At 60.5% G+C, this 57,671-nt stretch carries 49 protein-coding genes and 1 pseudogene (2 of these 50 cut by a window edge); 21 read left to right on the top strand and 29 right to left on the bottom strand.

Going from position 1 to position 57,671, the window contains the following annotated elements; translation table 11 throughout:
* A protein-coding gene (locus tag KBY08_RS17085; RefSeq protein WP_003401277.1) for a LysR substrate-binding domain-containing protein crosses the window boundary here: on the bottom strand, positions 1-398 show its 5' portion. It extends 502 nt beyond the left edge of the window; only the first 398 of its 900 coding nucleotides appear in the window; its start codon is at positions 396-398; its stop codon lies beyond the left edge, outside the window.
* A gap of 315 nt (positions 399-713) precedes the next feature.
* Here KBY08_RS17085 and aspA point away from each other — a divergent pair, with 315 nt between their 5' ends.
* From aspA to KBY08_RS17070, 3 genes are all read left to right on the top strand, one after another.
* The gene (aspA, locus tag KBY08_RS17080; protein ID WP_011269395.1) at positions 714-2,138 is read left to right on the top strand and encodes an aspartate ammonia-lyase; all 1,425 of its coding nucleotides are present in this window, start codon (positions 714-716) and stop codon (positions 2,136-2,138) included.
* A gap of 281 nt (positions 2,139-2,419) precedes the next feature.
* Positions 2,420-3,871, top strand: a complete 1,452-nt coding sequence (locus tag KBY08_RS17075; protein WP_032654703.1) for an alanine/glycine:cation symporter family protein — start codon at positions 2,420-2,422, stop codon at positions 3,869-3,871.
* Positions 3,872-3,900: 29 nt separating this feature from the next.
* On the top strand, positions 3,901-4,905 hold the full coding sequence (locus KBY08_RS17070; protein ID WP_111522545.1) for an asparaginase: 1,005 nt from the start codon (positions 3,901-3,903) through the stop codon (positions 4,903-4,905).
* Positions 4,906-4,960: 55 nt separating this feature from the next.
* On the opposite strand, the gene KBY08_RS17065 is transcribed toward KBY08_RS17070, so the two are convergent.
* The 3 genes from KBY08_RS17065 to KBY08_RS17055 form a co-directional block, all read right to left on the bottom strand.
* The gene (locus KBY08_RS17065) at positions 4,961-5,848 is read right to left on the bottom strand and encodes a bestrophin family protein (RefSeq protein ID WP_003316074.1); all 888 of its coding nucleotides are present in this window, start codon (positions 5,846-5,848) and stop codon (positions 4,961-4,963) included.
* A 119-nt stretch (positions 5,849-5,967) separates the two neighbouring features.
* Positions 5,968-7,179 carry a YeeE/YedE family protein gene (locus tag KBY08_RS17060; RefSeq protein ID WP_054092556.1) on the bottom strand — a complete coding sequence of 404 codons (1,212 nt, stop codon included), beginning with the start codon at positions 7,177-7,179 and terminating at the stop codon, positions 5,968-5,970.
* A gap of 54 nt (positions 7,180-7,233) precedes the next feature.
* Entirely contained in the window at positions 7,234-8,796 is a 1,563-nt protein-coding gene (locus tag KBY08_RS17055; RefSeq protein WP_111522544.1) for a PLP-dependent aminotransferase family protein, read from the bottom strand.
* Between the two features lie 90 nt (positions 8,797-8,886).
* Here KBY08_RS17055 and KBY08_RS17050 point away from each other — a divergent pair, with 90 nt between their 5' ends.
* From KBY08_RS17050 to KBY08_RS17040, 3 genes are read left to right on the top strand one after another with little or no spacing between them, the layout of a single operon-like run.
* Complete coding sequence (locus KBY08_RS17050; RefSeq protein WP_024642900.1) at positions 8,887-9,525, top strand: FMN-binding negative transcriptional regulator; 639 nt, start codon at positions 8,887-8,889, stop codon at positions 9,523-9,525.
* The gene (locus KBY08_RS17045; RefSeq protein WP_024642899.1) at positions 9,522-9,968 is read left to right on the top strand and encodes a GNAT family N-acetyltransferase; all 447 of its coding nucleotides are present in this window, start codon (positions 9,522-9,524) and stop codon (positions 9,966-9,968) included. Before KBY08_RS17050 ends, KBY08_RS17045 begins: the two co-directional genes overlap by 4 nt.
* A 15-nt stretch (positions 9,969-9,983) precedes the next feature.
* Complete coding sequence (locus KBY08_RS17040) at positions 9,984-10,652, top strand: GNAT family N-acetyltransferase (protein WP_011269401.1); 669 nt, start codon at positions 9,984-9,986, stop codon at positions 10,650-10,652.
* A 152-nt stretch (positions 10,653-10,804) separates the two neighbouring features.
* On the opposite strand, the gene oadA is transcribed toward KBY08_RS17040, so the two are convergent.
* Together oadA and KBY08_RS17030 are read right to left on the bottom strand one after the other, a co-directional pair.
* Complete coding sequence (gene oadA / locus KBY08_RS17035; RefSeq protein ID WP_011269402.1) at positions 10,805-12,613, bottom strand: sodium-extruding oxaloacetate decarboxylase subunit alpha; 1,809 nt, start codon at positions 12,611-12,613, stop codon at positions 10,805-10,807.
* Between the two features lie 100 nt (positions 12,614-12,713).
* Positions 12,714-14,129: an acetyl-CoA carboxylase biotin carboxylase subunit gene (locus KBY08_RS17030; protein ID WP_003401293.1), complete on the bottom strand. Its 1,416-nt coding sequence runs from the start codon at positions 14,127-14,129 to the stop codon at positions 12,714-12,716.
* Between the two features lie 160 nt (positions 14,130-14,289).
* On the opposite strand from KBY08_RS17030, the gene KBY08_RS17025 reads away from it, so the two are divergent.
* On the top strand, positions 14,290-15,240 hold the full coding sequence (locus KBY08_RS17025) for a LysR family transcriptional regulator (RefSeq protein ID WP_024638995.1): 951 nt from the start codon (positions 14,290-14,292) through the stop codon (positions 15,238-15,240).
* Here the strand turns inward: KBY08_RS17025 and KBY08_RS17020 are convergent.
* Positions 15,194-15,379 (bottom strand): PA3496 family putative envelope integrity protein, encoded by a 186-nt coding sequence (locus KBY08_RS17020; protein WP_003401296.1) that lies wholly within the window; start codon positions 15,377-15,379, stop codon positions 15,194-15,196. The genes KBY08_RS17025 and KBY08_RS17020 overlap by 47 nt on opposite strands.
* Positions 15,380-15,523: 144 nt before the next feature.
* Positions 15,524-16,390, bottom strand: a complete 867-nt coding sequence (gene hexR, locus KBY08_RS17015; RefSeq protein WP_003401299.1) for a transcriptional regulator HexR — start codon at positions 16,388-16,390, stop codon at positions 15,524-15,526.
* A 312-nt stretch (positions 16,391-16,702) separates the two neighbouring features.
* Here hexR and uvrD point away from each other — a divergent pair, with 312 nt between their 5' ends.
* The 3 genes from uvrD to KBY08_RS17000 all read left to right on the top strand — a co-directional run bounded on the left by uvrD (position 16,703) and on the right by KBY08_RS17000 (position 20,481).
* Positions 16,703-18,886, top strand: a complete 2,184-nt coding sequence (gene uvrD / locus KBY08_RS17010) for a DNA helicase II (protein ID WP_003367943.1) — start codon at positions 16,703-16,705, stop codon at positions 18,884-18,886.
* Positions 18,887-19,097: 211 nt separating this feature from the next.
* Complete coding sequence (locus tag KBY08_RS17005) at positions 19,098-19,943, top strand: Tim44 domain-containing protein (protein ID WP_011269406.1); 846 nt, start codon at positions 19,098-19,100, stop codon at positions 19,941-19,943.
* A 130-nt stretch (positions 19,944-20,073) separates the two neighbouring features.
* Positions 20,074-20,481, top strand: coding sequence for an SMI1/KNR4 family protein (locus KBY08_RS17000; protein ID WP_003316056.1), 408 nt, complete (start codon positions 20,074-20,076; stop codon positions 20,479-20,481).
* Positions 20,482-20,516: 35 nt separating this feature from the next.
* Here KBY08_RS17000 and KBY08_RS16995 read toward each other — a convergent pair whose 3' ends face one another.
* A complete protein-coding gene (locus KBY08_RS16995) occupies positions 20,517-22,280 on the bottom strand; it encodes a cation:proton antiporter (protein WP_111522543.1) in 1,764 nt (587 codons plus the stop codon).
* Positions 22,281-22,571: 291 nt separating this feature from the next.
* Here KBY08_RS16995 and KBY08_RS16990 point away from each other — a divergent pair, with 291 nt between their 5' ends.
* Complete coding sequence (locus KBY08_RS16990; RefSeq protein WP_003316052.1) at positions 22,572-23,057, top strand: acyl-CoA thioesterase; 486 nt, start codon at positions 22,572-22,574, stop codon at positions 23,055-23,057.
* A 47-nt stretch (positions 23,058-23,104) separates the two neighbouring features.
* Here KBY08_RS16990 and pdxY read toward each other — a convergent pair whose 3' ends face one another.
* Positions 23,105-23,971: a pyridoxal kinase PdxY gene (gene pdxY, locus KBY08_RS16985; protein ID WP_024642075.1), complete on the bottom strand. Its 867-nt coding sequence runs from the start codon at positions 23,969-23,971 to the stop codon at positions 23,105-23,107.
* A gap of 118 nt (positions 23,972-24,089) precedes the next feature.
* On the opposite strand from pdxY, the gene KBY08_RS16980 reads away from it, so the two are divergent.
* Positions 24,090-24,482 (top strand): DUF3301 domain-containing protein, encoded by a 393-nt coding sequence (locus tag KBY08_RS16980; protein WP_003401310.1) that lies wholly within the window; start codon positions 24,090-24,092, stop codon positions 24,480-24,482.
* 136 nt (positions 24,483-24,618) lie between these two features.
* Here KBY08_RS16980 and KBY08_RS16975 read toward each other — a convergent pair whose 3' ends face one another.
* Positions 24,619-25,590: a CobW family GTP-binding protein gene (locus KBY08_RS16975; RefSeq protein WP_058399177.1), complete on the bottom strand. Its 972-nt coding sequence runs from the start codon at positions 25,588-25,590 to the stop codon at positions 24,619-24,621.
* A 52-nt stretch (positions 25,591-25,642) separates the two neighbouring features.
* Between KBY08_RS16975 and KBY08_RS16970 the strand changes: the two genes are divergently transcribed.
* Positions 25,643-26,017, top strand: a complete 375-nt coding sequence (locus KBY08_RS16970) for a hypothetical protein (protein ID WP_011269409.1) — start codon at positions 25,643-25,645, stop codon at positions 26,015-26,017.
* Positions 26,018-26,020: 3 nt separating this feature from the next.
* On the opposite strand, the gene KBY08_RS16965 is transcribed toward KBY08_RS16970, so the two are convergent.
* The gene (locus tag KBY08_RS16965) at positions 26,021-26,671 is read right to left on the bottom strand and encodes a DUF1826 domain-containing protein (protein WP_058822543.1); all 651 of its coding nucleotides are present in this window, start codon (positions 26,669-26,671) and stop codon (positions 26,021-26,023) included.
* On the bottom strand, positions 26,671-27,879 hold the full coding sequence (gene zigA, locus KBY08_RS16960; RefSeq protein WP_058399163.1) for a zinc metallochaperone GTPase ZigA: 1,209 nt from the start codon (positions 27,877-27,879) through the stop codon (positions 26,671-26,673). The genes KBY08_RS16965 and zigA overlap by 1 nt, the downstream gene beginning before the upstream one ends.
* Positions 27,880-28,019: 140 nt before the next feature.
* On the opposite strand from zigA, the gene KBY08_RS16955 reads away from it, so the two are divergent.
* Entirely contained in the window at positions 28,020-28,403 is a 384-nt protein-coding gene (locus KBY08_RS16955; RefSeq protein ID WP_024651559.1) for a hypothetical protein, read from the top strand.
* 5 nt (positions 28,404-28,408) lie between these two features.
* Here KBY08_RS16955 and KBY08_RS16950 read toward each other — a convergent pair whose 3' ends face one another.
* Both KBY08_RS16950 and KBY08_RS16945 read right to left on the bottom strand, forming a co-directional pair.
* On the bottom strand, positions 28,409-29,635 hold the full coding sequence (locus KBY08_RS16950; protein WP_024638986.1) for an N-acetylmuramoyl-L-alanine amidase: 1,227 nt from the start codon (positions 29,633-29,635) through the stop codon (positions 28,409-28,411).
* A gap of 200 nt (positions 29,636-29,835) precedes the next feature.
* Complete coding sequence (locus KBY08_RS16945) at positions 29,836-30,357, bottom strand: DUF3617 domain-containing protein (RefSeq protein WP_003316040.1); 522 nt, start codon at positions 30,355-30,357, stop codon at positions 29,836-29,838.
* Between the two features lie 169 nt (positions 30,358-30,526).
* On the opposite strand from KBY08_RS16945, the gene cls reads away from it, so the two are divergent.
* Entirely contained in the window at positions 30,527-31,966 is a 1,440-nt protein-coding gene (gene cls / locus KBY08_RS16940) for a cardiolipin synthase (RefSeq protein WP_024641007.1), read from the top strand.
* 46 nt (positions 31,967-32,012) lie between these two features.
* On the opposite strand, the gene cfaB is transcribed toward cls, so the two are convergent.
* The 5 genes from cfaB to hflK (KBY08_RS16915) form a co-directional block, all read right to left on the bottom strand.
* Positions 32,013-33,200: a C17 cyclopropane fatty acid synthase CfaB gene (gene cfaB, locus KBY08_RS16935; RefSeq protein ID WP_024660266.1), complete on the bottom strand. Its 1,188-nt coding sequence runs from the start codon at positions 33,198-33,200 to the stop codon at positions 32,013-32,015.
* Between the two features lie 236 nt (positions 33,201-33,436).
* Positions 33,437-35,401 (bottom strand): heavy metal translocating P-type ATPase, encoded by a 1,965-nt coding sequence (locus tag KBY08_RS16930; RefSeq protein WP_111522541.1) that lies wholly within the window; start codon positions 35,399-35,401, stop codon positions 33,437-33,439.
* A complete protein-coding gene (gene hflK / locus KBY08_RS16925) occupies positions 35,398-36,468 on the bottom strand; it encodes a protease modulator HflK (protein ID WP_011269415.1) in 1,071 nt (356 codons plus the stop codon). Before hflK (KBY08_RS16925) ends, KBY08_RS16930 begins: the two co-directional genes overlap by 4 nt.
* Positions 36,465-37,499: a protease modulator HflC gene (hflC, locus tag KBY08_RS16920; protein WP_003401340.1), complete on the bottom strand. Its 1,035-nt coding sequence runs from the start codon at positions 37,497-37,499 to the stop codon at positions 36,465-36,467. The genes hflK (KBY08_RS16925) and hflC overlap by 4 nt, the downstream gene beginning before the upstream one ends.
* 11 nt (positions 37,500-37,510) lie before the next feature.
* On the bottom strand, positions 37,511-39,457 hold the full coding sequence (gene hflK / locus KBY08_RS16915; protein WP_111522540.1) for a protease modulator HflK: 1,947 nt from the start codon (positions 39,455-39,457) through the stop codon (positions 37,511-37,513).
* A 528-nt stretch (positions 39,458-39,985) separates the two neighbouring features.
* On the opposite strand from hflK (KBY08_RS16915), the gene KBY08_RS16910 reads away from it, so the two are divergent.
* The 3 genes from KBY08_RS16910 to KBY08_RS16900 all read left to right on the top strand — a co-directional run bounded on the left by KBY08_RS16910 (position 39,986) and on the right by KBY08_RS16900 (position 45,258).
* Positions 39,986-41,605: a glucan biosynthesis protein D gene (locus KBY08_RS16910; protein ID WP_003401346.1), complete on the top strand. Its 1,620-nt coding sequence runs from the start codon at positions 39,986-39,988 to the stop codon at positions 41,603-41,605.
* A 390-nt stretch (positions 41,606-41,995) separates the two neighbouring features.
* The gene (locus KBY08_RS16905; protein ID WP_032654749.1) at positions 41,996-43,279 is read left to right on the top strand and encodes a membrane protein; all 1,284 of its coding nucleotides are present in this window, start codon (positions 41,996-41,998) and stop codon (positions 43,277-43,279) included.
* A gap of 95 nt (positions 43,280-43,374) precedes the next feature.
* Positions 43,375-45,258 (top strand): acyltransferase family protein, encoded by a 1,884-nt coding sequence (locus tag KBY08_RS16900; protein WP_111522539.1) that lies wholly within the window; start codon positions 43,375-43,377, stop codon positions 45,256-45,258.
* 106 nt (positions 45,259-45,364) lie between these two features.
* Here the strand turns inward: KBY08_RS16900 and KBY08_RS16895 are convergent, their stop codons facing one another.
* The 8 genes and pseudogenes from KBY08_RS16895 to KBY08_RS16865 form a co-directional block, all read right to left on the bottom strand.
* A complete protein-coding gene (locus tag KBY08_RS16895) occupies positions 45,365-46,003 on the bottom strand; it encodes a response regulator transcription factor (protein WP_003401355.1) in 639 nt (212 codons plus the stop codon).
* Positions 46,003-47,070, bottom strand: a complete 1,068-nt coding sequence (locus tag KBY08_RS16890; RefSeq protein WP_011269420.1) for a sensor histidine kinase — start codon at positions 47,068-47,070, stop codon at positions 46,003-46,005. Before KBY08_RS16890 ends, KBY08_RS16895 begins: the two co-directional genes overlap by 1 nt.
* A gap of 51 nt (positions 47,071-47,121) precedes the next feature.
* Positions 47,122-48,426 carry an AAA-associated domain-containing protein gene (locus tag KBY08_RS16885; protein ID WP_024640682.1) on the bottom strand — a complete coding sequence of 435 codons (1,305 nt, stop codon included), beginning with the start codon at positions 48,424-48,426 and terminating at the stop codon, positions 47,122-47,124.
* Between the two features lie 22 nt (positions 48,427-48,448).
* A complete protein-coding gene (locus KBY08_RS16880; protein WP_111522538.1) occupies positions 48,449-50,203 on the bottom strand; it encodes an ABC transporter permease in 1,755 nt (584 codons plus the stop codon).
* 468 nt (positions 50,204-50,671) lie between these two features.
* A complete protein-coding gene (locus KBY08_RS26845) occupies positions 50,672-51,376 on the bottom strand; it encodes a methyl-accepting chemotaxis protein (RefSeq protein WP_370661166.1) in 705 nt (234 codons plus the stop codon).
* Between the two features lie 216 nt (positions 51,377-51,592).
* Positions 51,593-52,561: pseudogene (locus KBY08_RS26840) on the bottom strand (methyl-accepting chemotaxis protein); the annotation flags it as partial.
* A 214-nt stretch (positions 52,562-52,775) separates the two neighbouring features.
* Entirely contained in the window at positions 52,776-54,806 is a 2,031-nt protein-coding gene (locus KBY08_RS16870) for a methyl-accepting chemotaxis protein (RefSeq protein ID WP_096126714.1), read from the bottom strand.
* Between the two features lie 426 nt (positions 54,807-55,232).
* On the bottom strand, positions 55,233-55,457 hold the full coding sequence (locus KBY08_RS16865; RefSeq protein ID WP_003316018.1) for a DUF6555 family protein: 225 nt from the start codon (positions 55,455-55,457) through the stop codon (positions 55,233-55,235).
* A gap of 427 nt (positions 55,458-55,884) precedes the next feature.
* Between KBY08_RS16865 and KBY08_RS16860 the strand changes: the two genes are divergently transcribed.
* The 3 genes from KBY08_RS16860 (at position 55,885) to KBY08_RS16850 (ending at position 57,590) form a co-directional block, all read left to right on the top strand.
* Positions 55,885-56,766, top strand: a complete 882-nt coding sequence (locus KBY08_RS16860) for a manganese catalase family protein (protein WP_011269424.1) — start codon at positions 55,885-55,887, stop codon at positions 56,764-56,766.
* A 36-nt stretch (positions 56,767-56,802) separates the two neighbouring features.
* The gene (locus tag KBY08_RS16855; RefSeq protein WP_003401374.1) at positions 56,803-57,000 is read left to right on the top strand and encodes a hypothetical protein; all 198 of its coding nucleotides are present in this window, start codon (positions 56,803-56,805) and stop codon (positions 56,998-57,000) included.
* 92 nt (positions 57,001-57,092) lie between these two features.
* Positions 57,093-57,590 (top strand): ferritin-like domain-containing protein, encoded by a 498-nt coding sequence (locus KBY08_RS16850; protein ID WP_032654854.1) that lies wholly within the window; start codon positions 57,093-57,095, stop codon positions 57,588-57,590.
* A 68-nt stretch (positions 57,591-57,658) separates the two neighbouring features.
* On the opposite strand, the gene KBY08_RS16845 is transcribed toward KBY08_RS16850, so the two are convergent.
* Positions 57,659-57,671: the 3' portion of a DUF4142 domain-containing protein gene (locus KBY08_RS16845; protein ID WP_003401379.1), read on the bottom strand. Its footprint extends 506 nt past the window's final position; 13 of the gene's 519 nt are visible here — the last part of the coding sequence; its start codon lies off the right edge, out of view; it ends in the stop codon at positions 57,659-57,661.

Genomic DNA, 57,671 nt, shown 5'->3' with positions numbered 1-57,671 from the left:
TCACCGACGTTGGTCGCCACCAGACGGGTCGCAATGTTCAGCCCCTCGTTGCGCAACTGGGCGATCCAGCGCGGAAAGAACCCCAGCGCCAGCGAATGCGCCGCAGCTACCTGCATCACCTCGCCCTGCCCACCTTCCAAGTGATGCAGATGGCGCACGACTTCGCCCAGTTGCTCAACCACCGTGCGGGCCGTAACCAGAAATAATTGTCCGGCGGCGGTCAGCTCGATGGGGGTACGCGAGCGATTGACCAGCGTCAGCCCCAGCGCCGACTCCAGACTGCGAATCCGCCGGCTGAATGCCGGCTGGGTCACGAAGCGACGCTCGGCGGCCTGAGAAAAGCTGCGAGTGGCGGCCAGGGCGCTGAAATCCTCCAGCCATTTGCTTTCCAGATTCATCAGGTCCTCCCGGACAATGGATGACGGCTTCGACAGGCAATTGCGCATGCCCAGTGGCACCGATTTGCAGCGTCACAGTGGGACGCCCGGCGACGCGGCGCGGATACATGCCCGGACGGCGCAGCAGGAGCGACCAAACGAGCGCACAGGTGCGACATTTTGCCCCCTTTACGCACTGAACGGAATCCAGGTCACACCCTGATTATGCCGTTCTTGCATAGGCCAGCGTTTAACAGCATTGGTCAACCGAGGGCGGCAAGCCCACTATTCGTGGCGTTCCGGCATTGTCCGTGCCTTTTTGAGACTTTTTTTATCATGTCCTCGCCTGCATCATCGCGCATCGAAAAAGACCTGCTTGGTGTTCTCGAAGTACCTGCCAACGCTTATTACGGCATCCAGACCCTGCGAGCGGTGAACAACTTTCACCTCTCCGGCGTGCCACTTTCGCACTACCCGAAACTGGTAGTGGCGCTGGCCATGGTCAAGCAGGCGGCGGCGGATGCAAACCATCAGCTCGGACACCTCAATGCTGCCAAGCATGCGGCCATCAGCGAGGCCTGCGCGCGCCTGATCCGCGGCGACTTCCATGATCAGTTCGTGGTCGACATGATCCAGGGCGGCGCTGGCACGTCCACCAACATGAATGCCAACGAAGTCATCGCCAACATCGCTCTGGAAACCATGGGTTTCGAGAAAGGCGACTACAAACACCTGCACCCCAACAACGATGTCAACATGGCGCAGTCGACCAACGACGCCTACCCCACTGCGATCCGTCTGGGTCTGCTGCTGGGTCACGACGCCCTGCTCGCCAGCCTGTCCAGCCTGATTCAGGCGTTCGCCGCCAAGGGCGAAGAATTCAACCACGTGCTGAAGATGGGCCGTACCCAGTTGCAGGACGCCGTTCCGATGACTCTGGGTCAGGAATTCCGCGCCTTCGCCACCACCCTGACCGAAGACCTCAACCGCCTGCGCAGCCTGGCCCCCGAGCTGTTGACCGAAGTGAACCTGGGCGGAACCGCCATCGGTACCGGCATCAACGCCGACCCCGGCTATCAGAAGCTGGCGGTCGATCGTCTGGCGCTCATCAGCGGCCAGCCTCTGGTGCCTGCCGCCGACCTGATCGAAGCGACCTCAGACATGGGCGCCTTCGTGCTGTTCTCGGGCATGCTCAAGCGTACTGCGGTCAAGCTGTCGAAAATCTGCAACGACCTGCGCCTGCTGTCCAGCGGCCCGCGCACCGGCATCAACGAAATCAACCTGCCGGCACGCCAGCCAGGCAGCTCGATCATGCCCGGCAAGGTCAACCCGGTGATCCCGGAAGCGGTCAATCAGGTGGCTTTCGAAATCATCGGCAACGACCTGTCGCTGACCATGGCTGCCGAAGGCGGACAATTGCAGCTCAACGTGATGGAGCCGCTGATCGCCTACAAGATCTTCGACTCGATCCGCCTGCTGCAGCGCGCCATGGACATGCTGCGCGAGCACTGCATCGTCGGCATCACGGCCAACGAACAGCGCTGCCGCGAGCTGGTCGAGCATTCGATCGGTCTGGTCACCGCCCTGAACCCTTACATCGGTTACGAGAACTCCACCCGTATCGCCCGCATCGCGCTGGAAACCGGCCGCGGCGTGCTGGAACTGGTGCGTGAGGAAGGTCTGCTCGACGACGCCATGCTCGACGACATCCTGCGCCCGGAAAACATGATCGCTCCGCGTCTGGCCCCCTTGAAGGCCTGACAGGAATGACCTGCGCAACCTGCTCACCAGATTGAGGGCCTAGACACCCCTCAATTTTTTGAGGGTCTGGGAGTGATTCTCCAGACCCTTTTTTTTGCCTGCAGCAAAGGGCTCCGACACTGGACCCAGAGCCTTCGGCACCCTACTTTTGCGGAGCCATCCGTGGAAGTATTCATTCATCGTCGCGAATGAAGAATCAGCCGTCCAAGAAAGCGACTACAGACGTAAAAACTTTGCACCGGTATAGTGCGCCCCCTCAAAAGTAGCGAGGAATAACAAAAATGCTGGAAATGATTAACGACTTTCTCTCCGGTAAGGTACTGATCGTCCTTATCGTAGGCCTGGGTAGTTACTTCACGATCCGCTCGCGTTTCGTTCAGTTTCGACACTTTTTCCACATGTTCTCGGTTTTTCGCGACAGTCTGCGCAGCAGCGCGGGACAATTGAGTTCGTTTCAGGCCCTGATGCTCAGCCTGGCGGGCCGCGTCGGTGCCGGTAACATCGCAGGCGTCGGCATTGCCGTGACGCTCGGCGGGCCGGGTGCCGTGTTCTGGATGTGGGTGACCGCACTGGTCGGCATGGCCAGCAGCTTCATCGAGTGTTCACTCGCTCAGCTCTACAAGCGCAAGGATTCCGAAGGCCAGTTCCGTGGCGGTCCGGCGTTCTACATCCAGCACGGTCTGGGCAAGCGCTGGCTGGGCATGGTCATGGCCGTACTGCTGCTGGTGACCTTCGGTTTTGCTTTCAACGGCCTGCAATCGCACGCTGTGACCGACTCGCTGAAAAGCGCGTTCAACGTCGACACCCGAACCACCGGCATCTGCCTGGTCGTGCTGCTGGGCCTGGCGTTCGTCGGCGGCATCAAGCGTATCGCGGCGATTTCCGACCTGCTGGTTCCGGTCAAGACCCTGATCTACATCGCGGTCACCATCTACGTCATCGTCCTGCAGATCGACCACGTTCCCGGCATGCTGATGACCATCGTCAGAAGCGCCTTCGGCCTTGATCCGGTCTTCGGCGGCCTGATCGGCAGCGCGATCGTGATGGGCGTCAAACGTGGCGTCTTCGCCAACGAAGCCGGTCTGGGCAGTGCTCCCAACGTGGCTGCCGTGGCACAGGTCGAGCACCCGGTGGCACAGGGCGTGGTTCAGGCGTTCAGCGTGTTCCTCGACACCTTCGTGATCTGCACCTGCACCGCCTTGCTGATTCTTCTGTCCGGTATCTACGACATCGGCTACGACGGCAACGGCATCGTTCTGGCACAGAACTCGCTGGCAGCCGTGGTCGGAGACTGGGGCCGGGTGTTTATCAGCGTAGCGCTGGCACTGTTCGTCTTCACCTCGATTCTCTACAACTACTACCTGGGCGAAAACAGCCTGCGGTTCCTGTTCGGCGAGAAGATGCAGACCATCATCATCTACCGCATCGCGGTACTGGTATTGATCATGTGGGGTGCCGTCGTCGACCTGAAAGATGTACTGGCATTCGCCGACATCACCATGACCATGCTGGCGTTCGTCAACCTGATCGCCCTCGCCATGCTGTTCAAAGTCGTCAAGCGCATTTTGAATGACTACGATGCGCAACGTCGGGCCGGGGTCAAGACGCCGGTGTTCGATTCCAGTCAGTTCCCTGATCTGGACCTGGACCGCAACGCATGGCCAGCCAATCCGACCCGTCAGTCGACGCAGGATGCCGAAGCGGCAGCCAAGCCTGCGCCCGAAGCACGATAACCACCGCGACACTACGCCGGAGAAGAGCCATGCCTGATGACGCACAACAACCCGCCCAACGCGTGATGGTTCTTTACACCGGCGGCACCATCGGCATGCAGGCCAGCGCCAACGGCTTGGCACCGGCCTCCGGTTTCGAAGCGCGAATGGCCGGGCAACTGGCCGAGCACCCGGAACTGGTGGTGCCGCAGTGGCGCTTTCGCGAGATGGCGCCGCTGATCGACAGCGCCAACATGACGCCTTCCTACTGGCTGCGCCTGCGCGCGGCGGTGATCGAGGCGGTTGAGGTCGACGGCTGCGATGCGGTGCTGGTCCTGCATGGCACCGACACCCTGGCGTACAGCGCAGCGGCGATGTGCTTCCAGTTGTTGGGGTTCAGCGCGCCGGTGCTGTTCACCGGTTCGATGCTGCCTGCCGGCGTGCAGGACAGCGATGCCTGGGAAAACGTCAACGGCGCTCTGCTGGCGCTGGGTTCGGGTCTGGTGTCAGGCGTTCAGCTGTATTTCCACGGGCAACTGATGACACCCGTACGCTGCGCGAAAATTCGCAGCTTCGGTCGTCAACCCTTCGCACCGCTGCAACGCTCGCGGGGTGGCCATGCGGTGATTTCGCTCCCTGACGCACTGAACTATCGCCAGACGAAGACACTGGCAGAAGTGGCGGTATTGCCGCTGTTTCCCGGTGTCGGTGCTGCCCAGCTGGACGGTCTGATCAACAGTGGTATCCGCGGTCTGGTGCTCGAATGCTTCGGCAGCGGCACCGGCCCCAGTGACGATCCGCAATTTCTGGCCAGTCTGGAGAACGCACGAGCGCTGGGTATCTGTGTGGTAGCGATTACCCAGTGCCATGAGGGCGGTGTCGAACTTGATGTCTACGAAGCGGGCAGCCGTCTGCGCGGTGCAGGCGTGCTCTCCGGTGGTGGCATGACCCGTGAAGCAGCGCTCGGCAAACTGCATGCGCTGCTGGGCGCCGGCCTGACGACCGAAGAGGTCCGCCGCCTGGTCGAACTGGACCTGTGCGGCGAGCTGCGTTAAGCGGCTGCCTCTGCTTTACCCGAGGCGTCACGCACTCGCGCGACGCCTCACCCCTTCATGAAGCCTTGCATTCTTCCTGCGCGCCCCTGAGCATCGAATCCAGATTGCGCTCGATGTTTTCGCACAACGCCGTCATCTGAATCTCATGTTCACTGGCACGGAACGGGCTCTGCAGGTCGGTGCCGATCTTCTCGATCGCCAACAGCATGAAACCCACCACCGTCGACGCCAGTGGCGTGAACCAGCCAAGGGTCTCCACCAGGCCAATCGGTACGATCAGACAGAACAGCGTGATGAACAGGCGCGGAAAGGCCACGTACGGATAAGGCAACGGTGTATTGGCAATACGCTCCATGCCGCCCTGACAATTGGAGATATCCACCATGGTCGACTCCAGACGCGCCAGACGAATGCTGTCGAGCCGCCCGGCCTGATACTCCTTGGCCAACAGCGCCGCCGACGTATTGAGCAGGTCGTTAGGAAAATTGTTGGTGTCGTGACGACGTTCGAATTCCTCGCGAGGGATCAGCATCTGCACCTCGTCACCACACTTGGCGCCCTTCAGGTGCGCAGACAGGCACTTCACATAGGCGACGTGACGACGCAACAGCGTGGCCTTGACCGGGTTGATCCCGTCGTCATCCTCGACCAGCGTCAGCACTTGCCGAGCGAAGCTGCGTGAACTGTTGACCAGCGCACCCCACAGCGTCCTGGCTTCCCACCAGCGGTTATAGGCACTTGAATTGCGAAAGCTGGTCAGCACCACCAGCGCCGAGCCCAGCAGGGTCAACGGCATGGACGGCAAGGTGATCTTGCGTTCCAGGTAGAGCATGAAGTCGACCGTGACAATCACGTCCCAGATCAACAGCCAGAAAAGCGACCATCCTACATAGCCGATGGTCTTGCCGAGAAAACGGATTTTCGAAATGATCGTTTGCTGCAAAAGAACCACCCCATCGAAAAATAAGCGAACCGCATACGCACAGTTACCGCATGGCCTTTGAATACGAAACCGGCAGTTGGTTCGCAAGCGGCCCGCTTATCTCGGGGTTTCAGACGTTTTCAGCAGCCATTAAGAGCCACCTGAGGACGCTCGCCGGTGAAGAAAACCGGCCGCAGGCGGACACCGATCACGTTACCGGCGTAGGCCGCCACCAGCCACAGCCAGCCGTGCAGGCTGCCGGAGGCAATGCCGCTGAAGTACGCACCGATGTTGCAGCCGTAGGCCAGGCGCGAGCCGTAGCCGAGCAACAGGCCGCCGATGACTGCCGCCACCAGAGAGCGCGTGGGGATGTCGAGGCTGGGCGCAAAACGACCCGCCAGGCCTGCCGCCAGCAAGGCACCGAGCATGATGCCGATGTCCATCACACTGGTGATGTCTTCCCACACCGGAGCCGCCAGCGCCTTGGCGTTCGCAGCGCTCTGCCAGAACACCCAACTGCCGACGTCCACGCCCAGACCACTGGCCGCTTTCGCGCCCCACAGCGCGAACGCCGAGGTGATGCCCCACGGGCGACCGGCCAACGCCAGCGTTGCGTAATTGAGCAGTGCCAGCGCGACAGCGCCCCAGACCAGAATCCACGGCCCGCGCAGCACGCGACTCAGGCCACGATGGTCCGTGGCTGGCGGCACTTCAAGCTGGCCGTGACGGCGCTTTTCGAGCTTGACGGTCACCAGCGCGATCAAGCCGAACAGCGCCAGATTGACCAGCAGCGCAGGCAGCACGCCGAAGGTCTTGACCACCGACACCGCCGGGAACGAAGGCAGGGCAAACCACCAGTCGACGTGATGGGTGGCAATCAGTGAGCCGAGGATGAAAAACAGCAGCGTCACCAGCATCCGCGCGTTGCCACCACCGGCAGTGAACAGTGTGCCGGACGCACAGCCACCGCCCAGCTGCATGCCGATGCCGAAAATGAACGCGCCGACGACGACCGAAACCCCGGCAGGCGCAACCAGGCCGGTGACTGGCTGGCCGAACAGCGTGCCCGCACCGAGTGCCGGGAAAAACAGCACCACAGCGACCGCCAGCATGACCATTTGCGCGCGCAGGCCAGCACCCCGCCGCTCGCGGATGAACACCCGCCACGCCGAGGTGAAACCGAATGCCGCGTGATACAGCGTTACGCCCAACGCCGCGCCGACGATCCACAGCATCACCTGGCGGGTGCCGACACTGAGCAGAAGGAACTGGGCACCCATCAGCAGCAGGAACAGCGCAGCCAGCGGCGCGCCGAACTTGCGTCCGGGTGTTGCAGTAAGAGAGTTGTTCATGGGTATCTCAAGGACAGGTAACAGTAAGCGCAGATTATACGCCTGCCAACGGGACTACTCGGACCAGGCCTCGCGCAGCCTGTTCAATGCATCGAGCATTTCGTCCTCGGGCACTGCGGCAAAGCCCAGTACCAGCCCGGCGCGGTTATCCACAGGCTCAGTGGAGTCAGGCAGCCAGTAATCACTCAGGGCATTCATTTCGACACCGACGCCATTGGCCTTGGCAATCAGCGCCTGCTCGCGCGCCACGCTGTCGACCTTGACCATGACATGCAGCCCGGCAACCACTCGGGGCATTGCCGAGCATCCCGGGATATCGGCAGGCCAGTTATCCAGCAGCACATTGCGACGACCGAGCGCCGCACGGCGCATGCGACGTATGTGTCGTTGAAAATGACCCGACGCAATGAATTGCGCCATGACCGCCTGAACCCCTATTTCGGTATGACGCATGTCCACGGCCTTGCGCTGGCTGAACACCGGCACCAGTGGCTCTGGCAACACCAGATACCCAAGGCGCAGCGCCGGGAAGGCGATTTTGCCAAACGTCCCGACGTACAGCACTCGCGCGTTGCGGTCGAGCGCGGCCAGGGGGGCCAAGGGTGAACCGCTGTAGCGATACTCACCGTCGTAATCATCCTCGACGATCCAGCCCTTGTGCCTCTCGGCCCAGGCCAGCAATTCCAGGCGCCGCGCCAGGCTCATCACCACGCCGGTCGGGTATTGGTGTGAAGGCGTCACGTAGGCCAGTCGACAGTCTGCCTGCTCAAGGTCGGCGCAACGCATGCCCTCGTTATCCACAGCCACGCCGTGCAATCGAGCACCTGCCAGTGCAAACGCATGACCGGCCGCCCGATAACCCGGATTCTCCACGGCAACGCCCTCGCCCGGCGTCAGAAGCAACTGTGCACAAAGGCTGATCGCATGCTGCGCGCCACTGGTGATCACAATTTGCTCAGCACTGCACGGCAGCCCACGCGATGAGCGCAGGTAGACCGCGATCAATTCGCGTAACCGCGGGTCTCCCGCTGCCGACCCATAACCGAGCTGGGCACGGTCCGGCTTGCGCCAAAAAGCGGCATACAGCTTGCCCCACAAGGCAAAGGGGAAAAGATCGAACGCCGGAACGCCTACCCGAAAGGCTCGTGGCTGACCCGCCGGAGGTTCATGCAGATGATGTTTTTCAAGCAGCGCCAGTGCCGGGCTGTGGATAACTTCACAGCAGGAATCCGACGGCATTTCAGCCGCGATTGTGGACAAACCTGTGCGTAACCCTGTGGATACACCTGTGGGTAAGTTGGTGGATAGTTTTTTACGGCTCGCACGCCGAGACGCATCGCCTGGTTCCGCGAGCTGCGCAACATAGGTACCGTCGCCAACGCGTCCTTCGATGAAACCCTCGGCATACAGCTGGTCATAGGCGCGTATGACGCTGTTACGGGAGATGCCCAGTGAATGCGCCAGATCGCGACTGGCTGGCAGACGCGTGCCGCCGCTCAGACGCCCATCGAGGACCTGCTGGCGCAACAACCCATAAAGCTGCTTGCTCAGGCCCTGATTCGGGTTCAGCGCGATACCAGTGAGGGTGGACGCAAACGCAACGGGGAGATCAGGCATGCATTGGCCCTGTTAAAACGATCAAAAATGGATCTTACATCAGACCAATGCCTTGCCTACGATCCTGTCACTCGCCAAGGAACAGTCCCCATGTACATCCCTGCCGCTTTCAACGATAACGACACGCCGAGCCTGCACCAGCAGATGGAGCAGACGCGCCTGGCGATCCTGGTCACCGACGGCGCAGAAGGATTGCAGGCAACCCACCTGCCGCTGCTGTTGCGCCGCGATGAAGGTTCGTATGGCACGCTTTACGGGCATCTGGCCAAAGCCAATCCGCAATGGCAGCAACTGAGCTCAGGTGCCGAAGCACTGGTGATTTTTCCTGGCGGCGATGCCTACGTGAGCCCGTCGTTCTATCCGAGCAAGAGGGAGCATGGCAAGGTCGTACCCACGTGGAACTATGTGGCCGTGCATGCTTATGGGCAGGCCGAGGTTTTCACCGACGCCGCGCAATTGCATCAATTGCTGGCTGACCTGACCCATCGCCATGAATCCGACCGAGCGCAACCCTGGTCCATTGACGATGCGCCAGCGGACTACATCGCGAAGATGCTCGGAGCGATTGTCGGATTCGCCATTCCGGTGCAGCGGCTGCAGGGCAAACGTAAACTCAGTCAGAATCGCAGCGCTGCGGACATAGCCGGTGTGCGCGACGGCCTTGCCGCAAGCCAGGATGCAAATGACCAACACATCGCTCGCCTGATGAGCGAAGGGAGCAGCTCATGACCGATATCCGGATTCGCCGCGTTACCGTCGACGATCATCACGCGTGGCTGCCTCTGTGGCAGGCCTACCTGCGCTTTTACAACACCGAGTTGGCCGAAGGCGTCAGCGAGAACACCTGGCAACGCCTTGTGGACCCGAACGAGCCGACTCACTCGGCGCTCGCCTGGCGGGGTGACGAGGCGGTGGGCATGGTGAACTTCATCTACCATCGCTCCAACTGGAGCATCAACAACGCCTGTTACCTGCAGGATCTGATCGTCGCCCCCGAAAAACGCGGGACAGGCATCGGCAGGCAACTGATCGAGTTTGTCTACGCCACGGCCAAGGCAGACGGTTGCGACAAGGTGCACTGGCTGACCCACGAAACCAACGCCACGGCCATTCAGTTGTACGAGCGAATCGCCGAACGGCCCGGCCTCATACAATTTCGTAAAGCACTCTGAAACAGGAAGTGACTGATGTCCGACACCCTGCTGGACTGGCAAGCCGCTGCACTGCCCACGGCCCATACACTGACAGGCCGTTTCATTCGCCTGGAAAAACTCGATGCCGCGCGTCACGCCGATGACCTGTGGGCGGCACTCGAAGGTCCGAATGCGGACCCGAAGCTGTGGGATTATCTGCCGTACGGGCCGTTCAGTGACCGTGGCGCATTTGGTGCGTGGCTGGTCGGGCACCAGGCGGCCACCGATCCGTGGTTTTACACCGTGGTCGATCAGCAGACCAATAAGGCCGAAGGCGTCATCAGCCTGATGTCGATCGTCGCTGCCCATGGGCGTATCGAGATAGGTCATGTCACCTTCGGCGCGGCCATGCAACGCACGCCCAAAGGCACCGAAGCCATTTACCTGCTGGCCAGAGAGATTTTCGCACTGGGCTATCGCCGCCTGGAGTGGAAGTGCAACGCCAACAACGCCCGCTCCAAACGCGCTGCCGAGCGATTCGGCTTCAGCTACGAAGGCACCTTCCGCCAGCACATGGTGGTCAAAGGCCAGAGCCGGGATACCGAGTGGTATTCGATCCTCGATAGCGAATGGCCTGAGCGGCAGAACGCCTTTGCGCGCTGGCTGGCTGTGGATAACTTCAAAAACGGGCAACAGATCAAGGGGCTTGAGGCGTTTCGGTAATCCTGAGGACGCAGAGCGTCCAGAACTGCATTCCCACGCTGGAGCGTGCGGAACGATAGTCGTGACCACTGGCCGCACCTGCACAGAATAAAAAAAGGGAAGCCACGAGTGCTTCCCTGAGGTAAACCTTTGGATGATGCGCGGGTGTCAGCTCAACCTTCGATCTCGATCAGCACTTCGCCCGGATTGACGCGGTCGCCCTTGGCGACGTGGATGGCGACGACCTTGCCGGCGACCGACGCCTGAACCTCGGTCTCCATCTTCATCGCTTCAGTGATCAGCACTGCCTGACCGGCCTTGACCACATCGCCCTCCTTGACCAGCACATCGACGATGTTGCCGGGCATGGTGGTGCTGACGTCGCCCGGTGCGTGGGCCTGCTTGCGTTTGCTGGCCCCGCCGCCGACAAATTCGTTGAGCGGCTCGAACACCACCTCTTCCGGCATGCCGTCTATGGTCAGGTAGAAGTGGCGCTTGCCCTCGGCCTTGACGCCCACACCGGTGATGTCGACCCTATAGGTTTCGCCGTGCACATCAATAACGAACTCGGTCGGCACGCCCTCACCGCCGGCCCTGGCCACGCTTCCGGCTTCGGGAATCGGCAGCAGCACTTCCGGCGCCAGCGTCCCGGCTGCACGTTCCTCAAGGAACTTGCGGCCAATGTCCGGGAACATGGCAAACGTCAGCACGTCCTCTTCGGACTTGGCCAGCGCGCCGATATCAGCCCTTAGCTTGGTCATCTCCGGCTTGAGCAGGTCGGCCGGACGAACATCGATCAGCTCTTCATTGCCGATCGCCTGACGACGCAGTTTTTCATCCACCTGACCCGGCGCCTTGCCGTAGCCGCCTTGCAGGTAAAGCTTCACTTCATTGGTGATGGTTTTGTAACGCTCCCCGGCCAACACATTGAAGAACGCCTGGGTACCGACGATCTGCGAGGTCGGGGTTACCAGCGGCGGATAGCCGAGGTCTTTGCGCACGCGCGGAATTTCAGCCAGCACTTCGCTCATGCGGTTGAGTGCGCCCTGCTCCTTCAACTGATTGGCCAGGTTGGAAATCATCCCGCCTGGCACCTGGTTAACCTGTACCCGGGTGTCGACTGCAGTAAATTCGCTCTCGTACTGATGATATTTCTTACGCACCGCGTAGAAGTACAGACCGATTTCCTGCAGCAGCTCCAGGTCCAGCCCGGTGTCGAACTCGCTGCCCTTGAGCGCAGCCACCATCGATTCGGTGCCCGGATGGCTGGTGCCCCAGGCAAAGCTGGAGATCGCCGTGTCGATATGGTCTGCGCCGTTTTCAATCGCCTTGAGCTGACACATGGCGGCCAGACCGGCCGTGTCATGCGAGTGGATGAACACCGGCAGCGACTGCTCGGCCTTCAGCGCCTTGACCAGCTCACCCGTGGCATAAGGCGTCAACAGGCCGGCCATGTCCTTGATCGCCACTGAGTCACAGCCCATGGCTTCCATCTGCCGGGCCTGCGCCACGAAGGCCTCGATGGTGTGCACCGGGCTGGTGGTATAAGCAATAGTGCCCTGCGCATGTTTGCCCGCCGCTTTCACCGCCTCGATGGCAACCCGCAGGTTACGCACGTCGTTCATGGCATCGAAAATACGGAACACATCAATACCGTTGACCGCCGCCTTGGCGACGAACGCCTTGACCACGTCATCGCTGTAGTGCCGATAGCCCAGCAGGTTCTGGCCACGCAGGAGCATCTGCAACCGGGTATTGGGCAAGGCCGCACGCAGCTGGCGCAGGCGTTCCCACGGGTCTTCCTTGAGAAAACGCACGCAGGCATCGAAGGTGGCGCCGCCCCAGACTTCCAGCGACCAGTAGCCGACCTGGTCGAGCTTGTCGCAGATCGGCAGCATGTCTTCGGTACGCATGCGCGTCGCCAGCAACGATTGGTGAGCGTCACGCAGGATGGTGTCGGTTACAAAGATCTTCTTGGTCATGGGTAGTCCTTTCGAGCTGCAAGTTGTCAGCTGCAAGCTTCAAGTAAGAGCGACTCGGCTTTTACTTGCGGCTGGTAGCTTGAAACTTGCAGCTGCTTATTCATAAGCCTGCATGGGCGGCAATGGCGGCGGCGATGGCCAGGGCCAGCTCTTCGGGTTTGCGTTTGATCGAATAATTGGTCAGCTCGGGATGGCTCTCGACAAAGCTGGTGTTGAACTCACCGCTGCGAAACTCCGGGTTGCGGAGGATTTCCTGGTAGTAGGCAGCCGTGGTCTTGACCCCTTGCAGGCGCATGTCATCGAGCGCACGCAGGCCGCGGTCCATGGCCTCTTCCCAGGTCAACGCCCAGACAATCAGCTTCAGGCACATCGAGTCATAGAACGGCGGAATGGTGTAGCCGGTATAGATCGCCGTGTCGGTACGCACGCCAGGCCCGCCGGGCGCGTAATAACGGGTGATCTTGCCGAAGCTGGGCAGGAAGTTGTTCTTCGGGTCCTCGGCGTTGATCCGGAACTGCAGGGCAAAACCGCGATGGATAATGTCTTCCTGCTTGACCGACAGCGGCAGACCGGAGGCGATACGGATCTGCTCGCGAACGATATCAATGCCGGTGATTTCTTCGGTGATGGTGTGCTCGACCTGCACCCGGGTGTTCATTTCCATGAAGTACACCTCGCCCTCGGCGAGCAGAAACTCCACGGTGCCGGCGTTCTCGTAACCGACGGCCTTGGCCGCACGTACCGACAGATCGCCGATGTAGGCGCGCTGTTCGGGGGTCAACTGCGGGCTGGGAGCAATTTCGATGAGCTTCTGGTTGCGTCGCTGAATCGAACAGTCGCGCTCGAACAGGTGCACCACGTTGCCGAAGCTGTCGCCCAGAATCTGCGCTTCAATGTGCTTGGGATTGACGATGCATTTCTCGAGAAAGACTTCTGCCGAACCGAAGGCCTTGGTCGCTTCGGAAATCACCCGCGGGAAGGCCTGCTCGAGCTCTTCACGGCTGTTGCAGCGGCGGATGCCACGTCCACCGCCTCCGGAGGTGGCCTTGAGCATCACCGGGTAACCGATACGCTCGCCCTCGGCCAGCGCCTCATCGATATCTGCCACGTTGCCTTCGGTGCCGGGCGTGACCGGCACGCCGGCCTTGATCATGCTGCGCCGGGCCTCGGTCTTGTCCCCCATGCGGCGAATCACTTCTGCCGAGGGACCGATGAATTTGATCCCTCGCTCGGCACAGATATCGGCCAGTTCGGCATTCTCGGAAAGAAAGCCATAACCGGGATGCAACGCATCGCAGCCGGTCTCCACTGCCAGATTCACCAATTTACGCGGGTTCAGGTAACCCGCCAGAGGTTCGGCACCAATGCTGTAGGCTTCGTCGGCACGTTTGACATGCAAGGCATGCCGGTCCGCTTCGGAAAAGATCGCCACCGAGCGAATGCCCATCTCGGCGCATGCACGCACGATGCGAACGGCAATCTCCCCGCGGTTGGCGATCAGAATTTTTGTTATCACTGACGTTTCCCTCGACCCACACTTGTAACCGTGTATGTGACTGAATGTCGCAGGGCCACCCTATGCCGAATCGAGGATTAACAAAAATGAGTAAAAGTTGGGAGGTGCATAAGTAAAAGCTTATAGTTGAGGCTTCAGCAGCGTCAGGAAGCTTTTATAAATGCGTAAGTCATTGATGCGTATGACATTGCGTCAGTTGCGCATTTTCAATGAAGTGTGCGATCTGCGCTCCTACAGCCGTGCGGCCGAAGAGATGTCGCTGACACAGCCCGCTGTCAGCCTGCAGATTCGCCAGCTCGAAGAGCTGATCGGCCAGCCGCTGTTCGAATACGTCAGCAAAAAGCTCTACCTGACCGAAGCGGCGCAAGCGCTACAACAGGCCAGTCGGGATATTTTCGGGCGCCTGGAAAGTCTCGACATGCAGCTTTCCGACATGCAGGGCTCGCTGCAGGGCCAGTTGAAGCTCGCCGTCGAGTCGAGCTGCAAGTACTTCATCCCTCACCTGTTCGCCGCCTTCAAGCGCCAGCACCCGGAAGTCAGCCTGAGCCTGATGGTGGTCAATCGCGCGCAAGTCATCAGGCGCCTGTCGGATAACCGCGATGATCTTGTGGTGATGTCGGCAGTGCCGCTGGACATGGGCCTGGAGTTCCTGCCGTTCCTGAATAACCCGATTGTCGCCGTCGCGCCGCCTGACCATCCGCTGAGCAGCCGCGCGACGCTGAATCTGAAAGATCTGGAGCCATGGCCACTACTGACCCGGGAAACAGGATCGGGCACACGTCGGGCCTGCGAGGAGTTTTTCAAGGAGAAGCGCGTGCATTTCACGCAGACGCTGGAAGTCTCCTCCAGCGAAGCACAACGTGAATGCGTGGTTGCCGGGCTGGGCCTGGCGATGCTGACCCGACACGCGGTCTGCCAGGAACTCGCCACAGGCGCCCTGGTGGAGCTGCCCGTGGCGGAGTTGCCGCTGTATCGCAGCTGGTGTGTTGCTCAGGCCGGGGACAAACGCCTTTCACCCGTGGCACATGCGTTTCTTGCGTTCATCCGCAGTGAACGTGCGCAGATCAGCCAGCTTGTCGAGCGTTTCGACGGTCGACCGCGGGCAACTTGATCGCCTGCCAGACGGCGTTGTCCATGCCGTCCATGTAGTCGCACAACTCCTGATTGAGCTGACGTGCCTCGCTGTAGCTTTCAATTGCCCGACGAAACTCCATGCGACGCTGATCTTCCTGCTGACGGCGGGTTTTCACGGTGCTGGTAGGTAAATCATCGTAATGCCGAGCCATGTCCTGTCTCCCAATACGTTTTGTGGGAGCACCAGAATGGAGCGTGACAGTGACAGTCAGGCGGCACGCAGGTGACAGATCGATGAAATTTGATGTAACGGGATCGGCTCAGTCTTCGTGGGTCTTGATCGACTTCGGTGACAGGCGCAAGCCGCGCAGGCTGCGTTTGACGCTCTTGAGGTGGTTGACCAGACCTGGGCCGCGGGCCATTGCGACGCCCATCGCCAGCACATCAATGACCACCAGGTGCGCGATGCGAGAAGTCAGCGGCGTGTAGATTTCGGTGTCTTCATGCACGTCGATGGCCAGGTTGACCGAAGACAGCTCGGCAAGTGGCGTCTGGCTGGGGCACAGCGTGATCAGCGTCGCGCCGCTCTCGCGGACCAGATTGGCGGTGATCAGCAAATCCTTCGAGCGACCTGACTGCGAAATGCACACCGCGACATCCGTCGGCTTGAGCGTGACAGCTGACATCGCCTGCATGTGCGGATCGGAATACGCCGCAGCGGTCAGCAGTAGACGAAAGAATTTGTGCTGCGCATCAGCGGCCACTGCGCCGGACGCGCCAAACCCGTAGAACTCGACCCGATTGGCCCCGGCCATGGCCGTGACCGCCAGTTGCAGCGCATGGGGGTCGAGGTTTTCGCGCACTTCCATGAGCGTGTGCAGCGTGGTGTCGAAAATCTTCAGGCTGTAGTCGGCAACCGAATCGTCTTCGTGAATCGCGAACTGTCCAAAACTTGCGCCCGCCGCGAGGCTCTGCGCCAGCTTGAGCTTGAGGTCCTGAAACCCGGTGCAGCCAATGGCCCGGCAAAAACGTACGATGGTCGGCTCACTGATACCGACGCTGTGCGCCAGGTCTGCCATGGAACTGTGCATCACGGCCGCAGGGTCGAGCAGCACATGGTCAGCTACCTTGAGCTCCGATTTGCGCAGCAGATTACGTGACTGGGCGATGTGTTGCAGCAGATTCAAGGGGCAGACTCGGCAAAAGAGAAGTGGGCTGGGTTGTAGCTTTCTTGTAGTTATACTACATGACCTGCCAGCCGCCCAGTTAAACGAAGCTGTCACGGGCTGGCTGTGCTGGCTTTATCAGCGGCATTTGTGGGAATAATCCTACATTAGGCCGGATTCCCTGTCAGACCCTGACTGTTCACGAATAACGGTAGACGCAACGCATTCGCTCCCGGCGACAGGCGACGACCGGTCGTCAGCGCCTCCGCCATTTTTATTGCCTGACGCAAAGCATGGTTTGCCCGTCATCGCGCGGCACCCTAGAATGCGCTGATGCGCGATGATCTCTCTCTTCTTCTGAATTCCCTCAACGATGCCCAACGTCAGGCCGTAGCTGCCTCTCTGGGTCGTCAGTTGGTTCTGGCTGGTGCTGGCTCCGGCAAAACCCGTGTGCTGGTGCATCGCATCGCCTGGCTGATGCAGGTCGAGCAAGCCTCCCCGCATTCGGTCCTGTCGGTGACGTTCACCAACAAGGCCGCCGCCGAGATGCGCCACCGTATCGAGCAGCTGATGGGCATCAGCCCGGCTGGCATGTGGGTGGGCACCTTCCACGGTCTGGCCCACCGCCTGTTGCGTGCGCACTGGCAGGAAGCCGGGCTGGTACAGACCTTCCAGATTCTCGACAGCGACGACCAGCAACGTCTGGTAAAGCGCGTGATGCGCGAGCTGGGCCTGGACGAACAACGCTGGCCTGCACGTCAGGCCCAGTGGTTCATCAATGGTCAGAAAGACGAAGGCCTGCGCCCGAAACATATTCAGGCCAGCGGCGACCTGTTCCTGACCACCATGAAAAGCGTTTACGAAGCCTACGAGATCGCCTGCCAGCGAGCCGGCGTCATCGACTTCTCCGAACTGCTGCTACGCGCACTCGACCTGTGGCGCGATAACCCGGGTTTGCTGGCGCATTATCAGCGCCGCTTCCGTCACGTCCTGGTGGACGAGTTCCAGGACACCAACGCCGTGCAGTACGCCTGGCTGCGCCTGCTTGCCCAGGGGGGTGACAGCCTGATGGTGGTCGGCGACGACGATCAGTCCATTTACGGCTGGCGTGGCGCGAAGATCGAGAACATCCACCAGTATTCCTCTGACTTCCCGGACACCGAAGTCATCCGCCTGGAGCAGAACTACCGCTCCACGGCGAGCATCCTCAAGGCCGCCAATGGCTTGATCATCAATAACAGTGGTCGCCTGGGCAAGGAATTGTGGACCGACGTCGGCGATGGCGAGCTGATCAATCTGTACGCCGCGTTCAACGAGCACGATGAAGCGCGTTACGTGGTCGAGACCATCGAGAGCGCGCTGAAAACCGGTATTTCGCGCAACGATATCGCCATTCTGTACCGCTCCAACGCCCAGTCGCGGGTGCTTGAAGAAGCCCTGCTGCGTGAGCGTATTCCGTACCGCATCTACGGCGGACAGCGCTTCTTCGAGCGTGCCGAAATCAAGAACGCCATGGCCTACATGCGCTTGCTGGAAGGCCGTGGCAACGATGCGGCACTGGAGCGGGTGATCAACGTGCCGGCGCGCGGCATCGGCGAAAAGACCGTCGAAGCGATTCGCGAGCATGCGCGTCATGCCGATGTGTCCATGTGGGAAGCCATGCGCCTGCTGGTGGCCAACAAGGGCCTGACCGGACGCGCCGCCACTGCCCTGGGCGGTTTCATCGAGCTGATCGAGAACCTCGCGGCCAAGGTCATGGAAATGCCGCTGCACCTGATGACCCAGACGGTGATCGAACAGTCCGGGCTGATTACCTATCACGAGCAGGAAAAAGGCGAGAAAGGTCAGGCGCGGGTAGAAAACCTTGAGGAACTGGTCAGCGCTGCGCGTGCCTTCGAGAATCACGAAAGCGAAGAAGACCTGACGCCACTGGCAGCGTTCCTGGGGCATGCCTCGCTGGAAGCGGGCGACACCCAGGCGCAGGAGCATGAAGACAGCATTCAGCTGATGACCCTGCACAGCGCCAAGGGCCTGGAATTCCCGCATGTGTTCCTGGTGGGCATGGAGGAAGGGCTGTTCCCGCACAAGATGAGCCTGGAAGAACCGGGCCGTCTTGAAGAGGAACGGCGTCTAGCCTATGTCGGCATCACCCGGGCCATGAAACAGCTGGTGATGACCTACGCCGAGACGCGTCGTCTGTACGGCAGCGAAACCTACAACAAGGTCTCGCGTTTCGTACGGGAGATTCCGCCTGCGTTGATTCAGGAAGTCCGGCTGTCCAACAGCGTCAACCGTCCGTTCGGCGGCACGCCGAAATTCAACAGCAGCAGCCTGTTCAACGGCACCGGCATTCCGGAAACCGAGTTCACCATGGGCCAGCGCGTCCAGCATGCGGTGTTCGGCGAAGGCGTGATCCTCAACTTCGAAGGCGCCGGCGCCCAGGCACGGGTGCAGGTCAACTTCCCCGAGGGCAGCAAGTGGCTGATGATGGGCTACGCGAAGCTGGTGCCGTTGTAGGCCGGTCAATCATCGTCCATACGCCCCTGACTGCCACTGACTATCGTTCCCGCGCTAAGCGTGAGGAACGATAATCCTCGTACACATCTTACGAAGCGCGTAGAAAAGTCCTACGCTGTTTATGTAAAAGTCCGAAACACTAACGCGCTGGTCATGTCGCCATCCGCTGTGCAACATGGCGCGCGTGCAATCACAAAACGGGAATACCCTTATGCAACGTTTTCTAAGCATCGCGATGGCGCTGTGCATTGGGCTCACCATGAGCCTGGATGTGAACGCCGCGCGCTTTGGTGGCGGCAAGAGCATGGGCTCGGCGCCTACGCATCAGACACGTCAGGCCGCGCCTTCCACACCTGCGGCAGCGCCTAACGCTGCGGGTCGTCCTGCCGCTGCGGCAAGCGGTGCTTCGCGCTGGCTGGGCCCATTGGCCGGTATCGCTGCCGGTGGCCTGCTGGCATCGATGTTCATGGGTGACGGCTTCAACGGCCTGCAACTGTTCGACATTCTGATCATGGGCCTCATCGCCTTCCTGATCTTCCGCTTCATTGCGCGTCGTCGTCAGCAGCAACAGCCGAAAATGGCTGCTGCCGGTGCGCCGCCGTACCAGCGCGAAACCAGCCAGCCCGCACAGAACCCGATCTTCGGCAGTTCGTCGCCTGCCTCTGCTGCGCCAGTGATCAACGCACCGGCCTGGTTCAATGAACAGCGCTTTCTGGACGCTGCCCGCGGCCACTTCCAGTCGCTGCAGGAGCACTGGGACGCCAACGAGATGGACAAGATCGCCGAGTTCGTCACCCCGCAAATGCTGCAATTCCTGAAAAAGGAACGTGCAGATCTGGGCGACGGCTTCCAGTCGACCTTCATCGAAAACCTTCAGGTTCAGCTGGACGGTGTGGATGATCGTGCCGACAAGACCATTGCCACCCTGACCTTCTCGGGCGTGTCCAAGACGTCGCGTTTCGATCAGGGCGAAGTGTTCAGCGAAAGCTGGAACATGGAACGCCCGCAAGGCGATAACCAGCCTTGGCTGGTGGCAGGAATTCGCCAGAACGGTTGAACCAGAACCCGTTCTCGCGTTCAGAACCCCGGACATGTCCGGGGTTTTTGTTTATCCGTTCGGATAGTTATTTTGAGAAAGGCTTTACGCTACTGTATAACCCGCGCCATCAAGTGAGAGGATCTGTGTCGTGGAAGAAGTCATTGAACAACTGCGTGAAGCAAATGAACCGGTTCCGGTTCCGCTTGAGCTGCCTGACGAAGACCAACTGGTCGAGATCGAGGAACAGCTGTTCATCAACATTCCGTTTGTCTTCAAGGAATTTCTCCTGACAGTCAGCGATGTGGTGTATGGCAGCCTTGAACCCGTCACAGTGACCGACCCGCAGTCGCACACCTACCTGCCAGACGTGGCCGCCACGGCCTGGGACCTGGGCGTACCACGCGAGCTGATCCCGATCTGTCAGGACGGTGACGACTACTACTGCGTCGAGGAAGACGGCACTGTATTGCTGTGGTCCGCCGAAGAAGAACTGGTCACCGAAGACAGCTGGGAGTCGGTCTGGCACTGGGCCCGGGATGTCTGGCTGGAAAGCTGAGACACCCCGCCACGCGTTTGAAGGATCTCCGGGCGCTAATGCCCGGGGGATTCCGGATGATTCCCCAGCGTCTCAAGCAACGCAATCTGCATCCGTGTATGCACACGGATCAGCCAGCGCCACAGCAATGCAGCGACCAGCGCAGCAACCAGAGCGACCACCAGCAGCAGTTCGTTGGCGGGCAGAATGCTTGCCGACAGCGCCGCCAGCATCACGAAAATCACCACCAGCGACAACAACGGAATCACCTCGGCCACGACCTTGCGCACGCGCACGGTATGCCGGCCCGCCATCTCGGGTTTCACGCCCATCTCGGCCAGCAGCATCGACAGCGCCTTGAGCTTGCGGTACGCGGCAATCAGAAACGGCAGTGACAGCAGCAGTGCAGCGCCGCAGATCCAGGCTTTCTGATGGCTGACATCGCTCACCCATTCGCTCATGTAGCCGCCCAGACGCTCGGCGAAGTAACCACCACTGAAAAAGATCGCCATCACCAGCGCCAGGTTGACGCCGACCTGCAAGAGAATCCGCCTGATCATCCCGGCCAGCACTGCACTCTGGCCTTGCGGCTGAATGCTGCGCAGCCACTCGCCGTACATGCCGAACACCCGCGCAACGCGCCGGGGCATGATCGCCGCCAGCTTCAGCGACAACGGGTCTGCGCCACGAATCAGGTAGGGTGTCAGCAGGGTGGTGATGGCGGATACGGCGACTGCCACCGGGTACAGAAAGTCGCTGGTGACCTGCAGGGTCATGCCCAGCGCCGCGATGATGAAGGAGAACTCGCCAATCTGCGACAGTCCCATGCCCACGCGCAGCGAGGTACGGCCATCGTTGCCAGCGATAAAAGCGCCCAGCCCGCAGGACAGCATCTTGCCCAGCACCACGGCAACGGTAATGACGGCGATCGGCCAAGCGTATTGCAGCAGGATGCCCGGATCGATCAGCAAACCGATGGCGACGAAAAAGATCGCGCTGAACATGTCGCGAACCGGCTCGATCAGGCGCTCGATCTTCAGTAACTCACGCGACTCGGCCATGATCGCGCCGATCAGGAAGGCGCCCAGTACCATGCTGTATTCCAGCTTGACCACCAGCAGGCAAAAGCCGAAACACAGGCCCAGCACGGTGATCAGCAACATCTCATTGCTTTCGAATCTGGCGACATAGGACAGCAGTCGAGGCACCACAAGGATCCCGATCACCAGCGCCACAATCATGAACAGCGACAGCTTGCCGACGGTGGAGAACACTTCGCCGGAACTGACCGAGCCGCTGACAGCGATGCCGGACAACAGCGCGATGATGCCGATACCGAGAATGTCTTCCACGATCAACACACCGAAGATCAACTGGGCAAAGCGCTGGTTCTTCATCTTCAGGTCGTTGAGCGCCTTGACGATGATGGTGGTGGAAGAAATCGCCAGAATCGCGCCGAGAAACAGCGAGTCCATGGTTTTCCAGCCAAAGAACTGCCCGATCTCGTAACCGATCCAGATCATCAGGGCAATTTCCAGGAAGGCCGCGATGAACGCCGTGGCGCCGACCTTGAACAGCTTGCGCAGGCTGAACTCCAGCCCCAGGCAGAACATCAGGAAGATCACCCCCAGTTCGGCCAGAATTTTGATGGTCTCTTCGTCGTGGATCAGACTGAATGGCGGGGTGTGCGGACCGATGATGAACCCGGCAACGATATAGCCAAGTACGACCGGCTGCCGGAGTCGATGGAACAGGATGGTCACCACACCGGCCACCAGCATGATCACTGCCAGGTCCTGAATGAAATTGATGGCATGCATGATGGCGAAGCTCCTTGTGATGATGACGTTGCAAGCCGATATCGCCGTGCCCTACAGGGCGACAGCTATCCTTTTCGTCACTAAAATCAGATAAAGACGCAGGAAAAGACCCGATCCACAGGTTTTTGCAGGTTAACACCGCCCCCTTCGACATAAAGGCGGTGCAATATATGGAAACAGATAGTTATGACGCGTGACGGCCGCCTGCTGGCCAGCGTCCCGATAACTGTCGCAAGCCCCTTGAGCGCCAGCATAGGCGCCCCTTGAACACCTTGACCGTGTGAGTACGCTATGGAACCCGGAAACGCCCAGCTGTCGATGACTGTATTGATGACCCCGGACATGGCCAACTTCTCTGGCAACGTACACGGCGGCACGCTGCTCAAGTACCTGGACGAAGTGGCCTACGCATGTGCCAGCCGCTACGCCGGACGCTACGTGGTGACGCTGTCGGTAGACCAGGTGATTTTCCGTGAGCCGGTGCACGTCGGTGAACTGGTGACCTTTCTCGCCTCGGTCAATTACACCGGCAACACGTCCATGGAGGTGGGCATCAAGGTGGTCACCGAAAATATCCGCGAGCGCTCGGTACGCCATTCCAACAGCTGCTTCTTCACCATGGTTGCCGTGGACGACAATCGCAAGCCCGCCAGCGTCCCGCCCCTGGAGCCCGAATCGGCCGATGCCAAGCGGCGTTTCATCCAGGCGCAGCAACGCCGCCAGATTCGTCAGGAACTGGAAAAGCGCTATCAGGACATCAAGGAAGAAGCGTTGTAAGAGGCAGACTCGGGCACGGATGCCCGAGTCGTCGATGGCAGCCGGGTTTACAGACGCACGGCGTCGAACCTGACCCGCGGATGCGCAATACGATCCTGAGCGCGCACCAGTTCCAGTTCATAGCTGCCACAGGCCTGGGTTTCCAGCAGCACTTCGTGGACGGCGGCCGCAGCGAACTCGAACGCGGCAACCAGATCGTCGCCCAGCAGCACACGCGACAGAAACAAACCGGAGGTCAGATCACCCACGCCGACCGGCTGACGCGGAAACGCCAGTAACGGGCGGCGCAGGTGCCAGCTCGCCTCGGCGGTGACCAGCAGCATTTCGAAGCCATCGGCGGCCTTGCCGGGGTAATCGAGGTGTTTCACCACAATCGCCTTGGGACCACGCGCCAGCAAGGCACGCGCCATCGCCAGGCAGTCGTGCAGTGATTCGGGCTTACGACCCGAGAAGCTGTCCAGCTCCAGTTGATTGGGGCACATGAAGTCCGCCATGGCCGCCGCTTCCTGCAGCAGGAAATCACTGACTTCGGGCGCAACGATGCAGCCTTTTTCAGGATGGCCCATCACCGGGTCGCACAGGTACAGCGCTTTCGGATTGGCCGCCTTGATACGTGCCACGCCCGTGAGGATCGCCCTGCCCTGCGCCGCACTGCCCAGATACCCCGACAGCACCGCATCGCAGTTGCCCAGCTCGCCGATGGCGGCAATGCCGTCGATCAGCGCAGGAATCTGCTGCGGAGCCAGCACTTCGCCGGTCCACTGCTTGTATTGCGTGTGGTTGGAGAACTGGACCGTGTTGAGCGGCCAGACGTTGACCCCGATACGCTGCATCGGGAACACCGCTGCGCTGTTGCCGGCGTGGCCGAATACCACATGGGACTGGATAGCGAGCAAATGAGGCGTACGTTTCATGGGGGGCGGAATCCTGAACACGATGCAAATGCAATAATGAGAAATATAAGTCGCGCAGTATGGCTGTAAATCACTCAGGACAGTTAAGCTGACGACTCCTACGCTGGAGCACTCCGTCATGCTGACCCTGGGAAACATCTTCGTGCTGATGCTGTTCGCGAGCGCCGCGGCCTGGTGGTGGCACGCCCATGGTCTGCGCGAAAAGGCCCTGGCACGCGTCAAGCAGCACTGCGCACGCCTCGAACTGCAACTGCTGGACGACGCGGTTGCCCTGCGCCGCCTGACCTTCGCCCGCGACGCTCAAGGCCGCAAACGCCTGGCCCGGGTGTATGGCTTCGAGTTCACGGTGACCGGCGAGCAACGTCACCCTGGCACCATCACCCTGTTCGGCGCGCACACTGCGCAAATCGAACTGGCACCCTACCCGTTTGAAATCAAAACACCACCGCCCAGCGCTGAAGTTATTCAGATGAGCGAATGGCGTCAATCGCATCAGAAATGGAAGCAGTAGCCGCGCACGACGCTCGTCGCCGCGATTCAGCGCTCATGTCCATGCCTGAACCCGACTGACTATCGTGCCAATGCTCCGCGTTGGCATGCCGTTCCGGACGCTCTGCGTCCTGCCCTCAGCTATCAACTGACACCTGTCACGCCAGACACTCCAGCATCTGCGCCTGCAACTTATCCACATCCTGCGCGGTGGAAAAAATCAATTCCAGGCGTGAGTCCTGACGCCATTCGCTGATTTGCCAGGCCAGCGGAGCACCATCAACGACGTTGCCGGAATACCAGCCGCCCTCGCTGTGGATAACCATCTTCGCCCGTCGCCAATCAAAGCTTTCCAGCCAGCGCAGGATGCGCTGCAGGTCGAAGCGCTGCGAGGGATGCCAGCGCCAACCGATGCTCCAGCCTTCAGCACTGACCTGACTCAGACAGATCGGCAACTTCGGGTCGGTCCATAGCGCGGGCAAGTGGCCGACGCCGTTGGGCAGCATCAGCTTATCCACAGCCTGTTTATCCACAGCGGTGCCACTGGCGAACCCCGGCACACGGCTCAGGGGCAGCTCGCCGTGTCGGGTCCAGATCAAGGCGTGCGGCAGCAACTGTTCGGTCAATGCCTGACGAGAGATATCATCCAGTTGCTCGGACTTGTTCATGACCACCAGCCCGGCATGCGCCAGGGCTTCCTGCTGAGTACTCGGCAACGGTTGTCCGGCGAGCATTGCCTGCGCGTCCAGCACCACCACGCCGGGCTGGACATCCAGGACGCCGCGCCACGGCGCTTCGCGCAATTGCGTCATCAGCTGCGCGGGATGGCCCAGCCCCGAAGGCTCGATCAACAGACGGTCCGGTCGCGCCTTGCGCAACAAACGCCCCAGGCCGATCTGAAAGGGCACGCCATTGACGCAACACAGGCAGCCGCCAGCCACTTCGCCAAGTGCGATACCATCGGCATCCGTAGTCAGCAGCGCGGCGTCCAGGCCGATCTGCCCGAACTCGTTGATCAGTATGGCCCAGCGCTCATGGGCAGGTTTCTGCGCCAGCAGGCGCTTGATCAGGCTGGTCTTGCCGGCGCCCAGCGGGCCACCGATGACATGCGTCGGTATGTTTTGCAGCATGAGATCACTTTTGGCGAATGCGTGGTTCATTGAAGAGCAAGGAAGGATAACGATGCAAGTAATGCGGCTGTCTGCCCGCCTGGCGTTGATGCTGCTGACAGTGTCTTGCGGCTCAGCGTGGGCCGAAGCGTGCCTGGTCCACAGCCAGGCCGAAAGGCTCGACGTGAAGGTCTGCCAGGAAAATATCAACATCCCGGCAAACCTGTTTCACGACAGCTTCTGCCAGCCGCAACTGGCCGGGCAGAAGACTGAGACCGTCTATTCGCAACAGTGCCCGACAGGTGCGTTCGGCGTCTGCCGCAATGCGCAGGTTGCCAATATGCCGTATCGCGAGCACATCCACTATTACGGCGTCGCCGGTGATGCGCTGTACCTCAAGCCCTTCTGCGAAGGCCAGAGCAAGGGGCAGTGGCTAACGCCTGACTGAACCTCAGGCCAGCCAGTCCAGCGTCAGAATCAACCTGCGCTCGTTGCGCAGCAGTTGCGGCGAGCGGTGGATCAGACCAAAACCTTCATTGCCGTGCCAGCGCTCGCCCTTGAGCAGCGCCACTTCACCGCTGTTGATCTGCTGGATATGGGCAGCATCCGTCGGCTCGGCGTCCAGACGCCCCAGTTGTTTGCGGTCCATCACCCCTTCATGCAGCCATTGACTGCCAACCCCGCCGTAAGTGGTGATGAGACGCACCGGCACGTGGTCGACATGGAAGCGCGGGCACATGGCCTTGTCGAGCACCCGCAGGCGCAGGCCAACGCATTCGGCACCCAGCAGACAGGCATAGGCGCTGACCAGCCAGGAAACGTCGGCAATGAACCCCTGATAGCCCAGCAGGTCGGAATAGCCCGATGCCAGCGCGCTCAGGTCAGGCTCGACCTCGCCGCCCTGCACTTCCAGGGTCATGGACTCGGCAAGAGGCTCACCCATCGACAGCAGCAAGGCACCGAAATCTTCTATATGCGCAGGCAACTGACGCTGCCAGAGCGCCAGGTTGACGCCATCCTGCAGAATCTCGCTCAACACATCGGGCGTAGCGCCCTGTACCTGCCGGACTGCGGTTTCAGGTTTAAAACGATAGGCCAGCATCAGGCAGCCACCTCTGCGTGCCATTCGCCAAACGGATCGGCCAGCGCACGCCAACGCTCGACACCCGCCTCCATCTCCGCATCAGTGAGCAGGCAGTTGTCCAGCTCGGCGGTCAGCCGCGCAAAATCAATGTTCTGGCCGATGAACACCAGTTCCTGCCGACAGTCGCCAGTCTCAGTCGACCAGTTCTCCAGAATGGAACTGACGCTTTCCTTGTCCTCGGGCCAGCTGTCGCGGTTCACGAAACGCCACCAACGCCCGGCAAAGCCATGGCGCATCAAACCGCCTGCCTGCGACCAGCTGCCCGCATCCTTGTATTTGCTGGCCAGCCAGAAGAAGCCTTTGGAGCGCAGCAGCTTGCCGTTGCTCCAGGGACGATTGATGAAATCGAAAAAGCGCTCCGGATGGAACGGCCGGCGAGCACGATAGGCGGTTGATGCAATGCCGTACTCTTCGCTTTCCGGCATGTGTTCGCCGCGCATTTCCTTGAGCCAGCCCGGTGCCTGGGAAGCACGCTGGAAGTCAAAGCGCCCGGTGTTGAGAATCGTCGCCAACGGCACCTGACCCATCACCATCGGCACAATCTCGGCCTCCGGGTTGAGGCGCTTGAGGATCGCCATCAGCTCTTCACGCTCAATGGAACTGATCAGGTCGATCTTGCTAAGCAGGATGACGTCGGCAAACTCGATCTGCTCGATCAGCAGGTCGGTAATCGAGCGATCATCGTCTTCACCCATGGTTTCACCGCGTGTGGACAAGCCGTCTGCGGCCTCGTAATCGAGCAGGAAGTTCACGCCATCGACCACGGTGACCATGGTGTCCAGGCGCGCCAGGTCCATCAGGCTTTTGCCGGCCTCGTCGCGGAAAGTGAAGGTTTCAGCCACGGGCAACGGCTCGGAGATTCCCGTGGATTCGATCAATAAGTAATCAAAACGACCGTCCTGTGCCAGGCGGCTGACCTCTTCGAGCAGATCCTCGCGCAAGGTGCAGCAGATGCAGCCATTGCTCATCTCGATCAGCTTTTCTTCGGCGCGGTTGAGGCTGACATCACGCTGAACTTCGCTGCCGTCGATGTTGATCTCGCTCATGTCGTTGACGATCACCGCAACCCGCAGGTTTTCACGGTTGCGCAGCACGTAATTGAGTAAAGTGCTTTTTCCGGCCCCGAGAAAACCGGACAGAACGGTAACGGGTAGAAGATTTGCCATCAGGATTCTCCAGGCAGCTGCAAGGCTTGAACCTTGTTCATGTCGGCTGCGACGAATCCCTCTGGCAGCCCACTCCAATCACATCAGGATGTTATAGTATAACAAGCCGAAATAGCTATGGCCTTGGTGAAGGGATCTTCATGAGACGGGTTTCGACAGGTTTGATGGCGATGCTGATCAGCACGCATTTGATGGCTGCACCACCAAGACCCTCCGCCGACCTCGCTACCTGTACCCGCAGCGCGACGCTGCTGGCGTGCAACGATGCGCAGGGCAATAGCTACAGCGTGGCAGCCGCCGGATCAACGACGTGGTTAAAGGGCTACGAGGTACTCGACAAGCGCCGTTGGGCGCAGACCAACAGTCGCTATGGCCAGTTGACGTTTTTTACCGGGCTGGCTTCTGATGGCGAAGCCTGGGTAGGCACTGTGCAGCGTGTGGGCTGGACGACAATCACCCGGGTATCCAGCTCAAGCGGCACGCGCAGCAAGATCACCTGCAGCCGCTTGAATGGCTGCCGCTGAGCCGATCAGACCGGCTGTTCCTGCTTCTGCGCCTGCAGCCAGGCCATGTGCGAGTCGACTGGCGGGTTACGCTGGAAATAGCGCTGCAGGCCATCGAACAGACCATCGGCAACGGCCTGTTGATGACGCGCCGTGACCAGGCGCTGGCTGTCGCGGCTGTTGGAGATGAAGCCGGTCTCGACCAGAATCGACGGCACATCCGGTGATTTGAGAACGGCGAAACCGGCCTGTTCAACGCGCTTCTGATGCAGCGTGGTGATGCCTTCCAGACTGCCCAGGACGGTGTGACCCAGTTGCAGGCTGGCCGCAATGGTGGCGTTCATCGACATGTCGAGAATCACCCCGGCGAGCATCGGGTCCTTGTCCTTCAGATTCAGCAGCGACGTGGCACCCAGCAGGTCCGCACCGTTTTCCCGCTGAGCCATGAAACGCGCGGTTGCCGACGTTGCTCCGCCTTCGGAAAGGGCAAACACCGACGCACCCGATGCCGTCAGCCGAGGCGCAGCATCGGCATGCACGGAGATGAACATGTCAGCGTTGGACTTGTGCGCGAACTCGACGCGCTTGCGCAGCGGTACGAAAAAGTCATCGTTGCGCACCAGACGTACGTCGAAGCCCTTCTCGCGCTTCAAGCGTCTGGCCAGCAACTGAGCAATGGACAGCACCACATCTTTTTCACGCTCACCCCGCGAACCAACAGCGCCAGGATCCTTACCGCCATGACCGGCATCGACTACCACCATGATGTCGCGTCCGGTGTGCGCCTTGCTGGTCGGGATCGGCACAGGCACTGGCGGCGGCAGCTCAGCCATCTGCACAGGCGCATGAGCCGTGGAACTCATGTCCAGCACCAGCCGATGCCCCTGCCCGCCTTCCGGACCAAGCAGGAAACTGTTGAGCTGTACCGGTGCGGTGAGGTCCAGCACGATGCGCGTGTCGTCACCCTGGCCGTAGTGCCCGGAGCGAATCGATTTTATGACGGTACGGTCCAGCGCCAATTGGCTGAAGTCGCCGGTCAGCCGCGAACCGCTGACGTCGATGATCAGGCGGTCGGGAGCTGTCAGAGTGAAGGTCTTGTATTGCACCGGGCCGCTCAGGTCGAGGACCAGTCGCAGCTTGTCGTTGGTACGCCAAAGACGGGCGTTACGAATCTGCGTGGCGTAGGCACCCAACGGCAACGTCAGGGCCGCACTGGCCAGCAGCATGTTGAGCAACACTTGGCGTCGGTGCATGGAACGTCTCAAAGAGCAAATTGAGCATCCCGGCTCACGAAGGGTTCATCCACATCATTAGTAACAATATAACATGCAGTTACGAGCGAAAGATGAGGCCCTTCATGAAGATTAAGTCATCTGAAACGCTGTCAGAGGCGACAAAAATTCATCACCTCTGCGCGGCGTGTTCCACGTGGAACATAACTCTCTGAATTTGATCAGGTACGCGGGGCAACGTTGCCACATTGCGGCCCCAGCCACACCGCGCGGGTGTCCATGCTGCCGTTCTGTTGCTGACCGGTGGCGTTGAATGTGCCGACGACGTTGGTGGTGAACTCGCGATCACTCAGGAACTGCGCCTGCCCGGTGCCCTTGGCTTTCGGGCAGCTGAACTGGAAGTTCCAGGTCTTGCCGTTGCGCGCCGTGATCTTTTGCGTGCATCCGGATGCCGGGTCAGTCAGGGGAATGTCGTCCGACTGAACCTGCGCCTGAGTCAGGCAGGCCCTCACACCTTTGCCGCCCAGTGTGACGCCCTGCTTCTTCATCATCTGTTCCATCATCGCACGCTGCTCGGGCGGCAGATTCTGCAGCTGCCCCAGCATCAACTGCATGTCCGGCAGCTGCTGTCCGTCCACTTTCATATTGCTGGACGTCAGCTCCCACAACCCCGGTTGCAGCATCTGCGCCTGAGCCAAAGGAGCCGCCAGACAAAACATCCAAGCCAACATACGTTTGTTCATTTCAAGATTCCTGATCGGGCATTGCGGATGAAAACGAGACTGGAATAATCCAGCCAAAAGATAAACCTTAGACGGCACACATGTCGCCCAGTTGCACCCGGAATTAAATAGCGACATTCCTGTTCAGCTGTGGTCTGTTAGGCAGCAAAGGCGAGGAGCATTGTTCCACATGGATTATCACGACCCGTACTTTTTCGGTTACGTCCTGGGTTTCATTCATTTACTCGGTACAGGTGCCGCCATCCATGCATTGCTGACCGTGCGGACTTCCCAAGGCGCAATTGCCTGGGCGATGCCGCTGCTGTTCATTCCCTATTTCACCTTGCTGCCTTATCTGGTGTTCGGCCGAAGCTCATTCGATGCGTACATCAAGGCGCGTCGCCAGGCCAACCAGGAAATGCGGATCGCGATCGGCAGCCTCAACTGGCGGCCATGGATGGAAGAGGCCGTGGCTGCGCGTCGATCGGATGCCTATGCGGCGCTGCGGGCAATGCCCAAGCTGGGCAACATGCCGGCGCTGGCCAACAACAAGGTCAGGCTGCTGATCAACGGCGAAGAAACCTTCGGGGCGATTTTTCAGGCCATCCGTGAAGCGAAAAAGACCATCCTGATTCAGTTCTTCATCATCCATGACGACAAACTCGGCCGCGAGCTGCAGTCGCTGCTGCTGGAAAAAGCCGCCGAAGGTGTAGCGATCTTTGTGCTTTACGATCGTATCGGCAGCCACGCCTTGCCGGGCGTCTATATCGATAAACTGCGCGACGGTGGCGTGCAGATAAAAGCCTTCGCCACACGCGGCGGCTGGCTCAATCGCTTTCAGATCAACTTCCGTAATCACCGCAAAATCGTTGTCGTCGATGGCCTGAAAGGCTATATAGGCGGTCATAACGTGGGTGATGAATACATGGGGCTGAAGCCGCCGCTGGCCCCATGGCGCGACACTCATGTGCAAGTCATCGGCCCGGTGGTCGCCTGCTTGCAGGAGTCGTTCGCCGAGGACTGGTTCTGGGCCACCCGCGAACTGCCACCGCTCAGCCTGCCTGATGAATTTCCCGAAGACGGTGTGCTTTGCCAGTTGCTGACCAGTGGCCCGGCTGATGCGCAGGAAACCTGCTCGCTGTTCTTCGTTGAAGCCATCCATGCTGCCGAAGAGCGCGTGTGGATCACCAGCCCCTACTTCATACCTGACGAAGCCGTCAGCGCTGCGCTGACCCTGGCGGTATTGCGCGGCGTGGACGTGCGCCTGCTGCTGCCGTCGCGCCCCGATCATTACGTGGTGTACGCCGCTTCAAGTCTGTACGCCTTCGATGCTGTGCGTGCCGGCGTACGGGTGTTCCGCTACGAACCGGGCTTCCTGCATCAGAAGGTCGTCCTGGTCGACAACGAGATTACCGCCATCGGCAGCGCCAACCTCGACAACCGCTCGTTCCGCCTCAACTTCGAATTGATGCTGCTGACCGTCGACAGCGACTTTTCCAGCCAGGTGGAATCCATGCTCACCGCCGACTTCAACCTCGCCCGCGAAATCTCCGTACAGGAAAGCCACGAAACGCGGCGTCTGCATCAACTGGGTATGCGCGTGGCGCGGCTGATTTCACCGATTCTGTGAGACCTGTGCTCGCTACGCTGCTTGCCTTGAGGGGCTAAACGGGACGTCACCCATAAATATCCTCACGCGTCAGTGGCAGTCCGGTCTTGCCGTCGGCGAAGGGTTTTACGGCGAGTATCTGGTGCAGGTTGATCCAGCCTTTGGTGAATCCATAGGCGCAGCCTGCGAGGTACAGCCGCCAGATGCGCAGGGTCTGTTCGGGCACGATGCGCGCGGCTTCGTCGAGCCGGGATTCCAGTCGTGCGCTCCAGTGCTCCAGGGTTTTCGCGTAGTGCGGGCGCAGGCTTTCTACGTCGACCACTTCAAGCCCGGCTTCGCTGATCTGGGCGCTGATCATGGCCATATGCGGCAGCTCGCCATTGGGGAAAACATAGCGATCGATGAACTCGCCGGCACCACGCCCGACAGGACGACCGTCGGTATGCCGGGCGGTGATGCCGTGATTCATCACCAGGCCGCCCTCCTTCACCGCACCGAACAGGCGTTGCGCATACAACGGCAGGTTGGCGTGCCCGACGTGCTCGAACATGCCGACACTGACCACCTTGTCGAAGCGCGCATCCTGCGGCAGGTCGCGATAGTCGAGCAGTTGCAGGTCGACCTTGTCCTGCAGACCTTCGGCTTGCACGCGTTCGCGGGCCAGCGCCAATTGTTGCTGGCTCAGGGTGATGCCAAAGACCTTCGCGCCGTATTCACGAGCCGCAAAACGCGCCAGCCCGCCCCAGCCGCAGCCGACGTCCAACAGGTACTCACCGCGCTTGAGCCGCAGCTTGCGGCACAGGTGGTGGAATTTATCCTGCTGCGCCTGCTCCAGCGATTCGTCGCCGGTTTTGAAATACGCGCAGGAGTAGACCATCTCCCTGTCGAGCCAGAGCTGGTAGAAGTCGTTGGAAACATCGTAGTGGTAGGCAATCGACGCCGCGTCAGTGTCCTTGTCATGCTCGACCCGGACCGGATTGCCTGCGCTGTCGTCATCGTCCACCAGCGCGTGAGTCAGTTCATCGCAGACCCGGACCACTTCGCTGATTGAACCCTCCAGCTCCAGCCTACCCTCCACGAACGCGCTGCCAAGCAGGCCCAGACTGGGGTGGCTGAAGTCGGAGACCAGTTGCGGATCCTTGACGACTATCGTGACGCTGGGCGAAGGCCCGAGGTCCATCTGATGACCGTCCCAGAGCCGGAGCCGCAACGGCAGATGAAGATTCTGCAAGGTCGTTGGAAGTTGTGTAAGCATTTCAAAATCACCCCCTTATCCAGAGACTCAAAAAAGAGTAATCCAGCAAGGACCCTGCAAAAGGGCCCGAAAAGGCATTGGCGACGGCAAAACTGCTATGAATCAACCGCGGGGGAACAGTCCTGTGCCCTCTGATTCGAGCCGAGAGTCAGCCTGAATCTGGATCATGCAATGAAACATAGCGCTTAATCTGTAACAGATTTTGTCAAATCTCAAGCCATTTGACGCACTGACCCTCAGCGCAAACGCGACCCCTGATGCTGCACGCCCGCGTCCTCGAGCTTGAGCAATGGCTCCTGAAAACGCAGCAAACGTCCGGCGTTGCCCAATACCAACAGGGTGCTTAGATTGTGCAGGATAGCTGCGACCATCGCGCCCGCAGCGCCAAGCAGACCAAAGGCGGCGAGTGCCACGATGGCCAGCGTCCAGCCCAGTCCGATGATGACGTTGACCTGCAGGGTCTGACGACACTGACGGCTGAGTCGCACGCAGGTGCCGAGGCGGCGCAGGTCGCTGCCGATCAGCACGATGTCGGCAGACGCCAGCGCGATATCCGCCCCGCCCGCGCCCATCGCCACGCCGACCACGCCCGCCTTCAGGGCCAGTGAATCGTTGACCCCGTCGCCCACTACCATCGGCCGGAAGCCATTGGCAATCTCGCCCATGACGCGGTTGAGCTTGTCCTCGGGCAACGCCTGCGCCTGAACGTCGGCGATGCCGATATCGTGCGCCAGGCTGTCGGCCACGCTCTGCCGGTCACCGGTCAACAGCAATTGTCGGCCCAGGCCCAGCCCGCGCAATTCGAACAGTGCCGCCTGCGCTTCGGGTTTGACGCTGTCGGCGAGCAGCAGCCAGGCGAGAAAAACCCCATCCAGCGACAGCCCGGCCAGCGGGCCGTCATGTGCCGGGACGGCAGGCGTGACGATGCCCATCTGTGCGAACAACTCCGGGCGGCCCAATGCCGCATCGCCCTGCCCGGTCGAGGCCACTACACCCAGGCCCTGGCGCTCTCGGGTGTCGGTCAGCGGCAACAGTCGGGCATTGTCCACCAGCCCGGCCAAAGCCCGACTCACCGGGTGGCTGCTGGCCGACCCGAGGCTCGCGGCCAGCTCCAGCAATTGTGGATGCTGTGGGCCCTCGGCCTGCACGGACTGCAGGCGCAGGCGGCCGTAGGTCAGGGTACCGGTCTTGTCCACAACCAGTGAGTTGAGGTCCGCCAGTTCTTCAAGAAACGCCGAACTGCGGATCAGAATGCCGTGCCGCGCCGCGACCGCAATACCTGCGATGGCGGTGGCCGGGGCCGAAAGCACCAGCGCACAGGGACAGGCCGCGACCAGCACCGCCAGCATCGCCTGCGCATCCTGAGTGATGAACCAGGTCAGCGCCGCGATCAACAAGACCAGCACCATGTAACTGCCTGCGTAACGCTCCAGCAGACGCGTGATAGGCGGCTTGGAACGCTCCGCGCTCTGCATCAGCGCGATGACCTTGCCCAGCGTGGACTGATCGCCGATACGGGTCACTTCGATGCGTAGCAGGCCGTCCAGATTGATGGCGCCACCGAACACCTCGACCCCGACGATGGCTTCCAGAGGGACCGACTCGCCGGTGATCGACGACGTATCCAGACTGGCTTGCCCGGACAGTACCCGACCGTCCGCCGGAACCCGGTCGCCCGCCCGCACTTCCACCTGATCGCCGGCTTTGAGCGTCGCGTTGTCGACCTCGCGCACGCTGCCGTCGGCGCCCAGCAAACGCGCCTGGCTGCGGGTCAGGCGTCCCAGCGCTTCGATGGCCTCCTGCGAGCCGATCACGCTGCGCTCTTCCAGCACATGCCCGAAGATCATGATGATCGGCAGCAAGGCGGCGGTCATCAGGTCACCGGTGGCCCAGGCACCGAGCATCGCCAGCGCAATCAACTGATCGGTGATGCCGTGCAGGCTCGGATGCCGCAGGCTGTGCCAGCCGGCGCTGATCACCGGTATCGCTACCAACAGTGATGCAGCGCCCAACAGCAACTGGCTGACACCTTCCTGCTCCGGGGCGAAAAACCGCCAGACCAGTCCCAATCCCAGCAAGCCCAAGGCCAGCATCGCGAGGGTCAGTTGCCGGGCCGCACTGCGCTGCTCGGCGCTGCTCAGCAGACTGCCAGGCGCTTGCGGCTGGTCGGCGTCGTGGGTGTGAACGGCTTCGCCACTCATTGTGGTGCTCCCTGAATGATCAGGCGGGAATCGTCTTTGGGGTCGACGGTGGTCACCGAACCCGCTTGATGCAGAATGGCCGGTACGCGTTCACGGTAGAGGCGTTGCAGCAGACCGGGGTCGCTGCGGGTTTCGGCCGATTGCGTCAGGCTGACGACCGTTGCGGTGGCCGCCTGCGCCTTGGCCAGACGCTCGGACGCCTGTGCGTGCGCCACTTGCAGGGTTCGGTCGGCCTGTTGATTGGCGGTCTGGGTCAGCTTTTCGGCATCCGTGCGCGCGTTGGCCACGGCCTGATCGGCCTGCTGACTGGCCGTCAGCACGGCATTGAACGCGTTGACTGCCGAGGTCGGCAGGCTCGACTGCACATCCACCCGAGCGACCTCCACACCGATGCCCATGCCGGTCGCCTTGAGCTCGGCCAGACGCTGATTGATGCCGCGCACCAGGTCGCCACGCAGCCGCTCACGGCGCTCGGCGGCCTGGCTGTCAGCACCGATCAGCTCGGGACGGGCAACCAGAATGGTGTCCAGATCCCGCGCTGCAGTCAGCGCTACAGCGCTGCGATTGACCAGTCGGTCCAGCGCGGGCAATACATGCTCGCCTTGCAACACGAAGGCAGTGGGGTCAGTTACTTTGTAAAACACCGTGACGTCCAGTTGCACCACACCGGCATCGCCAGTCAGCAGAAAACCTGAGCCTGCCAGTGCATCGCTCATGGGTGCCGACAGGGTCGCGACTTCATCGGCCTTCAACGCGGCAGGCGAACGCAGCAGGGTTTCCACGCGCCGCTCTATCACCCGATCAGCCGAAGGCAGCAGCACCACCTGTTCGAATGGCTGCGGCCAGGCGACCAGCAATCCTGCGTTCTGAACCCGTTCGATCGCGCCGAAGTGCATGACCACCGCGCGATTCTGTGGATCGATCTGGCGTATGTTGGACGTCGCCCAGGCCAGCGCGGCGAGCAGTGTCACGCCATACAGCCCCAGAAACGCCAGACGACTCGCCTGCAACCAAGGGCTGTTTACCGGCGGGCGCTGCGCCACAGCTTCGTCGAGCGGCTGGCTCATGGCTGCGTTCCGCTCTTGCCATCCAGCGTCGGCGGGCCGTCCACCAGCACGCGAAACGGCGCAGCGTCGGTGCGCAGTATCAGACGCGTGCCCGGCGTCACGATGGTGCCCAGCGTGTCCAGCGAGCGCAGCAGGTTGTAGAGCTGCGGCGAGCCCGCATAGGCACGCCCATAGATCTGCGCGGCTTCAACCCGCGACTGTGCTTCGATATCGGCCGCCTTGACCGTAGCATCGGCTTCGACAATCCGTGCGTCGCGCTCGGCGGCGGAACGAATCTGCGCCGCCTCACGCTTGCCCACGGCGGTGCGCTCGGTGGCGATGGTCTCGCGCTCGGCGCGCATGCGGTCCACCGTAGCGTTGAGCGTCACCGACGGCAGGGTCAGCCGTTCAACGCCAACCTGCAGGACACGCACCCCGTAAGTCGCCAGCAGTTGCTGATCGATCTGCTGGCGCAGCTGATTTTCGAAGGCGGTGATATTCACCTTGCTCGCGTCGGTATTCACCAGGCTGGAGAGGTCGAAACTGCTCGCCGTGGTTTCCAGCGCCGAGCCGACAAAGGTGCGGATCTGCCGCGCCGCTTCGTCGGGCTGGTTCTGTACCGCGCGCATGAAGCGCTGCACGTTGTCGGCATCGCCCTGCACCTGCCACGCCACATAGGCCTGCACGATGATGCGCAAGCCATCGCGGGTACCGACGTCCTGCAGACCGCTGGAGGTGGTACGCAGGCGCAGATCCACCGGGATGGTCGCCTCGAACGGTGCCGGCCAGCGCCAGTTGAGGCCAGGCTCCAGCAGGACGCGGGACGGGTTGCCGAAGCGCGTGACGACGGTCGCCTCGCCCGAACGCACCTGCACCAGGCTCGCTGCCGCAATCGCAAACGCGATCAGCAGCGCAGCCAGGCTTGCCCGTCGCCAGGGGAACGCGGCGGGGCCGCTCGCGCCATGATGGTGGTGGTGATGACCGTGGCCGCCATGGCCGTGACTGTCATGGCTATCGTGGTCGGCGTGATCGTGATGATGGAACAGACTCAAGGGACGACTCCTTACTGAACGGCTTTACGCGGCGCCGTTGGGTCTGCCGGTGGGGTGAAGGTACGCAGGTCGATGGTCGGCGCACTGTCGCCGCCCAGACGGTGATCAAGTATCAGCAATTTCGCATTGCCCAGGCCCTCGGTCAGTTGGGCCAGGTATTGCTCCAGCAAAAACGCCTGGCCTGCCTTGGCATAGGCCTGACGTTCAGCACTGAAGCGCAGGTCCGCACCCTGTGCGCCGGCCAGAATCTCGCGGGCGGCGGCACTGGCCTGATCACGCGCCACGCTGGCATTGAGCTGCGCCTGATTGGCCTTGTCGCTGGCCGCGCCGCGCTCGCGGGAGATCAGCGCCTGTGCACCAATCTGCGCAGCCTGCACAGCATGATAGGCATTGGCAGCACCAGCGGGCGGGTGGATGGCCTCGACCACCGTGGCGAGCAATTCGACGCCGCTGTCCAGGCGCTGCAAATCGGCCTGCACGGCCTTGCCGATGTCATCGGCCAGCCCGCTGCGCTGTTCGCCAAGCAGCTCATCCAGCGTGCGCGAGGCAAAGTCGTGCACCAGCACGCGGCTGGCCGTGCTGCGAATCAAGGCCGGAATGTCAGCGCTGTTATAGGTCGACGCCATGGCTGCGGCATCTGTCAGGCCGATGCGGTAGACGAACCGCACGTCCATGTTGACGATCTGAAAGCTCTGCTTGTCGCCTGCACTGCTGGCAATGACCTGGGATTTTTCGTTGATATGGCTGGCATCCCACAAACGGTTGGCGCTGCCAGGCGGCGGGCCTTCGGCCGGGTCCAGCGTCTGCTCGAAAGTGTCGGCGGCCGAAACGCTGGTCGCCAGTTCATGAACCACGCCGTTTTCAACCGCCAGCACGCGCCCGAACGGCCACGGCAAACCCACATGCAGACCGGGTCCGAACACATCGACCGGCTTGCCGAAGCGCTCATAAATGCCCCGCCCCTGCATGGGAATTTCATGCACGCCGCTCAGCACCCAGCCCAGCGCTGCGACCACCGCCAGCACCGGCAAAAAGGCGCGACGCATGTAGGTAAAGGCCCAGATCTGGCGCAGATCGATGCCGAAACGGTTGTGTAGCTCGTGCTGCAGGGCGAGCAGCGGGCGCGGTGGCCAGCGCAACAGGTCAGCGATGAAGCTGGCGGCCAGCAGGCGCGGTTCCACACGTGGGTTGCGCGGGCTGAATACCGACAGCACAGCACGCAGCAGGAACTCCAGCGCCACGCCAAGCGGCAGCAGGCCGATCAATACCGCCAGCCGCGCAGGCCAGACACGCTCTGCACTGGAGAAAAACAGGCACAGCGCGCCGATCAGCAGGACGATCAGCGTCATGCGCACCAGTTGCGCCAGCGCTCCGGCCTCCGGCGACTGACTGTCGGACTCGCTGCTCAATTGCCGCTCGATGACCAGCAGGCCGAACGCCAACAGCAGCATGACACTGCCGGCCAGGCTACCAGCCGTGGAGAGGTCGGCGCCGAACAGCGCCAGGTTCCAGAAGGCGCGAACGACGATCAACGCCAGCACCGCCCAAGCGGCAAGCCACAGGGTCGAACTGCCCACATGCCTGACCAGCGATTTGCCGGAGTCACTCAGCCGTTCAAGCAGGCGCTCGTACCAGCCGCTCTCGTCGGCAGCAGACAGGCTTTCGTCGAAGGTGTCTGCATCCGGCGAACGCAGCGCGCGAGCCCGCCACAGCGCGACATGCCGCGCCGACTGCAAGCCCGCCGTGAGCAGAAACAACGCCGCCGAGGCGTTGCACAGCACAGCCATCCACAAAGAGCCGGGGGAAAACAGATCGATGGACAACGCCAGCAGCAGCCCGAACGCCCCTGCCCCACCGGTCACATACATCAATCGTCCCAGACGCCGAACCTGTTGCACCGCCATTTGAAAACGCGGCAGGCCGTCAAGGCCTTCGTGCTCATCCAAATCAACCCGCATCACTACCCCGGCACCCGCTTATTTATCGCCCTTTGGAGAGCCCTGCATTGGCATCTGAATGCCAGTGAATCATAGCGTTACGATATAACACGTGGAATGAAACTTTCGTCAGAACTATTAGCTGAACGAATGTGCGATAGCGGTGCTGCCTAACGGGCAAATCGACCTGAAGTCGTGCAGGTGCTGAGCCCGCGCGTCAGCAAAATGATTGCTGAATATTGCCTGGCAAAAAAAATTTCAGCGTCGTCCGAAGGCACCCAGTTGATCGGCGCTTCTTGCTCCGATCGGCTAGAAGCCTTGCGCCACGCGGCGATGCGCTTAATCGATTAGCCTAAAGCGCTGCAAAAATCCGCGTTATAGCCGTCAATACGCCGGATTCATTACCCCTGATCGGCGTTTTTTTTTGGCCGATTTCCGAACCGTATCTCGTCTTTGTTATCTGTTGTGGGTAGTTTGCGTTCGGCAAGGAGTCGTTGGCGCGCCATTTTTTGTGCAGGACGCACAGAATTACTCAGAGGCTTCACCTTTATGAATCGCAGAAATCTCCTGAAAGCGTCCATGGCGTTGGCCGCCTACGGCAGCGTATCGGCCTCAGGGCTTTTTGCTGCGCGGGCACTGGCCGCCGCAGCCGATGGCGAGATCGAACACTTCGATTTTGCAGAGTTGCAGGCGCATGCCAAGAAGCTTGCGAGCAAAGGGTATGTGAGCAACAAGCAGGTGCTGCCACCGGTACTTGCGAACATGACGCCGCAGCAATTCAATGCCATCCGCTACGACCCGAATCACTCGCTGTGGAAAGACGTCCACGGCCAGCTCGACGTGCATTTCTTCCACGTCGGCATGGGTTTCAAGACGCCCGTGCGCATGTACAGCGTCGATCCGCAGAGCAAGCAGGCGCGCGAAGTGCATTTCCGCCATGACCTGTTCAACTACGAGAACAGCGGCATCGACAAGAACCTGGTCAAGGGCGACCTGGGCTTTGCCGGTTTCAAGCTGTTCAAGGCGCCTGAAATCGCCATCAATGACGTCGTTTCGTTCCTCGGCGCCAGCTACTTCCGCGCGGTGGACAGCAACAAGCAATACGGTCTCTCGGCCCGCGGCCTGGCCATCGACAGTTACGCCAAGCGTCAGGAAGAATTCCCGGACTTCACCAAGTTCTGGTTCGAAACACCGGACAAGAACGCGACACGTTTCGTGGTCTACGCACTGCTCGACTCGCCGAGTGCAACCGGCGCCTATCGCTTCGACATCGACTGTCAGGCCGGCCAGGTGGTCATGGAAATCGACGCGCACGTCAATGCGCGTACCGATATCCAGCAGTTGGGCATTTCGCCGATGACCAGCATGTTCAGTTGCGGCACCCACGAACGCCGCATGTGCGACACCATCCACCCGCAAATCCACGACTCGGATCGCCTGTCGATGTGGCGTGGCAACGGTGAGTGGATCTGCCGTCCGCTGAATAACCCGGCCAAACCGCAATTCAGCGCGTTCTCCGACACCGATCCGAAAGGCTTCGGGCTGGTACAGAGCGATCACGAATTCTCCAGCTATCAGGACACGGTCGTCTGGTACAGCCGCCGTCCAAGCCTGTGGGTCGAGCCGATCACGGCGTGGGGCGAAGGCGAGGTCAGCCTGCTGGAACTGCCGACCACCGGCGAGACGATGGACAACATCGTGGTGTTCTGGACACCGAAGACGCCGGTCAAGGCCGGGGATTCGATGAACTACGGCTACAAGCTGTTCTGGAGCCCGCTGCCGCCGGTGAGCACGCCGCTGGCACAGGTCCATGCGACACGTTCAGGCATGGGCGGTTTCCTCGAAGGCTGGGCACCGGGCGAGCATTACCCGACAACCTGGGCCCGCCGCTTTGCGGTGGACTTCAACGGTGGCGGCCTGGATCGCTTGCCGGAAGGCACCGGGATCGAACCCATCGTCACGGTCACTCATGGCAAGGTGCAGGACTTCAACATCCTCGTGCTGCCGGACATCAAGGGCTACCGCGTCACCTTCGACTGGGTACCGGACAGCGACTCGGTCGAGCCGGTCGAAATGCGCATGTTCATCCGCACTGGCGACCGTACGCTGAGCGAGACCTGGCTCTATCAGTACTTCCCGCCCGCACCGGACAAACGCAAGTACCCGTAATCCGCAGATTTGTGACGCAGAGCGTCACGAAGGGCATTCCACGGAGCGTGAGGAACGATAAGTGTCTGGGCTGGGGCATGAGGAACGATAGGTGTCTGCAGGATCGCGTCCGCAGGAACACCATCGTGCCCATGCTCCAGCGTGGGCACGCCGTTCTGGACGCTCCGCGTCCTGTCCCGGGCACGGGGCGTGCGGCGCATAACCATTAATCCTGACTAATTAATTGACAGTTGCCCCAACTGCGACTGATATACCTGTTGTCATGCCGTTGCGAGCGTCCGCTCCAGACCCCCATCTCACAAAGCCTGCCTGTGTCGACACGTCCCCGTGATCGTCGGGCGGTAGCTTTGTCCGCGCAATTCCCCTGACGTATTTCACAAGGCAGCCAGCATGGCGTTGAATACTGCGAACGGCGTCGACGCCAGGTCGTCGTTGATGTCCTTTGACAAGTCCACGGTGGTGGTGTGGGTCGCCATCAGCCTGATTCTGGTCGAGACCTTTTCCGGAGCATTGCGCTTCTACTTCGATCAGGCAGGCCTCAGCCCCCTGCTCTACCTGCCCAAGGCCGCCTGCATCCTGCTGTTTGCGCTCGAACTGCGCACCTTCAGGGCCGGATGGCTGTTCTGGACGTTCACGATCCTGTGGCTGCTTTCCGGGCTGCTGGCCATGCTGCATCGCGCCAGCGTGCACAACCTGGCGTTCAGTCTGTTCGCGCTGAGCCCGCTGGTGTTCGGCCTGGTGTGTGGCCGGCACCTGCTGTATCGCCGCAAGCTGCTGTACCGCGCCATTGCTTTTTGCCTGCTGGCCTCGCTGCTGGGGATTGCCCTGGACAAGCTCACCTCCGTGCCGTGGAAGGGCTACAGCTACAGCGTCGGTGAAACCCAGTTGAGCGCCAATACCTCATGGAGTGCGGACGAGGTGGATCGCATTGCCGGTTTCGCCAGAGTGTCCAACGTGCTGTCGATCATGATCGCCTTCTACACGCTGTACCTGCTCATGTTCCTGCGCTCGCGCCTGATGATGATGTTGCTGAGTGCGGTGGCGCTTTACGCCATCGTGCTGACCACCAGCAAAGCGCCAGCCGCGGCCTTCGCCCTGACCATCGTGCTGCTGTTGTTACGGCGGATGAGCTGGACCTGCAGGACAGTGTGCGCCGTGGTGGTAGGCATCGGTCTGCTGTTGCCGGCGCTTGGCCTGATCGTGAGTCCTGATGCCTACGCGGTCAGCAACGGCGGCTCGCTGGCCTCGCTGTATGACCGGCTGATCAACACCTGGCCCGGCCTGATCAATGCGATGAGTCGCGAAGGCTGGATGATCAGCGGCGCAGGCTTCGGCATGGTCGGCAGCACGATGGGGCTGTTTCCGGTGGACGGTGCCGGAGTATTTCTCGGCATGGACAGCTCCGCCCTGTACCTCTGGGCAATGCTGGGCGTGCTCGGCTTGCTGCTGTATGCGCTGCAGATTCCGCTGTTGTTCCGACTGATCGATGATCAGACCCGTGTCGGCCATATGTTGCTGGCGATCAGCTTTTGCTGGTGCCTGATCAGCTGGACCACCGACATGTTCGAGGTCGCTGTCGCCAACCTGTTCATCGGCCTGGCGATTGGTCATGTGATTGCCGGCAGAGAACCTTCTGCGAGCCATGCGCCCGGACTGTCGTCGACCGCCCGCTGACCGCCACCCCATCACCACCACGCTGGCCGCCGATACGTTTCGGCTGATCCCCGGCACCCTCTCCCTCACGATCAGCCAACGGATGGCGTTCTCAAATGGACTTCAGAAAAGACATCAATGGCCTGCGCGCCATCGCAGTGATCGCGGTACTGCTCTTCCACTTCCACCCCGACTGGCTGCCTGGCGGCTTTGCCGGTGTCGACGTGTTTTTCGTGATCTCGGGGTATCTGATCACCGGCATCATCCTGCGCGGCTTGAGGAGCGGTAAGTTCAGGCTGGCAGCGTTCTACACGTCACGGGCCAGACGCATCGTCCCGGCCCTCGCTGCGCTGTGTTTTGCCTTGCTGCTGCTGGGCTGGTTCGCCCTGCTGCCGCTGGATTACAGTGCGCTGGGCACACATGTGGCGAGCAGCCTGGGGTTCGTTTCCAACTTCGTCTATTGGCGTGAGGCGGGGTATTTCACCGCCAGTGCCCATGAGAAATGGTTGCTGCACACCTGGTCGCTGTCGGTGGAATGGCAGTTTTACCTGCTGTACCCGATTGCGCTGCTGATGCTCAGCCGCTTCGTCGCGCTGCATAACCTGCGCTGGTGGATACTCGGAGCAAGCCTGGCAGGCTTTGTGGTCTGCATACCTGCCTCCTCGCAATGGCCGGAGGCGGCGTTTTACCTGCTGCCGACCCGCGCCTGGGAGTTGCTGGCAGGTGGCGTCGCCTGTCTGTTCCCGCTGCAATTGAAGGCCCTGCAGCAACGCGCTCTGGAACACATCGGACTGACGCTGATCGTGGCCGGTTTCTTTCTGCTGTCCGTGCAGGACACATGGCCGGGTTATCTGGTGTTGATGCCGGTGCTGGGGACGTTCGCGGTGATCGTCGCCGCGCGCAACGACTCGCTGCTGACCTGTAACCCGCTGGCCCAATGGACCGGCACACGGTCGTACTCGCTGTACCTGTGGCACTGGCCGGTGGTGGTGTGGATGAATGACGCCGGGTTGCTGGGCGAGACCCGCACGGTGCTGGTGGGCATCGGCGTGGCCGTGACGCTGGGTCTGGTTTCATGGCGGCTGATCGAGCAGCCCGTCAGCAGGCCGTCGTCTGATCAGCGCAGCAGACGTGCCACGTTCGGCGCGCTGATCGCTCTGCTGTTCGTCGGCGGAGCGCTGGTGAGTGCGACTGGCGGCGCGGTATCGCCACTGCGCCCGGTCAGTGTTTCGGACAAGGCGCGTTTCATTCAGGATTACGCTGATCGTCAGCACAACCTGTACGAGCCTTACTGGCTGAAATGTGACGCCTTCTCCGCCCTGACCCAACGCGGCCAATCAGCCATCGACGAAGCCTGCACGCGCAAGCAAGGTGCGGGCGGCGTGTTCCTGTGGGGCGACTCTCACGCGCAGGCGCTGTCGCTCGGCTTGCGTACCTTGCTGACACACAGCACGCCTTTCTATCAGGTCGCCTCGGCCAGTTGCCGCCCCGCTCTGAGTGACCATCAAAGACGCACCTCTGCGACCAGCAGGGCCTGTGACTACTCCAACAGAACGGCCCTGCAGAGCATCGAAAAGCTGCATCCGGACGTCGTGGTCATCGCACAAAAGGATCGGCACGACAAGACCGACTGGACGCAGATCGCGACCCGGCTCAAGGGCTTGGGCGTGAAGCATATCGTGCTGATCGGCCCGGTCCCGCAGTGGAACCCGTCGCTGCCCAGCGTCATCGCCAACCGTCATTGGGGGCTGAGCGAATCGCACATCCGCGATCCGGCTCTGGATCAAAGCCTCATGCTGGTGGATCAGGCGGCCCGCAATTTGGCCGCATCGGCAGGCATCCAGTTCGTGTCGCTGATCGACAAACTGTGCATCGCCGATGCCTGCCTGGTACGCCTGGAAGACAACCGCTCGCTGCTGCAGATCGACTCGGGGCACTTGAGCGCAGAAGGTTCGCTGTACGTCGTGCGCAACTATGTACTGCCGCAATTGGTGAATTAGTCAGCCGCTGAGTACAAACGTCCTGTTTCTGGAGGCTGTAGCGGCCTCCGGCCGGCATCAAAGGCGGACTTGTGTATAACGATGAGGGCTCGGCGTGGGCCGGTGATCAATGCAGCTCTTTGAGGCGCTCGGCAAACTTGACGAGGTCGGCCAGGGAATCGGCTTCCATCTTGCGCATCACCGAGCCACGGCGGACCTTGACGGTGATTTCGCTCACGTTCAGCCGGGCTGCAATCTGTTTGTTGAGCAGGCCGCTGACCACCAGCTCCATCACCTGCTGCTCACCGAGATTGAGGCTGGCGTGGCGGCGCCGCAGTTCGGCTTCGACGGCGGCACTCTGGCGCCGGCTGCGATCCTGCGCCAAGCCCTGCTGAATGGCGTCGAGCAAGTCCTGATCGCGAAAGGGCTTGGTCAGAAACTCCACCGCACCGGCCTTCATCGCCCGCACGGACATGGGGATGTCACCATGCCCGGTGATGAAAATGACCGGCAGGGAAATCCCCGACCTGGCCATATGTTCCTGGAAATCCAGGCCGCTCATGCCCGGCATGCGGATGTCCAGAATCAGACAGCCCGGCGCGTCAGGACGCGGGGTGTCCAGGAACTCGCGGGTCGAGCCGAACAGCATGCTGCGCAATCCGACCGAGGCCAGCAGGTCCTCCAGCGAGGAGCGCACCGACAGGTCGTCATCGAGGACGTAGATGATCGGCTCTTCGGTCGGTGATGCAGTGGCAGCTGTGCTCATCAGGTTTCCATCTTTCCAGTAGGCAGGGTGAAGTGAAACGTAGCACCGATTGACGGGTTGGGCGTGACCCAGATGCGCCCGCCATGGGCCTCGATGATCGAACGACTGATCGCCAGGCCAATCCCCATCCCTTCCTCCTTGGTGGTGTAGAACGCGTCGAACAACTGGTGGATGTTTTCCGGCAGCACGCCGATCCCATTGTCGCTCACCGCAAATCCGATATCGCCGCCGTCTTGCAAGCCCACCCGAACCTCCAGTTGCGCCTGTTCCGCCTTGAGCTTTTTCATCGCATCCACGCCATTGAGCATCAGGTTCAGCAACACTTGCTGGATCTGCACCCGATCAGCCAGCAGCGGCGGCAGGCCCTCCGGCACGTCGACCAGCAGTGCGACGCCCTGCCCTTCTATCTCGCTGTGTGCCAACGCGACGATCTCGGCGACGGTATCGGCCACGCTGATCCACTCCTTGTGAGTGGACGAACGCTTCGCCAGGGCGCGCACTCGCACGATGATGTCCCCGGCGCGGTTCGCGTCACTGATCATGCGCTCGACCGCCTGGCGGGCCTTGTCCAGGTTGACCGGCTCGGTGGCCAGCCAGCGCTGACAGGCATTGCCACTGGTGACAATGGCCGACAGCGGCTGATTGACCTCATGAGCAATGGACGCCGTCAGTTCACCCAGTTGATTGACCCGTGCGATCCGCGCCAGCTGCGAGCGCGCTTCGTGTACCGAACGGATGGCCAGCGCCATGCGCAGCGCCAGCCAGGTGGTCATGGCGATGGCCGCCAGGCTGATGATGCAATTGATCAGCCCGGACGCCTCACTGCCTCTGGAGGTCGTCATCTCGTAACTGATCACGGTCAGCACCATGCACAGCAACGCCATCGCGATAACGCCTGTGGCCGGCAGGAACCTGACCGCCAGCAGCACCACCACAATCTGAAATACGCCCACGGCGATTTCCAGGTCGGTCAAGGTGTCGGCAACCGCAATGACCAGCGCCAGCATCAGCAACGCGATCAGCCGCACTGCCATAGCGGCCTTGCCGTAGGATTCAGGTTCACGCATGCGCATCATCCCGCTGGTTGCAAAAGGCCCGTTGAGTATGTCCTACAAACCTCAGGACGGGTTGTCCAGGCTGAACTGATCGGCCAGTTCGTCATAGGCGAACAACTCCGCGTAGCGCCCCCATTGAATCACTGCATTGAGGGTCTGCATGGCGTCGCTTTCGGACATGAAGTCTTCGAGTTGATCACGAAAGCGCCGTGCCGGTGCCGTGTGCGTGGGACGATCATCCAGCACTCGACGGATATGCGCCACCAGCGGCACGAAGCTCAGCAGGTGCTGGGCGAACAGTTGCTTGCGCTCGTCGACATCCGCCAGCGCATAGCGATTGGCGGCAGGCAGCAGGCGAATGTCGCCGCCCTTCAGTTCAGCGAAGCGCAATAGTTGCAGCACCTCGGCAATCGGGAAGAGCTCGTCGGCGTTGTAGTGCAGCGCCGCGGCCAGCTCCGGCAGGTCGGCTTTCAGGCTATAGGGCGGCGCGTGAATCGCCTCGATCAGCCCGGCCAGTGCGTTGGTGGAAACCTGTGGCAACACCATCCCCAGCCCGGTGCCCGGAAACACGCCCTGACGAATCTCGCCGGCGTCGTTGTCCTGGGTCATCAGCACGTAGATTTCTTCCACCAGCGCCCGAAAGATCGGGTCCTGGCGGTTACGTGGCTGGGGCAGATCGACCTTGATCTCGCTGATCACCCGCCCAGGATTGGAGGAGAACAGCAGGATGCGGTCGCACATCAGCACGGCTTCGGCGATGTTGTGCGTCACCATCAGGATCGACTTGATGGGCATGCGCCCTTCGCTCCACATGTCCAGCAAGTCAGTGCGCAGGGTTTCGGCGGTGAGCACGTCGAGCGCGGAAAACGGTTCGTCCATCAACAGCACGTCAGGATCGATGACCAGCGCGCGCGCCATGCCCACCCGCTGGCGCATCCCCCCGGAAAGCTCCTTGGGGTAGGCGCTCTCGAAACCGTCCAGGCCGATCAGATCAATCGCCGCCAGTGCGCGCTTGCGGCGGACCGCGGCGGGCACACGTTGCGCTTCGAGGCCGACTTCGACGTTTTCCAGCACGGTCAGCCAGGGAAACAGCGCAAAGCTCTGGAACACCATGCCCACCGACATCGCCCGCCCTTGCGCACGGCGCGGGAAATTCACCTCACCTTCGGTGGGCACCACCAGCCCGGCGATGGAGCGCAACAGGGTCGACTTGCCCGAACCGGACCGGCCCAGCAGGCCCACTATTTCGTTCTCGTTGAGCGTCAGGGTCACGTCATCCAGCACCAGGCGCTCTTTGCTGCCTTTGCCGTACACATGTCGGACCTTTTGAACATCTACCAGGCAACGCGTTTCGACAGCCATCATGATGGCGCCCTCCCCTTACACAAGATCAGACAAGACTCAGACGTCGCTCGGCAAACCCGTACAGCGGGCGCCACAGCAACCGGTTGAACGCAATCACGAAGACCGACATGACCACGATGCCCAGCGCAACGCGTGGAAAGTCGCCCGCCTGGGTCGCATTGGCGATGTACGACCCCAGGCCTGCCGCTTCCAGATGCTGATCGCCCCAGGAAACCGCTTCGGCGACGATACTGGCGTTCCACGAACCACCCGACGCGGTCAGCGCCCCGGTGATGTAGTAGGGAAACACGCCGGGCAGCGCGACACGCCGCCACCACTGCCAGCCACGCATGTTGAACATGGTCGCCGCTTCGCGCAGATCAGTCGGCAAGGCACTGGCCCCGGCGATCACGTTGAACAGGATGTACCACTGGGTGCCGAGCACCATCAGCGGCGACAGCCAGATGTCCGGGTTCAGGTGCAGGCCGACAATCGCGATCACCGCAAAAGGGAACAGAACGTTGGCCGGGAACGCCGCCATGAACTGCGCGATTGGCTGCAAGCGTTCAGCCCAGACCGGACGCAGGCCGATCCAGATACCCACAGGCACCCAGATCAGGCTGGCGACGACGATCAATACGATCACGCGCACCATCGTCGCCAGGCCCAGGCCAAAGGCAGTGACCATGTCGCTGGCGCCCAGTGACGCCTCGATGAACCTGAACAGGTACACGCTGCCGGCCAGGCAGGCGGCCATGACCAGACCCAGCCACGCGTAGTCGAGCACGCGGACGACGCCTGGGGTGAGCTTCACTTTCCACAGCCGGGAGATCACGCGCCCGTCGATCAGCATCAGGCATTTCCACGGTGCAGCCAGGACCGAGCCCAGCATCGGTGCGACACGGGAGCGGCCCAGCACGCTGTACATCCACGAGCGCGGACGCTTCGACGATGCGGTTTGCTCGAAGCGGAATTTGTCCGCCCAGGCGACGATCGGCCTGAACAGCAATTGGTCATAGGCCAGAATCACCAGCGCCATTGCGCCCACTGCCCAGGCAATCGCAGCCAGGTTTTTCTGCTCGATGGCCAGCGCCAGCCAGGAACCGATGCCCGGCAGATTGACCGTGGTATCGCCGACCGAAATGGCCTCGCAGGCGACCACGAAAAACCAGCCGCCGGACATCGACATCATCATGTTCCACACCAGCCCCGGGATGGCGAACGGCAGTTCCAGGCGTGTAAAGCGCAGTACTGCAGATAACCCGAACTGACGGCTGACTTCGTTCAGATCACTCGGTACGGTACGCAGTGACTGATAGAAACTGAAGGCGAGATTCCAGGCCTGGCTGGTGAAGATGGCAAAGATCGCTGCGCATTCAACACCCATCTGCCGACCGGGAAACAGGCCCATGAAGAAGGTCACGGTGAACGTCAGAAAACCCAGCACCGGTACCGACTGAAGAATATCCAGCGCCGGGATAATCACCTGCTCGGCCTTGCGGCTTTTGGCAGCCAGCGTGGCGACGACAAAGGTAAAGATCAACGAAGCGGCCAGCGCGATGAACATACGCATTGTAGTGCGCAATGCATATTCGGGCAGGCGCGCCGGATCGAGGCTCATGGGGCTCGAATTCAGCACCGCCAGCGGCTGCATCATCTGGCCAAGGCCATAGATGAACAGGCCAATGAACAGAGTCAGGATGGCCAGGCAAATACCATCGGCCCAATAAGGCGTGCGTGCACCGGGTTTGACGAAACGGGGCGTCCGCAGGCTTTTACCGAATTCAAATATCGAATGCATTGCTCACCTCGAGCCGGCCGCGCAGGCGCAGACCCACCCGCTTTAATAAGCAAACAGGCAGTCAGCGATAACAGATAAAGGCCGTGAGTTAATAGTTGCCGTACAGTGAGGTAAAGCTTATAGCGTTTCGATCAACAGTAGAAACCTGCATAAGTAGCTCATGTTTATCTGTCAGTATCAGTGATATATACCAACGTATAGTTATATAACTGTGGCTCTGTTGTTCAGGCCAGTTAAGCGTTGTACAAAAGAACATTATCGTGCCCATGCTGGAGCGTGAGGAACGATAATCTCGACTATCGTGCGACGCTCCGCGTCGTATGCCGTTCCGGACGCTCTGCGTCCTCACCTGAGAAAGCGGTGCGGCCTGGAGCTGTGACGCGGAGCGTCACGAACTGCGTTCCCACGCGGGAGCGTGCGGCACGACAGATGTCCGGCTGCTCCGCGTGGGCACGAACGTCAGGTGGATCACACCCGGAAGTGGCTGACCATCATCTGCAGCTGGCCACCGAGACGTGCCAGCTCGACGCTGGAGGCTGCGGTTTCTTCGCTGGCTTCGGCGGTCTGTTCGGATACATCGCGAACGTTGACGATGCTGCGGCTGATTTCGTCGGCCACCGAGCTTTGCTGTTCGGCGGCGGCAGCGATCTGCTGGTTCATCGCCTGAATGCTCGAGACGGTCCGGGTGATGCTTTCCAGCGACGTACCGGCCCTGCGCGTCAGCTCGACACTGCTGTCTGTCAGCGTGCGGCTGCCGAGCATGATGCCCGACACCTGACGCGTGCCGTTCTGCAATGCAGCCACCAGCCCTTCGATTTCTTCGGTGGACTGCTGGGTACGCTGCGCCAGGCCGCGAACTTCGTCGGCGACCACGGCAAAACCCCGGCCGGCTTCCCCGGCACGTGCTGCTTCGATAGCAGCATTGAGGGCCAGCAGGTTGGTCTGCTCGGCAACCGCCTTGATCACATCCATGACCTTGCCGATCTTGTCACTGTCCTGCTCCAGCACGTTCATTGCGTCAGATGAGCGAACCACTTCGGCGGCCAGTCGCTCGATCTGCTGGATGGCTTCGCCGACGACCTTATCGCCGTCGCGCGCCTGCTGGTCGGCATCGGAAGCCGCCACGGAAGCCTGCTCGGCATTGCGCGCCACTTCGTGCACCGTCGCCGACATTTCATGCATGGCGGTGGCCACCTGGTCGGTCTCGACCTTCTGACTGTTGACCCCTGCACTGGTCTGCTCGGTAACTGCCGACAGCTCTTCAGCCGCGCTGGCAATCTGTGTGACGCCATCGCGTATACCGGAGATCAGTTCGCGCAGGGTTGTCTCCATGCGCTGGATGCCTTGCTGCAAGACGCCCAGCTCATCGCGTCGGGTGACCGCTTCGGTATGCGTCAGGTCGCCGGACGCAATACGCTCGACGATGGCCAGCGTATCGCGCAATGGCCGGGTGATCTGACGCGTGATGATCACCGCGGCAAGTATGCCCAGCAGCATGACCAACACCACACAACCTATCTGCAGGCTGCGCGCGTGAGCGGTGTCTTCCTTGCCCATCTGCATCTGAAGGCCGTACAACTCTTCGCCCAGCTTGACGATGGTCGCACCCTGGGTGGTCAGATCCTTGCGCACGCTCGCTGCTGTCTGAGTGGTTGCCTTGAAGGCATCGACCGAGCTGCGGTAATTGCGTAAAGCGCTTTCAAACTGTGCGATCTGTTCGCGGTTGGCAGGACCAAAAGCGGCCTTGAACCTGTCCAGATGACTGATCGCGCTATCCAGTTGCTGGAAGGCTGCTGTCTCGGTCTTGTCATTCGGATTGCCGGTATAGCCACGCACTTCATAACGCACCAGAACCAGGTCTTGCCGGGCGCTGTTCGCCAACTGGGCCAGATCGAAGCGTGCCGGGTCAGCAGGATCTATCTGCAGGACGGCATTGTTCAACGACTCGACGGCCTGCATGGCCGCTGTACCATTGGCGGTCATCTCGTTGCGCACTTTGGCACCGGCCTGGTACACGGCGCGCATGCTGTTCAGGGATGCTTCATAGTCGCGGGTGACATCGGCCAGTTCGCGCAGCGGCTTGAGATTGACCGGGTTGTTGAAGCTGATGAGCAGTGATTGCTGCTGTGCCTTGAACACATCCAGCTTGCTTTGCATATTCTGTGCTGCGGTTTCATCGCCGTCAGTCAGCATGTATTGCAGACGCGCGACTCGCAGATTGGTCAGGTTGTCACTCAGCCTGGTGATATCGCCGATGCGGTCGGTGCGATAGATGAGCTTGTCGAGGCTGGTCCAGCCAACAAGGGCGAGGACAGCCGTGAAGAAAAGAACGGTCCCAAAGCCCAATGCCAACTTCATGTTGACGCTGATATTCGCAAATCTGCTGTTCATAAAATCTCCTGAAGATGCTTTTTTGTGCGCAACGAAAGAGCTGAGATTTGTTTTTATGGACAGCAAACCCGCGCGCCAGAGCTATCGGCCGCAGAAGAGCAAAACTTGATCGGAAAAAGGCAATCCGCGCGAGCGCGCCGATTCGGGAGGGAAACCGGGGGCTGAACAGCCCCCGATTCAATCAGGCAATCAGTTTGAAACGCGCCACGACATTGCGCATGTCGCTGGCGACCCGCGCCAGTTCATCGGCGGTAACCGCGTTGTTGTCGATACCCAGCATCAACGTCCCGGAGCTGTTACGAATCTCCATGACATTGCGGTTGATGTCTTCGGAGACCGCATGCTGCTGCACGGCGGCACTGGCGATCTGCGTGTTCATCTCGACGATACGCTCCACGCCCTGACTGATGCTCGACAGGCTGCCCGAGGCATCGCTGGCGGCACTGATGCACGCATGAGCCTTCTGCTGCCCGGCCTGCATCTGCTGCACGGCAGCGTCGGTCGCACCTTGCAGTTGCTGAATGATGCCGCGAATTTCTTCGGTCGACGCCTGAGTGCGCGAAGCCAGCGTGCGGACTTCATCAGCCACCACGGCAAATCCGCGACCCTGCTCACCCGCCCGTGCAGCTTCGATGGCGGCATTGAGGGCCAACAGGTTGGTCTGATCGGCAATGGTGCTGATGACCTGGATAACACCACCAATCGACTGACTGTGCAGGGCCAGCGCCTGGACCTTCTGGGCACTGAGTTCCACTTCTTCGGCCAGCGCCTGAATGGTCGAGTGTGCCTGGTGCATGATGCGCAGGCCGTTACGTGATGCAGTATTCGCTTCATCGGCGGCCAGCGCAGCACCTTCGGTGTTCTGCGCCACATCGGCGACGCTCGCGGTCATCTCGTTGATCGCGGTCGCCACTTGCTCCGTTTCAGCCTGCTGCGCGTTCATCGACTGCTTGGCCAGGCCGATGGATGCGCCCAGCCGGGACGCTACATCCGTCAGTTCGTAAGAGGTGCGGTCCATGTGCGAGATGGAGCTGGCGAAGGCGTCGGCCATCAGGTTCAGGCCGTTGGCGATATCCGCCACTTCGTCCTTGCTGACGACCGCTACGCGTGCACTCAGATCGCCCTCGCCCAGACGTCGGGTAACGCCCAGCAGGCTGTCGATGGTCAGGCGCAAGGCGCGGTAGATGCTGCAGAACGCGTAGAGCAGCAACAAACCCATGATCACGCACATGGCAATCACGACTTCGCGTTGCAGCACCAGGGCGTCGTAGCGAGAATTCAACTCATCCTGAAGCGCGGTCTGAATTTCGTCCTGAGCCTTGTAGAGGCCCGAGACAACCACGTTGCCGCGCGCACTCAGCGCCTGACCCTGCTGCACCGAAAACTCTGTGCCTTTTACGTACGCGTGCAGGTCGCCGCGAAAGCTTTCCATCGCTGCAGTAGCGGCAGTGATCGGGTCACTGATGCGCGCGGCCAGCTCTGGCGAACGACGCTTGAGCAGTCGAATGCTTTGCTCCAGCTCCGCACGAAATTGCAGTTCGATCTTCAGCAGGCTCTCGAGCGAACCACGCATCGATACACTCAGCCCCTGACCGGTTACCAAACCTGCCGTGATACCGCGGATCTGACCGGCGACGTTGATTTCCCGAGGCATACGGATGGTGCTCAGGTCGATCAGAAACAGCGAGGCGTAATCTTCGTCCAGCACCATGCCCGAGGTCGCCGAGACGTAGTAGATAAAGTTGAGTGTCTGGGCCAGTTGCTCGTTCCACTGGGCGAACACTTCATCCTGCGACAGGCCTGGCTTGATACTGTCCATCAGGGAACGGGTGCTTTCGCGCAGGCGCTGTACGCGGTTCTCGGTTTCCAGCTGCTGCCCTTGGCGTGCGTCCATGTCGGCAAGATTAGCAAGAGCGGTTTCGAGCTGAGCGCGATTGCTGATCACATCCTGAGCGGCAGAGGCATCGCCGGCGAGCAGACGGTTACTGGCCGCGCGCTGGAGCATGGAAGTTCGCAGCACGGGGGTGGTCAATTGCAGGTATTCACGGCCGACGCGCTCTTGCGCGACCGTGTCGATGCTTGCATTCAGGCTGTTGAAAACCCGAAGACCGAGAACGATCAGCGGGATAACGATAATGATGGCTAAAACGGCAAACTTGGCAGGGAAACGCAGGCGATTGGTCAGGTAGATACCAGGCGAAAGGATGTTCATAGTGTTCTCTTTTTAATTAGGGTGTCCGATCCGGGCGGAAAAGCTCCTTTCTTTGCATCACGGGTAGTACAGGGCAGCTATGCCGTGCTGAACGAGGTCATCCATTCAGGTGGAGGCACATTGACATCACTTGAGAGCAGTGGCCTGTCAGGAAGTTCAATGGGTGCTATAGCCTGATACTCGGGCTATCGACCAGGCCACGGTTAACGTGAGGTCAGGATCATCGGGCGAATGGCGGGCGAGAGCGCTTTACCGCTAATACGCTTGCGGCAGGCATGATTCGAATGAGGGTATTCAGGTCAATCAGGCGGGAAACAACTGTTCATCTGACAGTCTGGCGACCGTAGACTTTGCAAAAGAGAAATACCGTCGTGCGACATCGTGACGCACGACGGTAGGTGTCGTATCGAGGTGATCGAGGGCTCTTCAAGCCCTCGCCCACTCCACGTTCGACAAACCGAGCTTTTCCGCCTGAGGCTTGCTCAGCTTCGGCACCGGGTCGGAACGGTACTTGGGGATCGCACCGAACCCGGCATCCACTGAAGCCCAGTGCCAGGCCTCTTTATTGTCCATGGCGCCTGCTCTTATGTAGAACGTCTTGTAACTGCCATGCAGCAGGTAATCGATACGGTAGTGTTTTTCATCAGCCATTGTGGTGCTCCTGCTTTGTCGACTCGCAAAACAGATCACAGCAGTTTCAAAAAATTCAAAATATTAATGCCATCATTTAAATGATATCATTTAGCCATAACCTGATGTATCTTTATAACTGAACCCTAGGGTTTAGTTGGCGATAGAGTTTGTTTATAACTGCACTTTTACGCTGTTTTCAGCGGGAAACAGTGACGGCCGCCGAGCCGGTTAAAATAGGCTTCTCCGCCACGATGAACGGACATTCAGCGCAGCATAGGGAATAATAAAATTCTATTGAACGGCAGTTTAAACACCGTCGGTCCTCTTTAAAAAAGTTAGCAGTAACGATCGTGCTCCTCAGTCTCTCATAACCTGTGACTGCGTTGAATCGAGCCCATGCACATGGGTTGACGCTTCCCGAGAGATCAAAGCCTGAGGATACGACATGTTCATGTATAACAAGCGACTTCAATATACCGTACGCGTAGCAAGACCCAATCCTGGACTGGCCAACCTTCTGCTTGAGCAGTTCGGTGGGGCTCAGGGTGAACTGGCCGCCGCCGGCCGCTACTTCACTCAAGGGTTGAGTGAAGAAGATCCAGGCCGTAAGGACCTGCTGATGGATATCGCCACCGAAGAACTGAGCCACCTTGAAATCGTCGGTTCCATTATTGTCATGCTCAATAAGGGCGCCAAAGGTCAATTGGCTGAAGGCATCGAAGAAGAAGGCGAGTTGTATCGCGCTATCAACGGTAATGGCAATGACTCACATATCACCAGCCTGCTATACGGCTCCGGTGCGCCGCTGACCAATTCTGCCGGTGTGCCTTTTACAGCGGCTTATATCGATACCATCGGCGAACCAACAGCGGACTTCCGTTCCAACATCGCCGCAGAATCAAGAGCCAAGATTGTTTACGAGCGATTGATGAACGTGACCGATGACCCTGGCGTTAAAGAAGCGCTGGGCTTTCTCATGACTCGGGAAATCGCACACCAGTTGTCGTTTGAAAAAGCCCTGCACGCCATCCAGCCCAACTTCCCGCAGGGCAAGCTGCCGGGCATGCCGGAATTCACCAACAAGTACTTCAACATGTCCGGCGAATCCAATGTACGCGGCGCCTGGAATCAAGGCGGCGACTGGGAGTATGTGGAATCGCCACAAGCGGCTGTCGATGGCGGCGATGGTACGGCCTCGGTCACGCTCAATGAAAAGGACACCGAGGCGCTGGAAATGATGAAGGAACGGACCCAGTCCGACCCGGCCGCCAACCCGATCACCGGGGCGGACCTGGGTTCTGGTCTGGTCCAGGGCAAAGATGCCTGAAACGGCAACCCTTGTTATGTTCAGGAGAATGGAATCATGAAGAAACTTCGCTCCAGCACATCCCCTTCGCCGCAGGGCGAGTTCGATACCGCCTTGAGCGACGCGGTATTTGTAAAAGGGCTTCGTGCCTTCGAAGCCCAGGCGCTGCGTGCACGCCGAGGCTTCCAGGTGGTGATGGCGATCAAGGGTTTCGGCGTTGGAACCCTGCTTGAAAACAACCTGCCACGGCGCTGATCTCACAGCGCATCAAACCCGACTTGTCCACAGGCCAGCAGGCAATCCGCTCGCCTGTGGACAAGTCTCTCTTCGCTGAAAAGGGCAAGAACATGACTCGCACGACGATAGAAGATTTGTTCATTCACGAACTTTCAGACGTTTACAGCGCTGAAAAGCAAATTACCAAAGCACTCCCGCGTCTGGCACGCGCTTCGACCAATCCACTGCTGGCAGAAGCCTTCAAGGCTCATCTTGAAGAAACTCAGGCTCAGATCGATCGTATCGATGAATTGGTGGAAGGCGCTGGTCTGAAGCTGAAACGCATGAAGTGCGCGGCCATGGAAGGTCTGATCGAAGAAAGCAAGGAATTGCTGGAAGAGATCGAAAAAGGTGCAGTGCTCGATGCCGCGTTGATCGGGGCATGCCAGAAGGTCGAACATTACGAGATCGCCAGTTACGGCACACTCATCGCAATGGCCAGACATTTAAATATGAAAGAGGCAGCCGCTTTGTTGAGTGCAACGTTGGCGGAAGAAAAAGGCGCAGACGAAAAGCTCACGGAGATCGCCGAACAGGGCGGAACCCAGGCGGCCACTTCGAAAAAGTAATCATGGTTCACAGCGTCAGCCGCATGACGGTCTACAGGGTGTAGATCCCGTCATGCGGGCTAGTGGAATTACTTCTTGGCA

It is taken from the genome of Pseudomonas sp. P135 (assembly GCF_020312125.1).
Classification (GTDB): domain Bacteria; phylum Pseudomonadota; class Gammaproteobacteria; order Pseudomonadales; family Pseudomonadaceae; genus Aquipseudomonas; species Aquipseudomonas fragariae.
Note: the sequence above shows the minus strand (reverse complement) of the source record. Positions and strands in the feature narration are given on the sequence as shown.

What these genes read in the sequence shown, in the direction of transcription:
- KBY08_RS16970 (WP_011269409.1), top strand. Translation starts at nt 25,643, where the DNA reads ATGCAAGTAATGCGGCTGTCTGCCCGCCTGGCGTTGATGCTGCTGACA.
- hflK (WP_111522540.1), bottom strand. Translation starts at nt 39,457, where the DNA reads ATGCGGGTTGATTTGGATGAGCACGAAGGCCTTGACGGCCTGCCGCGT.
- KBY08_RS16910 (WP_003401346.1), top strand. Translation starts at nt 39,986, where the DNA reads ATGAATCGCAGAAATCTCCTGAAAGCGTCCATGGCGTTGGCCGCCTAC.
- KBY08_RS16890 (WP_011269420.1), bottom strand. Translation starts at nt 47,070, where the DNA reads ATGCGTGAACCTGAATCCTACGGCAAGGCCGCTATGGCAGTGCGGCTG.
- KBY08_RS16950 (WP_024638986.1), bottom strand. Translation starts at nt 29,635, where the DNA reads ATGCACCGACGCCAAGTGTTGCTCAACATGCTGCTGGCCAGTGCGGCC.
- cls (WP_024641007.1), top strand. Translation starts at nt 30,527, where the DNA reads ATGGATTATCACGACCCGTACTTTTTCGGTTACGTCCTGGGTTTCATT.
- KBY08_RS17075 (WP_032654703.1), top strand. Translation starts at nt 2,420, where the DNA reads ATGCTGGAAATGATTAACGACTTTCTCTCCGGTAAGGTACTGATCGTC.
- KBY08_RS26845 (WP_370661166.1), bottom strand. Translation starts at nt 51,376, where the DNA reads ATGTCGGCGACGGTGCACGAAGTGGCGCGCAATGCCGAGCAGGCTTCC.
- KBY08_RS17050 (WP_024642900.1), top strand. Translation starts at nt 8,887, where the DNA reads ATGTACATCCCTGCCGCTTTCAACGATAACGACACGCCGAGCCTGCAC.
- uvrD (WP_003367943.1), top strand. Translation starts at nt 16,703, where the DNA reads ATGCGCGATGATCTCTCTCTTCTTCTGAATTCCCTCAACGATGCCCAA.
- KBY08_RS16980 (WP_003401310.1), top strand. Translation starts at nt 24,090, where the DNA reads ATGCTGACCCTGGGAAACATCTTCGTGCTGATGCTGTTCGCGAGCGCC.
- KBY08_RS16860 (WP_011269424.1), top strand. Translation starts at nt 55,885, where the DNA reads ATGTTCATGTATAACAAGCGACTTCAATATACCGTACGCGTAGCAAGA.
- KBY08_RS17025 (WP_024638995.1), top strand. Translation starts at nt 14,290, where the DNA reads ATGCGTAAGTCATTGATGCGTATGACATTGCGTCAGTTGCGCATTTTC.
- KBY08_RS16870 (WP_096126714.1), bottom strand. Translation starts at nt 54,806, where the DNA reads ATGAACATCCTTTCGCCTGGTATCTACCTGACCAATCGCCTGCGTTTC.
- KBY08_RS17040 (WP_011269401.1), top strand. Translation starts at nt 9,984, where the DNA reads ATGTCCGACACCCTGCTGGACTGGCAAGCCGCTGCACTGCCCACGGCC.
- KBY08_RS16865 (WP_003316018.1), bottom strand. Translation starts at nt 55,457, where the DNA reads ATGGCTGATGAAAAACACTACCGTATCGATTACCTGCTGCATGGCAGT.
- KBY08_RS17045 (WP_024642899.1), top strand. Translation starts at nt 9,522, where the DNA reads ATGACCGATATCCGGATTCGCCGCGTTACCGTCGACGATCATCACGCG.
- KBY08_RS16995 (WP_111522543.1), bottom strand. Translation starts at nt 22,280, where the DNA reads ATGCATGCCATCAATTTCATTCAGGACCTGGCAGTGATCATGCTGGTG.
- oadA (WP_011269402.1), bottom strand. Translation starts at nt 12,613, where the DNA reads ATGACCAAGAAGATCTTTGTAACCGACACCATCCTGCGTGACGCTCAC.
- KBY08_RS17055 (WP_111522544.1), bottom strand. Translation starts at nt 8,796, where the DNA reads ATGCCTGATCTCCCCGTTGCGTTTGCGTCCACCCTCACTGGTATCGCG.
- KBY08_RS16905 (WP_032654749.1), top strand. Translation starts at nt 41,996, where the DNA reads ATGGCGTTGAATACTGCGAACGGCGTCGACGCCAGGTCGTCGTTGATG.
- zigA (WP_058399163.1), bottom strand. Translation starts at nt 27,879, where the DNA reads ATGGCAAATCTTCTACCCGTTACCGTTCTGTCCGGTTTTCTCGGGGCC.
- cfaB (WP_024660266.1), bottom strand. Translation starts at nt 33,200, where the DNA reads ATGCTTACACAACTTCCAACGACCTTGCAGAATCTTCATCTGCCGTTG.
- KBY08_RS16990 (WP_003316052.1), top strand. Translation starts at nt 22,572, where the DNA reads ATGGAACCCGGAAACGCCCAGCTGTCGATGACTGTATTGATGACCCCG.
- KBY08_RS16975 (WP_058399177.1), bottom strand. Translation starts at nt 25,590, where the DNA reads ATGCTGCAAAACATACCGACGCATGTCATCGGTGGCCCGCTGGGCGCC.
- KBY08_RS17060 (WP_054092556.1), bottom strand. Translation starts at nt 7,179, where the DNA reads ATGAACAACTCTCTTACTGCAACACCCGGACGCAAGTTCGGCGCGCCG.
- hflK (WP_011269415.1), bottom strand. Translation starts at nt 36,468, where the DNA reads ATGAGCCAGCCGCTCGACGAAGCTGTGGCGCAGCGCCCGCCGGTAAAC.
- KBY08_RS16855 (WP_003401374.1), top strand. Translation starts at nt 56,803, where the DNA reads ATGAAGAAACTTCGCTCCAGCACATCCCCTTCGCCGCAGGGCGAGTTC.
- KBY08_RS16900 (WP_111522539.1), top strand. Translation starts at nt 43,375, where the DNA reads ATGGACTTCAGAAAAGACATCAATGGCCTGCGCGCCATCGCAGTGATC.
- KBY08_RS16880 (WP_111522538.1), bottom strand. Translation starts at nt 50,203, where the DNA reads ATGCATTCGATATTTGAATTCGGTAAAAGCCTGCGGACGCCCCGTTTC.
- KBY08_RS16955 (WP_024651559.1), top strand. Translation starts at nt 28,020, where the DNA reads ATGAGACGGGTTTCGACAGGTTTGATGGCGATGCTGATCAGCACGCAT.
- KBY08_RS16930 (WP_111522541.1), bottom strand. Translation starts at nt 35,401, where the DNA reads ATGAGTGGCGAAGCCGTTCACACCCACGACGCCGACCAGCCGCAAGCG.
- KBY08_RS16895 (WP_003401355.1), bottom strand. Translation starts at nt 46,003, where the DNA reads ATGAGCACAGCTGCCACTGCATCACCGACCGAAGAGCCGATCATCTAC.
- KBY08_RS16965 (WP_058822543.1), bottom strand. Translation starts at nt 26,671, where the DNA reads ATGCTGGCCTATCGTTTTAAACCTGAAACCGCAGTCCGGCAGGTACAG.
- KBY08_RS16850 (WP_032654854.1), top strand. Translation starts at nt 57,093, where the DNA reads ATGACTCGCACGACGATAGAAGATTTGTTCATTCACGAACTTTCAGAC.
- aspA (WP_011269395.1), top strand. Translation starts at nt 714, where the DNA reads ATGTCCTCGCCTGCATCATCGCGCATCGAAAAAGACCTGCTTGGTGTT.
- KBY08_RS17070 (WP_111522545.1), top strand. Translation starts at nt 3,901, where the DNA reads ATGCCTGATGACGCACAACAACCCGCCCAACGCGTGATGGTTCTTTAC.
- KBY08_RS16945 (WP_003316040.1), bottom strand. Translation starts at nt 30,357, where the DNA reads ATGAACAAACGTATGTTGGCTTGGATGTTTTGTCTGGCGGCTCCTTTG.
- KBY08_RS17005 (WP_011269406.1), top strand. Translation starts at nt 19,098, where the DNA reads ATGCAACGTTTTCTAAGCATCGCGATGGCGCTGTGCATTGGGCTCACC.
- pdxY (WP_024642075.1), bottom strand. Translation starts at nt 23,971, where the DNA reads ATGAAACGTACGCCTCATTTGCTCGCTATCCAGTCCCATGTGGTATTC.